We start from the raw sequence: 57,671 nt of genomic DNA, 5'->3' as shown, positions 1-57,671 counted from the left end.
ATATTTGTATTTAAAAATAAAATATACTCAATATATAAAATTTTTAATAGATATAAATATTGCTTTGAAGTTGGAGTATTTTTCGTACTTTCTTTTGACTATATACTTTCTTTATCATTAATCATACATGGAAATGATAGTGTTGTTTTTAAGAATTTAATAATAATTAGTTGTGTTATATTCTTAATATCGTTATTTATGTATATTATAAGTGTAAACAAAAAAATTAATGAAATAGAAAAGTTAAATATAGCATTAAGTAATAAAAATAATGAACTTAAAAAAATAAAACATGACTATGGTTCACAAATTTCTTACATAAATGGGCTATACATAATGGAACAATATGAAAGGCTTGGTGAACTTCTAAAGCATATAATAAATGGAAATAATGAAGTATCAGGTAATATAAAAATTATATCAAATGAAAATTCTATAATTACATGTATAGTTAATTCTTTTGATTTTAAGGATATAAATATAATAGTAGAAGAAGAAAGTGACATTCAAAACCTAAATATATCAGAGTATGACCTACAAAAAATTTTATCAAATATAATAAGTAATTCTATAACAGCATTAGGTGATAATGGTTTAATCATTATAAAGACATATAAAATATTTAATAATATATACATAAGTATTAAAAATAATGGACCTAAAATAGAAGAAAAAATAATTGATAAAATTTTTGATGAAGGTTTTACAACGAAAAAAAATATGAATAAAAAAGAAAATGGATTTGGATTAGCAATAGTAAAAGAATTAGTGGAAAAGAACAAAGGAAAGATTTATGTAGATAGCAATGTTGATTATACAGAATTTAAAATATTATTTTCAGTATAGAATATAGTTGCCATAAATTTTTATAGACGGTATTTTATCACCAGGGGTACTATAGCAAAACAAAAAGGGAATATTTTAAATATATAAATATTTAAGATAATATAAAAAGCTATGAAGTGTATAGATTAAACTATATATTTCATAGCTTTTTTAATAATTTTTATTTTAAAAAATATTTTTATATAGATTATAAGTATTTATACTTTGTAAATTATGTATATAAAGAATTTTATCAATATTATTTTCTCTTAGATATTTATCTATATCTACCTTATAATATCTAGGATCTATAACATGAATCTTAGCATAATTATAAGCTAAAAAAGGAATAAAGTTGTGAGCATAAGAATCTTTAAATATTAAAATTTCTCCAGATCCACTACCATCTATAAGACATATACCAGGATCTCCATGAAGAAAGTATTGATACTTATTTTTCCCACTTAGCTTATCCTTATCATACAAAGTATTGTATCTTTTATTAAAATCAATAGTTATATTAAAATTGTTATATTTATCATAAGAGTATATATCATCACCTTTTATCATAGGTAGCATTGCCTTAGAGTAATAGGTACCATAAAAATCACTAGAGATTTTATTATAATTTTTTAAAATATTATCTATATTAAGTGTATTATTCATATCATCATAAGCTATTTTTGCCCCAAGCTGAGTCCAATGATGGTCTGTATTAAAGTATATTGGTAATTGTTTGTATTTATTTAAAACATTGTAAGGAGTATAAAAATTAATAAAACTATTACCATTAGATAATTTTATGTCTTTTGAGATAGAGCTTATATTATTATTTATATAATTTAAAGCATCATACTGATTATCAGTTATAGCCCAAGAAGGAAGTTCATCTTTATAAAAGGCTATAGAATTAGGTACTATCATTAAAGTAGAAGGTATATTATATTTATCGTGAACATATTTTGACATATTTATGACCTGGGAAATATTTTTATCTATTATATCCTTATTAAATACAAACTTTTCCATAAGTCTATGTTTTTTTCCTAGGTATATTTCTCTAAATTCTCTTTGGCCTACTAAATAACTAAAAGAATTTTTTAGTTCTAAAAAATTAGCTCTAAGTGGAAATTGGTCAGAAGTATATTTATCGAAATTATTAAAAAATCTTTTGCTATAAATATCTTCTAGAGAAATTTCTGGGAATTGGGTAAGTATCTTATTTTCTATTTCACTAATTTTTTTATCTTCAGTAAATAATGTAAATAAAGGTACTATAAATATAAAAGTAAAGAAAAAAATTAAAGTCATAAGTTTAAAAATATTATATTTCTTTTTCAAAGTCTACCTCCTAAAACCTAAAATATAGAAATGGATTAAAAGAGGAGTCCACTAAAAATGAAGCAGCCACTATAAATCCAACAACTAAAGTTATAAATCTTAAAATTTCATATTTATCTAGAATTATTTTTATAATAGGAGTAGATGCTATTATAGAAAAAACTATTAAAATTATATTAGGTATAAAATAATAATAAAAAGTACTATCTACAAAATTGTTATTAAAATTAAACATAGAGTTTAAATAGATTAAAATACTATTAATATCTGTTATCTCAAATATAACAAATCCTATAATAACTAAAAACATAACATATATATGACTTAAAAACTTAGGGAGTTTTTTTAGAAAACTTAATAAGAATAACTTTTCAACAATTAGAATAACTCCAAAGTAAAGCCCCCATAATATAAAATTAAAGCTAGCACCATGCCAAAGTCCAGTTAAAAACCAAACTATAAAAATATTAAAAAACCATCTACCCTTACTACATCTATTACCGCCAAGAGGAATATACAAATAATCTCTAAACCATATACCAAGACTTATATGCCATCTCCTCCAAAATTCAGTTATAGATTTAGAAATATAAGGAAAATTAAAATTCTCTAAAAAGTCAAAACCAAATATTTTACCAAGACCTATTGCCATATCAGAATAACCTGAAAAATCAAAGTAAATTTGAAGAGTAAAGCAGATTATTCCAAGCCAAGCCGTTAAATTAGATAAATCATTAAAAGGTGTAGCCTTAATGCTAAACCATATAGCACCTAGATTATTTGCAAGTATTACCTTTTTTAATATACCTATTATAAATCTATAAACACCTTCATAAATCTTATCAAAATTAATGCATCTATTAATAAGTTGATGTGATATATCATGATATCTAACTATAGGTCCTGCAACTAACTGTGGAAATAGAGTTATAAAAGTACCTAAGTTTATTATATTTTTTTGAACAGGAGAATCATTTCTATAAACATCTATACTATAAGACATAGTCTGAAATGTATAAAAACTGATACCAATAGGAAGACTAAGGTTTAATAAAGGTATATTTAGACTAATTAAATTATTTAATATAGATATAAAAAAATCACTATACTTAAAAAAAGCAAGTAAGCTTAAATTAATAATAATAGAAGATATTAAAGCTAACTTAGATTTAAAAGTACCTCTGTATTTATCAATTATTAGAGCATGTATATAGTCAACTATACAAGAAAACAACATTATAAAAATATATACAGGTTCTCCCCAGGCATAAAATATCAAACTAAAAATCAAAAGTACTAAATTTTTTACCTTATTAGGAGATATAAAATAAAAAAATAAAACTAATGGTAAAAAATAAAACAAAAATGCTATACTGCTAAAAACCAAATTAATAAACCTCCTAAATTTTATCTAAATAAAGTTTATACAAAAAATTCGCTTCACTCATGTCGCTCAAGTACTTCGCCAACACGTTGCTCAAACGACTTCGTCCGTTGCTTAAAGTGTATTTTTACGCTCGGCAAACCGATTGGAATTATTTAACTATAATAGTTATCGACATTTTTGAAGTATCATAATTTCATTAAGCGTAAAAAGAGCTGTCACAATTTATTTCGAGACAGCTTTTATATTTATATTATTCTATTAATTTTAATATCTTAGATTCTACATCCTTTGCATTAGTAGTAGCTATAAAGTAAACATAATTCCCTTTACTTTTTAAAATTGAATTAGCTGCAGCAGTTATATTATCTTCCCCACCATAACCATCAGCAAACATTTTAAATGAATCACTATTTTTATATTCATCAATAGCATTTTTAATCTTTTCAACATTGTCAGTCTTAACCACAAAAACATCTAAAAGATTGACATTTATCATAGACTGTAATACAAATCCCTCTTGTATATTATCTTTTACATTTTCAAATATATAGAAGTCTTTTGCATCTACATCAGCTACTGGTTGAACAGGTAAAGTGGATTCATTATTTATAGCATCTTTTATATCATTTACAGGAACATCTTTAACTTCAGTTTTAGATGAACATCCAACTAAGCCTAAAGAAAAAATAAGTGTAAATAGTGCTAAAAATTTTTTCATGCAAACCTCCCAAATATATCCATGTTAATTATTAAATATAGTCTACTATATGTAATAATTAAAATCAATTACTTTAATATTAAAATTATTGTAAAAAATTACCATTTAAAATTAAAAAGATATATAATGAAATTTAACGCATAAGGAGTAATTTTTATAAAAATTGTAAATAATTCCAATAGAGAGGTGAAGCATATGAGAATACCAAAACATGTTGGAATAATACCAGATGGTAATAGAAGATGGGCACAAAATAAAGGAATGGGAAAAGATAAAGGGTATGAAAATGGATTAGATCCTGGTATTGAAAGTTATAGACAGCTAAGAGATTTAGGTGTTGAAGAAGTAACTTTTTATGGATTTACTACAGATAATACAAGAAGACCTAGTTATCAGACAGAATCATTTACTAAAGCGTGTGTTGAGGCAGCAAATAGACTTTTAGATGAAGGGGCATCTTTATTAGTAATAGGAAATGCTGACTCTAAAATGTTTCCAAAAGAACTTTTACCATATACCAAAAGAACTAAAGAAAAACCAGGTCAGATAAAAGCTAATTTATTAGTTAATTATGGTTGGTATTGGGACTTAAATACACTAGCTAATGCAAAAGGAGTAAATAAAAATAATATACATAACAATATACAATCTAATGATGTATCTAGATTAGATTTAATTATTAGATGGGGTGGGAGAAGACGTCTAAGCGGATTTTTACCAGTACAATCTATATATGCAGATTTTTATGTAGTAGAGGATTATTGGCCTGACTTTAATAAAAAACATATAAATGAAGCACTTACATGGTATGATAAACAAGATATAACCCTTGGAGGATAAAATCATCAATTAAATAAGGACATTAAGTTGCAATTTAACCTTCTTAAATGTTAAAATACATTAGAGAAATTCAAAATGATTTCAGGAAGGGATAGCAATGTCAAAAAAAAGGAATATAAGAAAGCAAAGTGTGAGAAAAACTAAAACAAAAAGAATCAATAAGAAAAAGCTAATCTTTGTAATTTGTATATTCATAGCACTAATATTTGGGATAAGTAAAGTGGCTGCATCTACTTCTAAACTTATAGGGAATATAAAAGAAGCTAAAGCACAGGAAATACAAAAACAAAAAGAAATAGAGGATAGTAAACAATTTGATTTAGAGTCAGAATCTAGTACACCTCTAGAAGTAAAACACACTGTGGTAATAGATCCAGGACATGGTGGAGATGACACCGGAAATGTTGGAATTAAGGCACCAGGGGAAAATGAAGCAGTATATGAAAAAGATTTAGCTCTAGATATATCAAAGAAGATAGCAGCTGTTTTATCAAATCAAAATGACATACAAGTAATACTAACAAGAACTGATGATAAAACTTTAAATACTTCAGATAGAGCAATACTTGCAAATTCTCAAAATGCAGATGCATTTATATCTATACAAATGAATGCAGAAACAGGCGGTAACACTGCAAATGGAGTAGAAACTTATTATAGACAAGATGCAGATCCAAGTGATAAATCTAAGCTATTAGCAGAAACTATACAAAACACTATGAAAGCATACGTAACTATGAAAGACAGGGGCGTAAAGCAACAGCATATACAAGTGTTACAACAAACATATATGCCATCAGTAGTAGTGGAATGTGGATTTATAAGTAATAAAGAAGAAAGAGATAAACTTTTAGATAATACTTACCAAAATAGACTATCAGAAGGAATTGCTCAAGGAATACTATCATTTTTAGATAAAAATGGAAAAAAGTAGCTAATTATTAATTAGCTACTTTTTTTATTATAAGATACTATACTTGATTGTAGATTATAGTCAATCTATAAATTTAAAGATAGGAATTAAAATATTAACTTTTTAATATATTAATATTGATAATTAAACTTTATCGTTATTTATATAGGTATATGTCGATTTAGGTTGATTTGAATTTAAAATTAATTTACAATATTATAGTGATGAATTAAAAAAATAGGGGAACGTAGATGAAAACAAAAGGGAATTATAAAAAATATATTTATAGTAAGATTACACTGTTTATATTGATTGTTTTACTAATTGGATTGTCTTGGATATTGTACTCAGAAAAAGGTATAAAAAACAGTATTCAAAAAGAATTGGCAATAAAAAAATTAGACGAAGCCGTTAGAGATAATAAGCATATATTTTCTTTAAAAATAAATGATGTAGATGGAAATTATATAAAATACAGCTATTTAGATAAAAATAGCATTATAAAAATAGGAGCAATAAGAATAGTTATTTTTTTAATAATAATTTGCATAATTATAATTATAAATAAGAGAATAAAAATATTTTTAAATAAAAAATCTTACAAGCAAATGTATGAGTTCGTAAGATACAATGAAATTTTAATAGAAGGTAAAAAATATTTATCAGAAAATGAAAATGAAAATCTAATAGCTATAAGTTTTGACATAGATAAATTTAAAATAATAAATGATGTATATGGATATAAAGCAGGTGATGAAGTATTAAAATCTATTGTTATTAACATAGATAAATACTTCAAAGATAGAGGAATTTATGGTCGAATTACAGGAGATATATTTATAATAATCACTAAGATAAAATCAAAAGAAGATATAAAGGATATATTAGATCTAATAAAAACTAAAATTATAAATGTAAACATTAAAGATTTTAATATAAGTGTAAATGTTTCTATTGGGTTATGTGAAGTAGAACAAGGTGAAGATGATATAGAAAAGATTATAAGCAATGCAGATATGGCTAGAATTAAATCTAAGGAGATAAATAATATAAGTCATGTAATCTTTGATGAAAAGTTAAAACAAGAAAAGAAAAAGTTGATAGAGTTAGAGAGGGATTTATTTAAATCTATAGATAATAATCAACTTAGATTATATTATCAGCCAAAGTTTAATATACACACAAAAGATGTAGTAGGAGCAGAAGCTTTAATAAGATGGGAACACCCAACAAGAGGAATGATAAATCCTATGGTATTTATACCTTTAGCAGAAAAAACTAGATTTATAAATAAAATAGGTCGTTGGGTATTAGAAGAAGTTTGTAAAATTATAAAGAAACAAGAAAATGAAGGATTAGATGTAGTTCCAATAGCTATAAATTTATCTAGGGTAGAATTATACCAAAAAGATTTAGTAGATTTTATTGAAGAAATGTTAAAAAAATATAAGATAAATCCAGATTTAATAGAGATAGAAGTAACAGAAACTACAGCTTTAAAGGATTTAAAGTTTATAAATAAGAAATTAAGTGATATAAAGTCTTTAGGGATAAAGATAGCTATGGATGACTTTGGTACTGGAAATTCAAACCTAAGTGGGCTTAAAGATATATGTATAGATGTTTTAAAATTAGATAAATCACTTTTAAATGATATAGAAAAAGATGTAAAAACCCAAGTTATGGTAAAATCCATATTAAATTTATCAAAGGATTTAGAACTAATTACTATATGCGAAGGCGTAGAAAATACTAGCCAAATAGAAATATTAAAAAATATAAATGCAGAGGTCGTGCAAGGTTATGTATATTCAAAGCCATTAGAAGAAGAAAATTTCAATAGGTTGATTAAAGATAAATCATTATAACAAAATAAATAGGATGGTACCATCCTATTTATTTTTGCATAATTTACATTAAAGTAAATTTTAATGGGGGAAAATATGAACAAATCTACTTTTAATATGCTTACATTTGATGGTGGTGGTCTTAGAGGTACTTTAAGTATAAGGATATTTGATAAAATACAAAAAGAGTATCCAAATATATTAAAAGAAACTAATTTATTAGGAGGAACTTCAACAGGCAGCCTAATAGCTTTAGGTCTTTCTTATGGATTAAGTTGTGAAAGTATAAAAAAGCTATATTCATTAGAATATGCTAAATATATATTTAAAAATCCTCAACAAGAAATATTAAGGCCAAAATATAATAATGATAATTTAAAAGAAGTACTTCTTAGTATATTCCCAGAAGATTTAAGATTAAAAGATTTAAAAAAACTAGTTGTAATTCCTACTTTTTATATAGGAGATGACAATAATTCCTGGAAGGCTATATATTACAATAATCTACCAAATTCAGAAACAGAAAATGAAAGAGTTGTAGATGTGGCTATGTCAAGTTGTGCAGCTTTGATTTTTTTTTCAACTTATAAAAATCATATAGATGGTGGGATAATGGCAAATAATCCAAGTTTAGCTTGCTTGATATATGCAATGTCAAAAGAGATTGGTAAAAATATAAATGATATGAGGATACTATCAATAGGTACAGGATATAAATTTGATAAAATTACAGAAGATACTAGTGAATGGGGAGCACTAGATTGGATATTAAGTAAAGAACCTGATTTTCCAATAATATCTGTAGTACTAGAAAGTAATTTAAGTACTAGTAATGAGTTTTGTAAAAAGCTATTAGAAGATAATTACTATAGGGTAAATCCTAAAACAGATATAGATATAGGCATGGATAATTATAATGCTCTAGATTACTTAAATAAAGTTTCTAAGGATTACGATGTAAAAGATATTGTTAACTGGCTAAATACAAAATGGAAGTAAAAAAATTATATGTACTAAAATAAAAAAGGGATACTAAAATTTGGAGGGGAAAATGAAAAAATACACTAAGGGGGATAATTTTGTAGTATCTAAAAACTATGAAAATAGCTTAGATACATTAAAGAAACAAGAAAAGGGAATTTACTATACGCCAAGAGAAATAGTGGATTATATTCTTGAAAATACATTAAAAAAACACAATATAATAGATAACCCGTATCCAAAGGTATTAGATATATCTTGTGGATGCGGTAATTTTTTGTTAAAAGCTTATGACACACTATATGGATTAATAGAAAACAACATAGAAAAGTTAAATGAAATATATGGAGATAATTTTATATTAGAAAATATTCATAATCATATACTAAGCAATTGTATATATGGATATGATATAGATAAAGATGCAATAGATATACTAATAAACTCTCTAAATAAAAAGGATGAAAGTGTATTAATTAAAAAGCTAAATATATACTGTACTGATAGTTTAAAGCATAATTTCAATGAAAAATTTGATTACATAATAGGAAATCCTCCATATATAGGTCATAAAAAGTTAGATAAAGAATATAAGAAATTTTTACTTAAAGAATATAAAAATACATATAGAGATAAGTCTGATTTATATTTTTGTTTTTATGAAAGGTGCATAAATTTACTAAAAAAAGATGGAGTATGTAGCTTGATAACTCCTAGGTACTTTATAGAAAGTCCATCAGGAAAATACCTAAGAAAATATATATCCCAAAATACATATATAAAAGAAATTATAGATTTTTTAGGAGTTTCTGTATTTAAAAATATTGGAGTTTGTAGTTGTATACTAACTTTAGTTAAAGATTTAAATAAAAATGATAAAATAGAGATATTAAAACCAATAAATGAAAATATACAAATAGAAGATTTAAAATATCTATTAGAAAATAACAAATTTGAAAAATTTTATATAAATCAAGAAAATCTAGATGAAAATTGGATTATATTAAATGAAAATGATAAAAAATTATATAATAAAATACAACATAAATGTAATTATACTTTAGAAGATATAGTTACAAGCTTTCAAGGAATAATCACAGGATGTGATAAAGCTTTTGTACTAGATATAAAAGATGAAAAAATAAACAAGGTAGATAAAAAATTATTAAGAAACTGGATAAAAAATAAAAATATAAATAAATACACAATTTCAAATAGTAACTATAAACTACTATATTCAGATGATATAAAAGATGAAGAAGATTATAAGTTAGAAATAGAAGAAATAATAGGAAAATATAAAGATAAACTATGTAAAAGAAGAGAATGTGTAAACAACACAAGAAAGTGGTATAAACTTCAATGGGGAAGAGATAAAAATTTATTTGAACAAATAAAAATAATGTATCCTTATAAATCTTCTCAAAATAAATTTGCAATAGATTACAACAACAGCTTTTGTAGCGCAGATGTATACTCATTTTTTATAAAAGAAGAATATAAAAAGGAATTTTCAGAAGAATATATAGTTGGAATACTAAATTCAAATATATATGATAAGTATTATAAAATAAATGCTAAAAAGATAAGTAAAAATATCTATGATTATTATCCTAATAAAGTAATGAAAATAAAAATATTTAAAGATGATAATTATCATAAGATAGAAAATTTATCAAAATTAATAATACATAATATAAACAATAATAAGGAAATAGACAGCTTACAACTAGAAATAGATAATCTTATAAAAGACTCCTTAGACATAAAATCACTAATATAGATTGAAATTCATATAGTGTATAAAACTAAATTTTAAGGGGGAGGGTACTATATGATAAAAGCTAATATAGATGAAACAAGGCAAATTGTTCATATAGAAGTTAGTGGATATATAAGTAGTCGTGAAGCTAAAGAGTTTTTAAATAATTATAAACAAATGACAAGAGGATTAAGAGGAAGTAAATATAACTTAGTTGTTGAGCCTTATATATTTGAATGTGAAAATGAAGATGACATAAAAAAAATATGTATGTCGTTTTTTAAGAGCGGCTACAAGAGAATATATTTAATAGATTCAAATAATTATATAATGGATAAAGTAAGTTTATCTAAAGTGGAAGAGCGAATGTTTAATAAGCATGTAAAGACAATAGGTTCAATAAGTGAAGTAAGATAAAATATTCGAAAGATATATACTTTTCTATTATTTTTATGATAAAATGTAATTACTAAAAGTATATATCTTTTTTTATAAAATAGGTGATATAATGAAGGGTTTAATTTTAGAAGGTGGAGGTACCAAAGGTGCCTACCAAATAGGAGCTTACAAAGCTTTAAGAGACTTAGGCATTGAGTTTAATGGTGTAGCAGGTACATCAATAGGAGCTTTAAATGGAGCCTATATACTTCAAAATGACATAGAAGTAATGGAGGAAATTTGGTTGAAATACGACTATACTCATTTTATGAATATAGACGAAGAAAGCTATGAAAAATATAAAAATGTAGATTTTACAACCAAAAGTTTCAATACTGTAATTGAGCTTATGAATAAAGCCAGAAAAAATGAAGGTATTGATATAAGTCCACTGAAAAAACTACTCCAAGATACCCTAGACGAAGATAAAATTAGAAATTCTAAACGTGATTTTGGTTTAGTTACAGTTACTTGGGATAAAAAAATAAATCCTCATCCTATGTATTTAGAACAAATACCAAAAGGTAAATTAGTAGACTATTTAATAGCTAGTGCAAGTTTGCCTATATTTAAATTAGATAAAATAGATGATAAGCTTTATTTAGATGGTATGTTTTTTGATAATATGCCAATAAGTCTTTTAGCAGATAAAGGATATGAAGATTTAGTTGTAATAAGATTATTAGATGACTTTTTGGGTAAGAAAAACTTAAACAAGCATCAAGATATAAATATAAAAACAATAATACCATCAGAGTATTTAGGAGGTTCTTTAAACAAAGACAAAGATAGTGTAAAGAGAAATATAGATTTAGGATATTTAGACACTATGAAAGCCTACAATAGATATGAAGGTATTAAATACTATTTTAATGCAGATTATAAGTATGATGAAGAATATTGTTTTTATAAATTAAAAAATATAGATAAGGAAACTATAGAAAACCTTTGTACAGTATTAGGTATAAAAAGAGAAGCAAGTACTAGATGCTTATTAGAAAGTGTTATACCTAAAGTTGGGGAGCTACTTAATTTAGAAAAAGAATTCTCATATGAAGATTTATTTTATGCTATATATGAAAAAAAACTTGAAGAAAATAATATAAGCAGAGTAAAATTATATGATTTCAATAAATTAGTAGAAACTGTTAATAAAAACATAACAGATAATAACATCCATAAATTAAATGCAGAAACATTAGCTATAATTTCTTTACAAAAAAATAAATTGGCAAAAATAATTACCAATTATTTCTTGAAAGATTTTAAAACACAAGGTTAGTTAAATATTCTCGGGGTGGGACATAAAAAGTACCATTGGACAAAATTGTTCCATTGTTGTAAAATAAAAAAGTACCATTAAAGAGAATTTTTAATAAATATACTATTAATTAAAAAACTAAAAAGTCTTTATTAAAAATTTTAGTAGGTAGGCTTTTAGGGCATATAAAATAATTATATGCAGTACAAATAATTATTAAAGGTTATAGCAAATATTAGCTATAAACAATATTTAAAGAAGAAATTTATTGGAGGTTTCACAATGGAAAAATTAGTAACTATAACAAATGCAAGTGGATTACACGCTAGACCAGCAGGAATGTTTGTAAAGAAAGCTGCTGAGTTCAAATCTACAGTAGAAGTTAACGCTAAAGGAAAGACAGTTAACGCTAAGTCAATAATGGGTATAATGAGTTTAGGATTAGCTCAAGGAGACGAGTTAACAATCGTTGCTAATGGTGAAGATCAAGAAGCTGCAGTAAATGCATTAGCTGAATTAATAGAAAGTGGATTTGGGGAATAATTAAATAAACCTCGGGAATTTGCCGAGGTTTTCTTTGGTATATAAAATAAATAATATATAAATTTCAAAATGCATCGTTAGGAGGATTACCTATGTATAAAGGAACAGGAGCATCTCCTGGAATCGCTCTAGGAAAAGCACTAATAGTAGAACATAGTGAATTAGTTATAGAAAAAAAGTCGATAGATAATGTAGAAGAGGAAGTACTAAAATTACAAAAGGCCGTAGAAATTTCAAAAGAGGAATTAACTAAGGTCAAGGAAAAGGCTTTTGAGGAATTAGGGGAGCATGAAGCTCAAATATTTGAATCTCATTTACTAGTTTTAGAAGACCCAGAATTAGTAGATTCTGCGGCTAATAAAATAAGAGATGAAAAAGTAAATGCTGATTTTGCATTAAATGAAATAAAAGAAATGTTTGTAGCTATGTTTGAATCTATGGACAACGAGTACATGAGAGAAAGAGCAGCAGACATAAAAGACGTTACAAATAGAGTACTTAGACATATATTAGGCGTAAAAGTAGTTGATTTAGCAGGTCTTGAAGAAGAAGTTATATTAATAGCTCACGATTTAACACCTTCAGATACTGCCACTATGAATAAAAAAATGGTATTAGGTTTTTTAACAGATATTGGAGGAAGAACTTCTCACACTGCTATAATGGCTAGAACATTGGAAATAGCAGCAGTTGTAGGACTTAATGATGCAACACAAACTATAAAAGATGGAGATTTTGTAGTATTTAATGGAGATACTGGTGAAGTTATAGTTAACCCAGATGAAGAAACTATAGAAAAATACACTAAACTTAAAAAAGAATTTGAAGATTATAAAAGAGAATTACAACAATTAAAAGGAAAAGCATCTATAACTTTAGATGAAAGACACGTAGAGCTTGCTGGAAATATAGGAAGCCCTAAGGATGTTGAAGGTCTTATAAATAATGATGCTGAAGGTGTTGGACTATATAGAACAGAGTTCTTATATATGGACAAGGAAGATGCCTTCCCAACTGAAGAAGAGCAATACGAAGCTTATAAAGCAGTTTTAGAAGGAATGGATAATAAGCCTATAGTTATAAGAACATTAGACATAGGTGGAGATAAAGAACTTCCATACTTCAAGATGGATGAAGAAATGAATCCATTCTTAGGATATAGAGCTATAAGAATATGCTTAGATAAAACTGAAATATTCAAGACTCAATTAAGAGCATTATATAGAGCAAGTGTACACGGAAGATTAAGAATAATGTTCCCTATGATATCTTCATTAGGAGAATTATTATCAGCTAAAGAAATTATAAAAGAAGTACTAGCTGAATTAGATAAAGAAGGTATAGCTTATTCTAAAGATGTAGAAGTAGGTATGATGATAGAAATACCATCAGCTGCTGTTATATCTGATATACTAGCAAAGCATGTAGACTTCTTCTCAATAGGAACTAATGACCTTATACAATATACTTGTGCAGTAGATAGAATGAACCAAAAGATAAGTCACTTATACAACCAATTCAACCCAGCTGTACTTAGACTTATAAAAATGGTTATAGATAATGCACATAAAGAAGGAAAATGGGTTGGAATGTGTGGAGAATCTGCGGGAGATAAGAGAATGATACCAATACTTTTAGGTATGGGACTTGATGAATTCTCAATGAGTCCAATATCAATACTTCCTGCTAGAAAATTCATAACTTCAGTTAAATATGAAGATATGAAAAAATTTGCTGATGAAGTATTATCATTATCAACAGCAGAAGAAATAAAAAATCATGTAGACAAGACTTTTAATTTCTAATTCAGATATAAGACAATAAAATCGATGTAATAAATAAAGGATATCTCAATTTAAGAGATATCCTTTTAAATTATAAATAAAGTGGAAAATATATAATGGATATAAAAATGATAGGAGTTCCTATAGTTTTAATTTACTTTATAAAAATTTTTAGTATTTTGGTGTTAGTATTATATACGCTTATTTTATTGATAAAAGCATTAAAAATATATATAAAGAAAAATTCTTAAGCAACTCACATATATGTTGTTTTTATTTACTTTAAAATTAATTACTAGAAAGAGGAATAAGTAATAAAATAATGTAAAAACTAAACTAAGAAAAAAGACAGCTTAGGAGGCAAATAATATGATGGAAATATTAATGGGTACTGGATTACTTTTAGTAGTCCTTGCACTATTTACTCTATTTAGCTACAAAGCACCATATGGTATGAAGGCCATGGGAGCATTAGCTAGTGCTGCTTGTGCAAGTTTCTTAGTTGAAGCATTCCACTTCTCATTTTTTGGAGAGGTATTAGGATTTAAGTTTTTAGAAAGTGTAGGAGCTGCAAATGGTTCTATGGGAGGAGTAGCAGCTGCAATACTTGTTCCTCTAGCATTAGGAGTATCACCAGTGTACTCAGTACTTGTAGGTTTATCTGTATCAGGATTTGGTATACTTCCAGGATTTATAGCAGGTTACTTAACATCTTTTGTGGTTAAATTCTTTGAGAAAAAAGTACCAGCGGGACTTGATTTAATAGTAATAATAGTTATAGGTGCACCACTTTGTAGAGCAATAGCTATGGGAATGGACCCTGTAGTAAATAATACTTTACTTCAAATAGGTCAAGTTTTAATAAAGGCAGCAGATACATCACCAATAGTTATGGGTATTATACTTGGAGGGCTTATAACAGTTGTTGCAACAGCGCCACTTAGTTCTATGGCGCTTACATCTATAATAGGTCTTACAGGACTTCCAATGGCCATAGGTGCATTAGCAGTATTTGGTTCTTCATTTATGAACTTTATTTTCTTCTCTAAGATGAAATTTGGTTCTAAAAAAGATACAATATCAGTAGCAATAGAGCCGCTTACACAGTCAGATATAATATCTGCAAATCCAATACCAGTATACACAACAAACTTTATAGGAGGGGCAATGTCTGGTGTTATAGTAGCTTTAATGCAACTAGTAAACAATACTCCAGGTACAGCAACACCAATAGCTGGATTTGCTATAATGTTTGCTTATAACCCACCAATACAAGTTTTAATAGCAGCAGCAGGGTGTATAATAGTGAGTATTTTAGGTGGATATATAGGATATGCTTTATTTAAAAACTATAAGATAGTAAGAGCTGACAAAATAAGAGGAAATGTCATAAATGATAATGATTAAATTAAGTTAATAATAAATTTATTAAATAAATCATGAAACTTTTTACAATATCATCATAGTATATAATAAGAAATAGTTTAAATTTTTGTGTTTATTAGTATAAAAATTAGTACAAAAATATTAATTAAAAAAATTATTAATTTATATTTTATATTAGTTTTCTAATTAAATATAAGTTAAAACAAGTAATTACTATAAAAATAAAGCTATTATTAATATAATACTTAAAAATAAAAGGTAACAAGAATATATAAATACAAAAAAAGATTTGACAGAAAATTTATAATAATATATCATTAACAATAACATAACAAAGACTATGAAAGGAAGAGTAAATATAGTACGTAGTCAAAGCGAGTTGGTGGCGGTGAGAGTCCAACACGAAGGCTATATTGAAGAACATCCTGGAGTTGCTAACCGAAATAAAAGTAGGCTTAGACGGAACCAACCCGTTATCGAATTGGAATGTACTAAGATTATTCTTGCTACATTATTAAAGTGAGCTTATTATTAAGCTAATCAGGGTGGTACCGCGGAAGATATGCCTTTCGTCCCTATATTTTATATATAGTGGATGAAGGGCTTTTTATATGCTTAAAAATTATAGTTTATCTATTTTCTATTAGATATAATTTAAATTTAAAATTTGAGCAACAGATGTGACTAAGTGGATACTAGCATTATATCAATTCATAGATTTGTATGTAGCCAAGGCCAGGCTATAGATAAAAATAACTGAACTTAAGTATAGTTTATTAAGTTTTAAACTAAGTATGACGTCATACTCCTTAAATAAAAAAATAAAAGGAGATAATAAAAATGAGTTTAATAATACCAACACAATATAAAACAAGATTAAGTATAATACAAACGCAAGAAGCTATAAAAGATTTAAAGGACTTTTTTGAGCAGAGATTAGGTGAAGAGCTAAGACTAACGAGAGTGTCATCTCCATTATTTGTACTACCAGAAACTGGTACAAATGATAACTTAAATGGAATAGAAAAGGCTGTAAGCTTTGAGGTTCCTGATATAGGTAAAAAAGCAGAAATAGTTCAATCGTTAGCTAAGTGGAAAAGAATGGCTCTTAAAAAGTATGGATTACCTACAGGAAGAGGAATCTATACAGATATGAACGCTATTAGAAAAGACGAGGAACTAGATAACATACATTCTATATACGTAGACCAATGGGATTGGGAGCTTATAATAGATAAAAAACAAAGAAGTAGAGAAACATTAGAAGAAGTAGTTAAAAAGATTTACAAAGTATTTAAAGAAACTGAAGAACATGTACAAAGTATATATCCAGAAATACAAAAAATACTTCCTGAGGAGATAACATTTATAACATCTCAAGAATTATTAGATTTATATCCAGAGTTAACTCCAAAAGAAAGAGAAGATAAAATAGTAAAAGATAAAGGTGCAGTATTTTTAATGCAAATAGGAAAAGTACTTTCAAATGGCGAAAAACATGATGGAAGAAGTCCTGATTATGATGATTGGGAATTAAACGGAGATATATTATTCTACAATCCTGTATTAGATAGAGCATTAGAATTATCATCTATGGGAATAAGAGTAGATGAGGAAAGTTTAGATAGACAATTAAGAGAAAGTGGATGTGATGATAGAAGAAATTTAGATTATCATCAAGCCTTACTAAAAGGAGAACTGCCATATACTATAGGTGGAGGAATTGGTCAATCTAGAATATGCATGTACTTCTTAAACAAAGCTCATATAGGAGAAGTACAAGTAGGAGTTTGGCCAAAAGAAATGATAGAAGAATGTGATGAAGCTGGAATAAGTTTACTATAGTATAAAATGAATTTAATATATTTATATAAAATATCATATAAGTTATAATAATACTAATATATAGATAATAAGCATTTTTTATAACTTAGGAGTGATAATATTATGAATATTATAGATAAAATATTAAACTTTACAAAGGTAACATTAGTAAGATTTAGAAAAGCTAAATTTGGTTTTATGTTTTTTATAAATATATTTAAACTACCAGATTTATTAAAAGACAGTAGAGTTAGTATAATGAGTAAAGCAAAGGTAATATTTGCATTAATAGTAGGACTACTTTACGCAATATTAGGTCTAGATTTTATACCAGAGATTATACTAGGGTTATTTGGTTTTATCGATGATTTATTTATTCTAATATGGAGCTTGGGAATGATAAATGAAGAAATAGAAAAATATAAAGTTATTATCAAAAAAGATAAGAATTCAAATATTATAGAAGATGTCAATTTTAGTATAAAAGATTAAGAAACGGCTATTATGCCGTTTCTTTTAATTTATATAAAACTTGCAAATGTAGTATGATATATATTTTTCTTGATACAATTTTCGACAAAAAAATATAAATGCAAATGATATAATAAGGTATCATAAGTCGAAAAAGTATAAATTAACAAAATATCAAAATATGCAATTAATATATAAACAAATTAAAATTTTTGATAAAAGTAGGTGATAATCATGAGGAAGTGTAAATATCTAAGTTTCATTTTTATTACTATTTTAATACTGGGAATATCTACAAAAGATATATACTCAGAAGGAAAAAGAAATATTTTATTTATTAGTTCAGGAAATCCTAATTTTTTAAACTTTGATGAATATATGAGTGGAATAGCAGGTGGGTTAGGCCATGATATAAATTTACAAACGGAGTATATGAATTCAAAATATAACTATAACCCAAAGCATGAATTAGAATTTTATGAGTTACTAAGCCATAGAATAAGAAACTATAAAAATTTTGATGGGATTATTGTAGAAAATGATGATGCATTAGAATTTGCTATAAAATATAGGGAAGATTTATTTAAAGATATTCCTATTGTATTCTTCGCAATAGAAAATGAAAAACTTATAAAAAAGGCTTTATCTTATAATATGGTTTCAGGAGTAAGGGAAGTAGCATCAATAGATAAAAATATAGAGTTAATATCTAAATTCCACAAAGGTGTAAAAAATATTTATTTTATGTCTGGGTATAAAAGTGAATTAACAAAAGAAGAGATATCTTATTATGAAAATAAATATAAAAAAAATAACATTAATTTACATGAGGTAGTTACTCGTAATATAGATATCAATGATTTTAAGAAAAAGTTAAAAAAACTAAAAAGTAGTGATGCAATTATAACTTTTTATCCAGGGTATTTTGAAAATATTAATTTAGGACACGAAGATACAATTGAACTTATAAAATCATTAACTAAAGATGTTCCTATATATAGTTCATTTGAACATAGCATAGGAAAAGGTACTATAGGTGGTAAGGTAGTAAGTCCATATAATCAGGCAAAGAAAGCTGGGGAAATATTAAATTCGATTTTATCTGGAAAAAGTGATAAAAAAAATTATATAGATGATGATAATGCAAATAAGTATATATTTGATTATGATGTAATGAAAGAGTTTGGTATAAGAAAGCATGATTTACCAAAAGAATCTGTAATAGTAAATGATCCAATAGAAGTTTACGAAAAACATGCAAATTATATATTAGGAGTAATTTCTATTATGTTAGTTCTAGTAGCTATAGTAATAGCCTTAATATCTTATACCAACTATAAAATGAAATATGAAAAAGAACTTTTAAAATTAATTGATGAAAGCAAGGAATTAAGTAGATTAAAAGCTCACTTTACATCTAATATTAGTCATGAACTAAGAACACCAATTACTGTTATTTCATCAGTAATGCAGCTTTCAAAATCAAAATCTAAAAACAATGAATTTATAATAAGTAATAATAATTATGAAATAATAGAAAGTAATTGCAATAGATTGCTAAGGCTAATAAATAATTTAATTGATATTCAAAAGTTTAAATGTGTAGATACAAAAACATATTTACAAAATGTAAATATAGTAGAATTAATAGAAAATATAACTTTATCTGTAATACCATATACAAAGTCTAAAAATTTAGATATTATATTTGATACCACTGACGAGGAAATTATAACTGCTGTTGATATTGATAAAATGGAAAGGACAATACTTAATTTATTGTCAAATGCAATAAAATTTTCATACAATGGTGGAACTTTAAATGTCAATGTATCAACGTTAGAAGATAATATTGAGATTGAAATAAAAGATGAAGGAATAGGTATGAATGAAGAAGATTTAGAAAGTATATTTGATATATTTTATCAAATAGATAATACTATGACTAGAAAGAACGAAGGAAGTGGTGTAGGATTATCTATTGTTAAGTTATTTGTAGAAGCACATGGAGGCAAAATTGATATAAAATCAAAATTAAATGAAGGAACTACCTTTAAAATAAAAATACCTATAATTAAAATAAGTGAAGATAGATGTGATAAATATATAAAAGAAGATGAATTAAAAGAAAAAGTTAAATTAGAGTTATCAGATATATATATGTAGATATCAAATAAAAATTGTTTAAAATTAAAAAGAATAAGTAAAAAAAGATAGTTTCTATTTTATGAAATTATCTTTTTTATTATAAAAAAAATTAAAAATGAATTTTAAAAAAGAATGATTTTGCAAAAAAAAGAATAATATTGACAATAATGCTCGGTAGTAAGAAAATTAAGAAAATTTTAATTATAAAGAAAAGTAATTTAATAAAAAAAGTATAAAAACTTAGAAAGAAAATAAAATAAAGAAAAAATCAAAAATACAAAAAAATATCTAGGAAAACGTTGACTAAAATAGGAAAATGTTTTATTATAAGTTTGCAAGACGAAAAAAGGACAGGGGGAGAAAGTCGTATGAAGAAAATAGGATTAGTTCCTAAACTTATTATGGGTATCATAGCCGGTATATTAATCGGACAATTCGCACCAGAAATGATAGTGAAAACTCTGGTAACTGCAAGTAGTTTATTCTCTGCATTCTTAAAATTCGTTATACCATTTATAATAATAGGATTTGTTACAGCAGGTATAGCAGATTTAGCAACAGGTGCAGGAAAATTATTAGGGATAACAACAGGAATAGCATATGGGTCTACAATAGTAGCTGGAACATTAGCATTTGTTGTAGCATCGTTAATATTCCCATCTTTTATAGATGCAAGTGTTGCTTCACAAATAGGGGATCCTGAAGCAGGTATGTTATCACCATTCTTTACTATACCTCTATCACCAATGGTAGATGTAACTGCTGCAATAGTATTTGCATTTACAATGGGTCTAGGTATATCTGCTCTTAGAAACAATGGTAAAGGGCAAACTTTACATAATATATTCCAAGAGTTCCAAGAAATAGTAACAAAAGTATTATCAACAATAATAATACCTTTATTACCAATATATATAGCAGGAACATTTGCTAATATAACTTTTGCTGGACAAGTTTGGTCTATATTAGGAGTATTCTGGAGAGTTTACTTAATAGTAATACCTCTACATTTAATATACTTAACAATACAATTTACAGCAGCAGGAATAGTTACAGGAAAGAATCCTTTCAAAATGTTAAAAAATCAAATACCTGGTTACTTAACAGCAGTAGGAACTCAATCTTCAGCAGCTACTATACCAGTAAACGTAGAATGTGCTAAGAACAACGGAGTAAGTAAGGAAATAAGAGAATTCTGTGTACCTTTATGTGCAACAATTCACTTATCAGGAAGTATAATATCAGTTACATCATTTGCTGTTGCAGTACTTATGATGAACAATATGGATCATAGCTTTGCTACTTTATTCCCATTCATATTAATGTTAGGAATAGCAATGGTTGCAGCACCAGGAGCGCCAGGTGGAGCTATAATGAGTGCATTACCTTTCTTACCAATGATAGGTATACCATCAGATGGAGGACTTGCAAGTTTAATGATAGCTCTATACTTAACTCAAGATAGTTTCGGAACAGCTGCAAACGTATCTGGAGATAATGCTATAGCAGCAGTTGTTGATCATATAAACACTAAAATGTCTAAAAAAGCAAATAAAATTGCTTAAGCCATAAAAAAAGAGCTACCTCAGTATTAGGTAGCTCTTTTTTTATTAAAAAATATCATTTAAAGAATTTATTAAAAGTCTATTATCTTCAGGTTTTAAAATACAAACTCTAAAGAAATACTCGCTAAGTCCATCAAAAGAAGCACAATCTCTTATGATTATTTTCTTTGGAATAAGCTTATCTCTTAATTCACTTGCAGTTAATTTTTTTGATTTTATTTCACATAATATAAAATTACCTTGGCTATCATAAACATTTAAATCATCTATATTTCTTAAATTATCAAATAAATAATCTCTTTCTTTAGTCATAATATTAATAGTATTTTCTATAAAATGTGTATCTTTAAACATAACCTCACCCATTAATGTAGCGAATATATTTATATTCCATAAATCAAGATGAGATGATATGCTATCTTTTACAGTAGTATTAGATATAAGCCCATATCCTAGTCTAATGCCAGGAGTTGAGAAGAACTTAGAAGTACCTCTTATAACAAATATATTATTATAATCATCAACTAAAGATGTTGAAGAAAAAGCTTTAGTATCTGTAAATTCTATGTAAGTTTCATCAATCATAAAGAAAGTATTAGTATTTTCAAGTAAAGTTTTTATCTCAGATTTTGAGAAAGTAAAACCAGTTGGATTATTAGGATTACAGATAATAATTAAATTATATTTATTACTATTTATGTGATCTATTAGTTTATTGACATCAATTTTAAAATCATTTTCATGTTTTGAGTAATACTTGTCTATATTACAGTTTATCTTTTTTAATTCTTTTTCATACTCAGAATAAGCAGGTGATAAAAGTAGAGCTTTAGTAGGATTTATAGTTTTTATAAATGAAGAAATAAGCTCTGTTGCCCCACTTCCTAAAATTATGTTTTCTTTATTACAATGACAATAAGAAGAAATAGAACTTTTTAAATTTATATAATCAGGGTCTGGATATATAGAAACCTGATCTATATTTTTAATCACAACGTCTTTAGCAGCTTTAGATGCACCTAAAGGATTTATATTAGAGCTAAAATCTAGAAATTCTTCTTTTGAAAAACCATATTTTTTTGATAAGTCATATAAATTAGCACCATGGTTTAAACTCAAGTAAAACACCTCCGTAGTTAATAGTTACAATTTAATTATAATATAAAAATCGATTATTAGTAGCTTTTATAAAAATATTAAATAATAATACCTAATAATAAAATTATATTTAGAAAAATATGTATAGCAAGAGGTTTTAAGAAAATAATAAAAATATACTTAAAAATTTAAATTATAAAAAAATATTGAACAATTACTAAAAAAAATATAAAAATGTTCTAATATCTGTACTTATATGGTATAATATTTTTATTATAATATACGTAAACAATAGGAGGACTGAAATGTTCAAAATTACAGAAGTATTATTAACAGAAGAACAAATAGCTAAAAAAGTAGAAGAGATAGCAAAACAAATAGAAAAAGACTTCAAAGGTGAAGAATTATTAGTAGTAGGAATACTAAAAGGTGCTAGTGTATTTGTTTCTGACTTAATAAGAAAAATAGACTTAGATGTTAATATAGATTTTATGAGCGTATCAAGTTATGGAAAATCAACTGAAAGTTCAGGTGTTGTAAAAATACTAAAGGACTTAGATGTTAATATAGAAGGAAAAAATGTATTAGTAGTAGAAGATATAATAGATTCAGGATTAACATTAAGTAAATTAGTTGACGTGCTACAAACTAGAAATCCAAAAACATTAAAATTATGTACACTATTAGATAAGCCTGAAAGAAGAAAAGCTAACATACCAGTAGACTATGTAGGGTTTACTATAGAAGACAATTTTATAGTAGGATATGGAATAGACTGGGCAGAAAAATACAGAAACTTACCTTATATAGGAATAGTTGGAGAAGAATAGTATAGAAGACTTAGCAATATTGCTAAGTCTATTTTTGTGTAAAGGGTATAAATAAATAAGAAAGTTAGGTATAATTACATAAAAGATAAGTACTTAGGAGGGGGAAATAAAATGGATATTCAATTAAGTATACTACAGTTTTTTCAGTCTTTAAGATCTGGCGTATTAGATACTTTATTTTTAATACTTACTATAAGTACAGAAATACCTGTAATAGTTTTATTAACAACGATAATGTATTGGTGTATAAATAAAAAGTATGGTCAAAAAATATTATTTTCATTAGTAGGAAACGTGGCAATAAATTCAGGAATAAAAGATATAATAAAGGCTAAAAGGCCAATAGGAATAGAGGGAATAGTGTCTCAAAGAGTATCAACAGCAACAGGCTATTCATTTCCAAGTGGACATACTCAAACTGCAACTTCATTTTGGACAAGTATAATAATTATATTCAAAAATACATGGATTAGTATAATAGGAGCTATTATAATTTTAGGAGTAGGCATATCTAGACTATACCTAGGAGTTCATTGGCCTATAGATGTAATATTTGGATGGGGATTTGGGATAATATTTACTGTAATATTTAGTAAATTTTTTGATTATGTAGATAATGAAAAAAAATATCTAAGTCTTGTTTTAATGTTAATACCATTTACATTAGTTGCATTTTTAGTAAATAGTTCGTCTTATATAAAATCATTTGGATTATTAACTGGATTTGTATTAGGATATATAGTTGAAGATAGATATATACAGTTTGAAACGATATCAAAAAATAAAAATAAAATAAACTTTAGCAACAAAAAAGGTAATAAAATAGCTAAAAATATATTTAGATTTTTACTTGGAATAATAACTTTAGGATTAGTTTATTTAGGCTTAAAATATACTATGCCAAGTAACAACTTATTTGATTATATAAGATATACAATAGTAGTATTTTATGGAGTTTGTGGAGTACCATTTCTGTTTAAGATATTTAAGCTATAGTAAATTTTATTATTTATTGAATAAGATTAGTTAAGATGTAAAGTAAGTTACTTAAAGCCATTAAAAAGTTAAGCTTACTTAAAATAGAAGAGGTGGAAATTTGAAAAAAGTAGTAGTAATAGGAGCAGGGGCAGCTGGTATGATGGCAGCGGCAACTGCGGCAGACAGAGGATTAGATGTAACATTAGTAGAAAAAAATCATAGAGTAGGTAGAAAAATATTAATAACAGGAAAAGGCAGATGTAATATAACTAATAATTGCGATATAGAAGAATTAATAGAAAATGTACCTACAAATGGTAAATTTTTATACAGTGCATTTTATACATTTACAAATGAAGATGTTATAAGTATGTTTGAAAATTTAGGTGTAAAAACTAAGACAGAAAGAGGAAATAGAGTATTTCCAGAAAGTGATAAGGCACATGATATAGCTAATGCACTTCATAAGCAAGTAATAGATAAAAAAGTAAAATTGTTATTAAATACTAAAGTTGAAGAAATAATAGCAAAAGATAATAAGATAGAAAAAGTAATATTAGATAACAAAAAAGAAATACTATGCGATGCTATAATAGTTGCTACAGGAGGAGTTAGTTATCCTTTAACGGGTTCTACTGGAGATGGATATAAATTTGCTAAAAAACATGGACATACTATAATAGCTCCTAAACCTTCTTTAATAGGGCTTGAAGTATGTGAAAGTTTTGTAAGTAAATTAGACAAATTGTCTCTCAGAAACATAAAAATAGAGTTATATAACGGTAAAAATAAAAAAATATATGATGACTTTGGAGAATTAGAATTTACAAAGTATGGTATAGATGGGCCGGTTGTAAAATCAGCTAGCTGTATGATGAAAGATTTATCAAAAAATACTTATAAGATAGTTCTAGATTTAAAACCAGCACTAGATGAAGAAAAATTAGATAAAAGAATACAAAGAGATTTCCAAAAGTATACTAACAAAGCTTTTAAAAACTCTTTAGATGATTTATTGCCAAAAAAATTAATACCAGTAATAATAAAATTAAGTGATATAGATGAAAACACTGTAGTTCATCAAATATCTAGAGAACAAAGAAAAGCATTAGTACATTTATTAAAAAATATTAATTTAACAGTAAAAAGGTACAGACCAATAGAAGAAGCTATAATAACTTCAGGTGGAGTTAAAGTTGGGGAGATAAATGCAAGTACAATGGAATCAAAGCTAATAGATGGATTATTTTTTGCAGGAGAAGTAATTGATGTTGATGCTTATACTGGAGGATTTAATCTTCAAATAGCATTTTCAACAGGATATTTAGCAGGATATTATTGTTAGCAAAAATTTAGATATTGTTACAGATATTACCTAGAATTAAAAAACTATAAATTCATATAATACTACCAAGAAACAAAATTAAAAGAAAGAAGGTAGTCAACAATGTCAAACAACAACAATAACAACAAAACAGTAGTTCCAGGAGCTAAACAAGCATTAAATCAAATGAAATTAGAAATAGCTAATGAGCTTGGAATGACAAATTATCAACAAATGGACAAAGGAAACCTTACTGCAAGAGAAAATGGTTATGTAGGTGGATACATGACTAAGAAGTTAGTTGAAATGGCAGAAAAACAAATGTCAGGACAACAACAACAACAATAATAATAATATAATAAGATAATATATTAAAGGAGTATCTTTTAGATGCTCCTTTAATTTTTAAATAAAATAAAAAATATATAACTTATATTGTATATTGGATAAAAAGTTTTTGAATGGATAAAATAACAACAAATATATTACATAAGGAGAAATATAAATGTCGACTGTTAATTTTGAAGAAGTAAAAACTAAATTTATAAATGCAGATTTAGATGAAAAAATACGTATTTATACAACAACAGAAGGTCTTACAGTAGAGCAGTTTAGAGAACTTCTTAGATATTATCCAATACAACATTTATCTAAGCTAGAAAAAGCGTTAGGATAAATAATAAAAAGTCTTCACATAAATATTTAGGTGAAGACTTTTTATTATTTAAAAAATATCAAAACAGTTTATATATGATATTATATTAATTTACTTTCTCTGGTTTATGTACATAATTATAAATTCTTTCATCTCCTAAATCTATAATACCAGTGCTTATGAATTTTATTAAATTATCAACATCGCAAGCATTTAGGTATTCTATAGGAATTGACAATGTATATTCACTAGAACTTAGTAAATTTTTTAATTTTAGTTTTTGAGAAATACTTGGTTTTTCAGGTATAGATTTATCTTTGCGTTTTTTGCCTTTTGATAAATTAGCATTTTGCATACTTATTAATTTATCTATATAATCTATATAAGATAATTTGAAGGTTTCATCTGATAAAAGATTTTCATCTAAAATGTCATTAATAGATTCATTAGATAGTATATTTTCAGCAAACTTATCAGCTGTAAGTTTACCAGTTATAATACCTTTTTGATACTTTCTGAGGACTTTTTTTGTGTGGCTATAGATTTTACTACGCGTTTCTAAATCAAGATTAGCCATTTGCATTAAAACCACTCCTTTTAAAGTGTATATTAGTCTATATATTTTATTATTGACAAGTATAAAAAATATTATAATTGTAAAAATTACAAATATATGGATGCCATGCAGTTTATATAAAAATAAGTAAATTGATAAGGAGAATTTATATGATAAATGGAATAATAAAGCTATTTTACTCTGAAATAGTAAAAACTAAGATGAAATCTATGCCTTCATCAGACTACACTTACAGAGAAGAATGTAGAGAAATAAGAAATATGACGTTAAAGTTAGATAGTGTATTTCTAAAGATTATGAAACTATTATTAGCACTAATAATTTTATATATATCTTTTAATATAGAGATGATATTTGGAATGGGGATGTTGTTAGTAGAATTAACATATCTAATATACAAGATAAAGTTAGAAGTTCAAGTGAGGGAAAGTATTGAAAATATAAAAAAGAACATAGAAATACCTAAAATACCAACTATAGATGAGAGAGGAAAATCAGGATTAAATGCATTAGTCACTTTGCTTATAATTGGATTATTAACTGGCTTTAATGCAATTATAATAGCAACTTTTATAATAGTTTTTATATTTACTATAAATAACATATATAGTAATATAAAGTAGACTATATAAAGTTAGGGGGTAAGTAGTGATATGCAAAATTTTAGTACTGATAGCCATAGAATGAAAAACTTAGTAGACATATCAGCTATGGTAACTAGCTCAACAGATTTTTATAGTATAAAAGATAAGATAGTAGAAAAGATGTTAGAGGTTGTTCATCCAACTAAGGCATGTGTAAACCTATTTCATCAAAATAACTATAAATATGCGTACTTAGTGTGTTCTGAGACCTTAGAGTATATACCACAGATATTCCCTATGAATCACGTACCATCAGTAAACCCTATGAACAATCCTATAGGAGTTAAAATAGATTTTAATGAATATCCTAAATATGTTCACGAGGCTGTAAAAGAAAAGAAAATAATATATGTTGAGGATGTCTTTGAAGAAGAAAGAGCAAAAGAGGAAAGAGATTTAGCTATAAATGAAGGCTACGTAGGGAGGATAGTATTTCCTTTTATAATAAACGATGCAGTAGTTGGATTTATGACTTGCTTCTTAGGTAAAAATGACAATATATGTGAACAAGATATAGACTTTATATCTTCTGTAGCATCACTACTTAGTTTGTCAATAGAAATAACTACCAAAAACAATAATACACAATTTTTAGTACATAAATTAAGAGGTGCTATAAATGCTATAAATGATGCAACTAAAAAGCTTTACTCAAGTAATGATATGACTGTATTCTTAGAACAACTAAGTAAACAAGCTTGTAATATGACAAACAGTAAAGAAGCCTTGATATTAGTAGATGATAATGACTATAAAAATAGAGCATTTAACTATTACAACGTTGAAGATAAAAATAAAATAAACTTATATCCAATGTTAGAAAGTATCCAAGCGAGAAAATCCATTGGAGAATATCACAATAATGTAAATATAAAATTTGAATCAGAAGATACTATAAAAAGCTATATATACTATAAGTTAAGATATAGAAATAAAGTTATAGGATGTATAGTATGTGCTAATAGTCAAAACTATACAAGGGATGATTTAAACACATTAAGTATATTAGCAAAGCAAGTATCAGTAGGTATGCAACTTTATAAATATAATTTAGAAGAAGTAAAACATAAGGTACTTGATAATGAGTTAAATCTTTTAAGCAAACAGCAAAAGTTAATTATGGATGATGCTAAATTAGAATTAAGTAACAATAAAGAGCTAGATTACTATCATAGACCAGCAAGAGTAGTTGGAGGAGATTTCTACTATGCTATGAAGGTTGATGATAATAATACAGTGTTTATAGTAGCTGATGTTATGGGACATGGTATGATTTCAAACTATGTAGTTGCTATGATAAAAGGTGCTTTTAAAGTATTGGCTAACAACTATAAAACACCTGGAGAAATACTTACAAAGTTAAATAATATGTTATATGATGAATTTGATAAAATGGATGTATTTACTACATGTTTAGTAGGTGTGATAAATTCAAAAGAAAATAAAATAACAATATCCAACGCAGGACATTATAGTCCTATAATAATAAAAAATAATGGAGAAATAGAAGGAAATTTAAACTGTAAAAAAGGTATACCAATAGGAATAATGGATGAAGCTGAATATGCAAACAACTCTTTTGATATATCAAACTATTCACTATTATGTATGTATACAGATGGAATTTTAGAAATAAAAAATGAGTCAAAAGAAGAATATGGGGTATCTAGATTAGAGAAATTCCTTCAAGATAATTACCAAATAGGTCATGAAGTTTTACAAGAAAAGTTAGAAGAAGAGTTAATAGATTTTGCAGGTAAAGATAACTTTGATGATGATATATTAGTAGTTATGTTAAAGGAGAAATAGTATTTACTATAACTAAAAGATAAAGGGGGATAATTAATGTTTAAAGAAATATTAATAATAAATGGAAGCCCAAGAAAAAATAAAAATTGTTTTTCTATATCTAAGGAAATAAGCTCTAAACTAGAAGAAAATAATATAACTTACGAAATATTTAATATATATGATATGAATATTGAGTACTGTACTGCTTGTGGATTTTGCGAAAAAACAGGTTATTGCAAATTCAATGATGATATGACTCCTATGTATAAAATGTTTGATAAAGCCAAAGGAGTTATAGTAATAAGTCCTGTACATTTTGATTGCGTATCTGCTAAATTAAAAACAGTAGTAGATAGAACTCAAGCTATATATGCAAGTAAGTATATTCTTAATAAACCATCAATAGATAGAGATAAGACTCGTATAGGAATGTATATAGCTGTTGGAGGTTCAACACCATATAAAACTCAATTTATGGGTGGTCAAATAGTTATGGACTTTTTCTTTAAAAGTGTAAACAATAAATTAAAATATAATATTTACTTAAATAGTACAGATAAATTAGGGTATAGTGAAAATCAACACTTTAAAAATGAACTAGATAAAGCCGTAAAAAATTATATATGTGATGTAAAGAAGCTTGATTAATCAAGCTTCTTTTGATTGTAGATATATTTAGAAAATCAAATAATAAAAATATAAAATTAGAAATCTAATTGTATATATACCCAAAAAAATTAGAATAAAACATAATATAAAAAATATTTAAATTAGAGTATTTTACTTAAATAATATTATACAATATATATAATAAATGAAGTTTAATAAGGAGAATGATATGCTAAGGTATTTAACAAGTGGAGAATCTCATGGACAAAGCTTAATATCTATACTAGATGGGGTACCAGCTAATATAGAACTTGATTTTGAAGAAATAAACAAGGAGCTTAAAAAAAGACAAGGTGGCTACGGTCGTGGCGGAAGAATGCAAATCGAAAGAGATAAAATAAATATATTAGGTGGAATTAGAGGTAAAAAAACCCTAGGTGGACCTATATCTATAGAAATAAAAAATAAAGATTATGAAAATTGGACAAAGTACATGAATCCAATGGAGGAAGTGGATTTAGAGACTAGAAAAGTAAGTAATGTAAGACCAGGACATGCAGACTTGGTAGGTTGCTTAAAATATGACTTTGACGATGCTAGAAATGTACTTGAAAGATCTAGTGCTAGAGAAACTGCAAGTAGAGTAGCTGTAGGTGCTATATGCAAACAAATACTTAAAAATTTTAATGTAGAATTTACATCTCATGTAGTAAATATTGGTGGCATAGAAGATAAAAATTTATATGAATTTGATTATATAAAGCAAAATGTAGATACTAGTCAAATAAGATGTGTAAATAAAAACCTAGAAGAAAAAATAATAGAAAAAATAGATAAAGCAAAACTTGATGGTGATACTTTAGGTGGAATTGTAGAAATAAGAGTAAAAAATATTATTCCTGGACTAGGTTCATATACTCAATTTGATAAGAAAATAGATGGACAACTTGCTATGCATTTAATGGCTACTCAAGCTATAAAAGGAGTAGAAATAGGAATTGGATTTGATGTTAGTTCTTTAGCAGGATCTTGTGTAATGGATGAAATAAACTATGACAAAAATGAAGGCATAAAAAGAGCTACAAATAGACTAGGTGGAATAGAAGGCGGAATGACTACAGGAGAAGAGATTATAATAAGATGTGCAATGAAGCCAATACCTACATTATATAAGCCATTAAATTCTATAAATATAAATACACTAGAAAGCTATAGTGCAAGTATTGAACGTTCAGATAATTGTGCTGTACCTGCTTGTAGTGTAGTTTGTGAAAATGTAGTAGCTTTTGTTATATGTAATCACTTTCTAGAAAAAATAGGTGGAGATAATTTAAATGATTTAAAATCAAATTATAATTCATACATAAAAAGGTTAGGTGAAAGAGGATGGAAAAGATAGAAACTGCTATTTGTAGTGTGGTAATAGATAACGATTATAAATCCTTTAATGAATCTGTAAAACTAGTAAATTCAAATGATACAGATAAAGATTTAATAAAAGATGATATAGACTTAAATGATATATACGACAAAGTACTTATAATAAGTGATGATAATGTATATAAACATATAATGAAAGAATTTACAAGTTCTATAAAAGCTAAATACATATATGAATATATAGTGTCGCCAGGTGAACAATCTAAATCTTTAGAGGTTTATGAGGAAATAATGAACTACTGTATAAGAATAAATTTATCTAGAAAATCTCTAATAATAGCCTTAGGAGGTGGAGTAGTAGGAGACCTTGCAGGATTTATAGCATCTACTTATATGAGAGGTATAGATGTTATACAAGTACCTACAAGCTTGCTTTCTCAAGTTGACTCTTCTATAGGTGGAAAAACAGGTATAAATCTAGGAAATTTTAAAAATATAATGGGAAGTTTTTATCAGCCAAAACTTACTTACATAAATGTAAATTCTTTAAAAAGTTTAAGTGAAGAAGAATTTATAAGTGGTATGGCAGAGGTTATAAAGTATAGTGCAATATATGATTATGAATTTTTAGATTATCTAATAGAAAATAGTGAAGCTATATTAAATAAAGAAGAAAAATATTTATACCATATAGTAAAAAAATGTGCAGGTATAAAGGTAGAAGTAGTATCTAATGATGAAAAAGAAGGTGGACTTAGAAAAATACTAAACTTTGGACATACCTTTGGACATGGAGTAGAAAAATTATTAAAAATTAGCCATGGTAAGGCTGTGAGTATAGGTATGGCTATGGCATTTAAACTTTCATTAGATGAAAAGTTAATATCTAAAGAGTACTATGATAAATTTATAAGAGCTATAAATTTATACAAACTACCTTTAAAATATGATTTAAACGAAAATATGGATAAAGATCATATTGCAAAAGAGATACTATACATAATGAAGAGTGATAAGAAAAATAGCTTTGGTAAAATAAACTTAATACTTCCAACAGAACTAGGAAAAGTAAGTTTAATGGATAATATAGATGAAGAAAAAATACTAAATATAATAAGGGAGAATCAAAATGCTTAGAGGAAGTTTTGAGCTTATAGGGGATAAGTCTATATCTCATAGAGCCATAATGTTTTCATCAATATCAAAAGGACATAATAAAATAAGCAACTTTTTAATGGGACAAGATTGCTTAAGTACAATATCTTGCTTTAGAAAAATGGGAGTAGACATAGACATAAAAGGAAATGAAGTTTTTGTAAAAGGAAACGGTCTATATGGCTTAAAGCCACCTAAAGATTTACTAGATGTAGGAAACTCTGGAACTACAATAAGGCTATTAAGTGGGATATTAGCAGGAAATAACTTTGATGCAACACTTATTGGAGATGAATCAATAGGAAAAAGACCTATGAAAAGAGTTACAGATCCTTTAAGAATGATGGGATGCAAAATAGAGGGAAAAGACGATGCAAACTATACTCCTATAAAAATATACGGAGGGAACTTAAAAGGAATAGATTATAATATGCCAGTAGCATCAGCACAAGTTAAATCAGCTTTGATACTTGCAAGCTTATATGCAGATTCACAAAGTATAATAAGAGAAAAGGTTAAAAGTAGAAATCATACAGAAATAATGCTTAAATCTTTTGGAGCTGATATAAATGTAAATAATTTAGACATAACTATAAATCCAGTTAAAGAGCTATTCAATCAAGATATATATGTACCTGGAGATATATCTTCAGCAGCATTTATAATAGTAGGAGCTTTAATAACTAAAGGTTCAGAGGTTTTAATTAAAAATGTCGGATTAAACCAAACTAGAACTGGAATAATAGATGTTGTTAAAAATATGAATGGAAAAATAGAAATAATAAATCAAAGATTAGTAGGAGGAGAGCTAGTTGGAGATTTATTAGTAAAATACAGTAAAGACTTAAATGCTACAACAATAGATAAAACTATAATACCAAGGCTTATAGATGAAATACCAGTTATAGCAGTACTTGCAACACAAGCGGAAGGAACAACTATAATAAAAGACGCAAAAGAATTAAAAGTAAAAGAGAGCAACAGAATAAAATCTGTAGTAGACAACTTAAAGTTAATGGGTGCAGATATAGAAGAATTAGAAGATGGAATGGTTATAAAAGGGAAGACTAAGCTAAGTGGAGCTAGAATAACTACTTTTAAAGACCATAGAATAGCTATGGCATTTTCAATAGCTAATTTAATATGTGATACAGAGTTAGTATTAGATGATACAGAATGTATAGATATATCTTTCCCTGGATACTTTGACTTATTAAGAAAGCTATCAATATAAAAATTTTATATAAACTAATATTTAAAATTAATATTAATAGGTCTAAAATAAACAAAAAATTATAAAAAAATTATAAAAATTATAATAAGATAATTAAAAGTTGAAATACTAATTATGAATGAAAATAAAAGGATTTTCTAATACTTCAGTAGAAATAATATTAAGAAAATTATCAAATTTTGAGAAAAGAATTTGATTTAATTAAAAAATTTATGTATAATTGGATGTTGTATACAAAATTTATGTAGGAGGGTTTTTTATGAAATTACCAATAGCTTTATCAAACAGACACGTTCATTTAAGTCAAGCTGACATAGAAACATTATTCGGAGCAGGACATGAGTTAACTCATTTCAAGCCATTATCTCAACCAGGACAATATGCATGTGAAGAAAAAGTTGATTTAGTAGGACCAAAAGGAACTATAAAAGGAGTTAGAGTTTTAGGACCAGCTAGACCTAGCACTCAAGTTGAAATATCTTTAGCAGATGGATTTGCTTTAGGTGTAAAAGCTCCAATAAAAGAATCTGGAGATATAGCAGGAACTCCTGGTGTTAAATTAGTAGGACCAGCTGGAGAAGTTGAATTACAAGAAGGTGTTATAGTAGCATCTAGACATATACATATGAGCTTAGAAGATGCTAAAAACTTCGGTGTAGAAGACAAGCAAATAGTAAAAGTTAGAACTTTCGGACCAAGAGCTGTTGTATTTGAAAATGTATTAGTAAGAGCTAATGCAAACTTCGCTTTAGAAATGCACGTAGACGTTGAAGAAGGAAACGCTGCAGCAGTTAGAAACGGAGATATGGTAGAATTAATAGCTGAATAATTTTAGTTTATATTATAAATAAAAGGTAATCTCAATTTTGAGATTACCTTTTTAGTTATATAGTTTATTATTTATGTATTTATTAAAAATCTACTTAGTAGCAGATATTTTCATAGCTTTTGAATATTCCACTCCATATTCGTACATCTGCTCAAGAAGGGGAAGTAATTTTTCTCCAAGATCTGTCAAACTATACTCGACTTTAGGAGGTATAACAGGATACACCTCTCTATGAACTAGTCCATCATCTTCTAAACTTCTAAGTTGATTTGTAAGCATTTTTTGAGTAACATCAGGAAGCTTTCTTTTTATCTCACTAAATCTAAGGGGACCACTACTTAGATACCAAAGTATTAAAATTTTCCATTTACCGGAAACTAATTTATGAAATAAAGTCATAGGGCAAGTTTCAAATTTTGCACATCTATGACTCATGTGACATTGAGTATGAATCATATATACACCTCTTTCTATATAAATAGCATAGAAAAACTTCTATAAATTATATTACAATTTATAGTAATAAAAAATATTAATATGAATATAGTCATATAGACTTACCATAAAGCATTTCTATAAAATATTTAACTTAAAACTTTTTATATCAAATAAGAAATTACATTTATTTTAAATGGGGGAGATAGAATTTCTATATATGAGATAAAAAAAGTAATCCTTCAAAATTTTCAAAATGAAGACTTATTTATTATATCATAAATAGATTATTGTAAAAACCTTACAGTATATTTTTTGATACCATATATATTTTTAGGTACTGTATATATTTTTTGAAACTATATATAAATAAAGTGCCTACTTGTTAAACAAAAACTATATAGATATGATTATATATGTAAGCTGGATACAAAATGCAGATTGAAATTAAAGAGTTATGAATTTTAAATTTTTCTAAGGAAAAAATAAGTTTATATGATGCTCATAATATGCTAACATAATATGGAATAATATAAATATTAATGTAGAAAAAAGGAGAATTTAAAATGAGTAAAGTAGCAAATATGATAGACCATACAGTATTAAAAGCTGTAACTACAAAAGAAGAAGTAATAAAGCTTTGTAATGAAGCAAAGGAATATGGATTCTTTTCAGTTTGTATAAATCCAACTAACATAGAGCTTGCTAAAAAAGAATTAGAAGGAAGCGATGTAAAAGTTTGTACAGTAATAGGTTTTCCTCTAGGAGCTAACACTAAAGAAGTTAAAGCATTTGAAACAAAAGATGCTATAGCTAAAGGTGCAGACGAAGTAGATATGGTTATAAATATAGGGGCATTAAAAGATAAAAACTACGACTTAGTATATGAAGATATAAAAGCAGTAGTAGATGCAGCTAATAAAGAAGCTTTAGTTAAAGTAATAATAGAAACTTGTTACTTAACAGATGAAGAAAAAGTTAAAGCTTGCGAACTTGCAGTTAAGGCAGGAACTGACTATGTAAAAACTTCAACAGGATTTGGAACAGGTGGATCAACTCCAGCTGACATAAAACTTATGAGAGAAACTGTTGGAGAAAATATAGGAGTTAAAGCATCAGGTGGTGTTAGAACTGCTGAAGATGCAAAAGCTGTAATAGAAGCTGGAGCATCAAGAATAGGTGCAAGTGCATCAATAGCCATAGTTACTGGGGAAAATTCTATAAAAAGCGATTATTAGAAAAAATACAAATTTCTTGTTTAATCTACAAAATCGTGGGTATAAATGAAAGAGTAAAAGAAACTTATAATTAAACATATGGATATTATTTTAATAAACATATAGATTTTTCCTTTAAGCAAAATAAAGGAATTTTACAAAACATAAAGAATATTTTGTTTATTATGTAATATTTAGAATTATGTAATAATATAGTATTGGGGGGAAGCAATGTGCAATGTTGTATAACCTTGTACATTGTTTCTACAATACAAAATACTTATAAAAGGTAAGTACATAAGAGTAATATACGAGGAGGATACAATTATGGCTAAATTTATGAAAACAGTTGACGGAAATACAGCTGCTGCTCATGTTGCTTATGCATTCACTGATGTTGCTGCTATATATCCAATAACTCCGTCTTCAAACATGGCTGAAGTAGTTGACGAATGGTCGGCACAAGGCAGAAAGAATATGTTCGGACAAAAAGTAAGTGTTGTAGAAATGCAATCAGAAGCAGGAGCTGCTGGAGCATTCCATGGTTCATTACAAGCTGGTGCATTAACAACAACTTTCACTGCATCTCAAGGTTTATTATTAATGATACCTAATATGTATAAAGTTGCTGGGGAATTACTTCCAGGGGTATTCCACGTAAGTGCTCGTGCATTAGCAGCTCAAGCATTATCTATATTTGGGGATCATCAAGACGTTATGTCAGCTAGACAAACTGGATGTGTAATGTTAGCATCAGGTTCTGTTCAAGAAGTTGCTGATATAGCACCAGTTGCACACTTAGCTGCAATAGAAGGAAGATTACCTTTCATACATTTCTTCGATGGATTCAGAACATCTCACGAAATACAAAAAGTTGAGTTATTAGACACTGAAGATTATGAAAAATTAATAAACAAAGAGGCAGTAGAAGAGTTCAGAAACAGAGCTTTATCTCCAAATCATCCTGTTACTCGTGGTACTGCTCAAAACCCTGATATATACTTCCAAACAAGAGAAGCTTCAAATAAATATTACAACAACATAGTTGGAATAGTTGAAAAATACATGAAACAAATGAGCGAATTAACTGGAAGAGAACATGGACTATTTGATTACTATGGAGCACAAGATGCTAAGTATGTATTAGTAGCTATGGGATCTGCTACAGAAGCTATAGAAGAAACAATAGATTACTTAAATGCTCAAGGTGGAAAATACGGTTTAGTTAAGGTTCACTTATTCAGACCATTCTCTACTAAGCATTTATTAGAAAAAATACCAGCAACTGCTGAAAGAATATGTGTAATGGATAGAACTAAAGAGCCAGGTGCTATAGGAGAACCATTATACTTAGATGTACGTAGTGCATTCTACGGAGCTGAAAATGCTCCAATGATAATAGGTGGAAGATATGGATTAGGATCAAAAGATGTTACTCCATCAGATATAAAAACTATATTTGATAACTTAACTTCTGAAAATCCTAAGAATAACTTCACTGTAGGTATAGTAGATGACGTTACTAATACTTCATTAGAGCCATCTGAACCTATCAAAATAGCTACACCAGGAACTATAAGATGTAAGTTCTGGGGATTAGGATCTGACGGTACAGTTGGGGCTAACAAACAAGCTATAAAAATAATAGGAGACAACACTGAAAAGTATGCTCAAGCTTACTTTGCTTATGACTCTAAGAAGTCTGGTGGTATAACAATGTCTCACTTAAGATTTGGAGATGCTCCAATAAGATCTACTTACTTAATAGATGAAGCTGACTACATAGCTTGTCACAACCAATCATATGTTAATCAATATGATTTATTAAAAGGACTTAAAAAAGGTGGAACATTTGTATTAAATACAATATGGTCACCAGAAGAGTTAGAAACTCATTTACCAGCAAAAATGAAGAGATTCATAGCTGAAAATGAAATAAACTTCTACACTGTAAATGCTACTAAGATAGCTCAAGAAATAGGTCTTGGAAATAGAATAAACATGATAATGCAATCAGCATTCTTCAAGTTAGCTGAGATAATACCTCAAGAAGAAGCTAGCCAATACCTAAAAGATTCTATAAAGAAAGCTTACGGTAAAAAAGGTGAAAAAGTTGTTAACATGAACTTTGAAGCTGTTGAAGCTGGTATGAATGCATTAGTTAAAATAGAAGTTCCAGCTGCTTGGAATGAAGCTGTTGAAACTGCAGAAACAACAAACTGCGACGAACCAGAATTCATAAAAAATATAGTAAGACCAATGAATGCTCAAGAAGGTGATAGTTTACCAATAAGTGCATTTGATGGAATAGAAGATGGTACATTCCCATGTGGTACTGCAGCTTACGAAAAACGTGGAGTAGCAGTAAATGTTCCTGAGTGGGATGTAAACAACTGTATACAATGTAACCAATGTGCTTATGTATGTCCTCATGCATGTATAAGACCAGTATTAGTAACTGAAGAAGAAATGGCTAATGCTCCAGAAAACTTCAATACTAAAAAAGCAATGGGTAAAGGACTTGAAGGATTACAATACAGAATGCAAGTAAGTCCACTTGACTGTACAGGATGTGGAAACTGTGCTGACATATGTCCAGCTAAAGGTAAAGCATTATTCATGAAACCTCTTGATACTCAAGAAGTTGAAATAGAAAACTGGGCATTCGCTGTAGATACTACAAAGGTTGCTCCTAAAGATGATGTAATGGCTCCAAATACTGTTAAAGGAAGCCAATTCAGACAACCATTAATGGAATTCTCAGGTGCTTGTGCTGGATGTGGAGAAACTCCATACATCAAGTTAGTTACTCAATTATTCGGAGATAGAATGATGATAGCAAATGCTACTGGATGTTCATCAATCTGGGGAGGATCAGCTCCATCAACTCCATACACTGTTAACCATGAAGGTAAAGGTCCATCTTGGGCAAACTCATTATTCGAAGACAATGCTGAATTCGGATACGGAATGATGTTAGCAGTTAAACAAATGAGAAACAAAATAGCTGAAAATATGGAAACATTATTAACAATGGATATATGTGATGCAGCTAGAGAAGCATTTACTGCTTGGTTAGATGCTAAAGAAGATGGAGAAGCTTCAAAAGTAGCAAGCCAAAAAGTATTAGATGTATTAGCTAATGCTCACAATATAGAAAATGCTGAAATAAAAGCTTTAGTTAATGAAATAGAAGAAAGAAAAGATTACCTAGTTAAGAGATCTCAATGGATACTTGGAGGAGACGGATGGGCTTATGACATCGGTTACGGTGGACTTGACCACGTACTTGCTTCAGGTGAAAATGTAAACGTACTAGTATTTGATACAGAAATATATTCAAATACAGGAGGTCAAGCTTCTAAATCTACTCCAATATCTGCAATGGCTAAGTTCGCTGCAGCTGGTAAGAGATCTAAGAAGAAAGACTTAGGTATGATGGCAATGAGTTACGGAAATGTATATGTTGCACAAGTTGGTATGGGTGCAGATAAGAACCAATTAATGAAGGCTGTAATAGAAGCAGAAGCTTATGATGGACCATCATTAATAATAGCTTACTCTCCATGTATATCTCATGGTATAAAAGAAGGTATGGGTAGAGCTCAAGCTAACATAGAAAAAGCTGTTAAAGCTGGTTACTGGCACTTATACAGATTCAACCCAACATTAAAAGCTCAAGGTAAGAATCCATTCACATTAGATTCTAAAGAGCCAACTGAAAGCTTCAGAGAGTTCTTAATGGGTCAAGTAAGATACGCTGCAATAGCTAAGCAATTCCCAGACGTAGCTGATGAATTATTCACTATGGCTGAAGAAAATGCTAATGAAAGATACAACAACTATAAGAGATTAGCTGAACAATGCTAATAAATATAGTTTAATATAAAGGATGTACTCTTAGAGTACATCCTTTTTTACGCTTAAGGAAATTATGATACTTTAAAGACTATGGATAACTATTGAAGTTAAGTAATACCAATAAGTTTGCAGATTGTAAAAAAGACATTTTGAAGTGCTTCGCCGACACGTCGTTCAAGCAACGGACGAAGTCGTTGGCGACATGAAGTGTAGCGCCCACGCAGTGGCTTAAGTGTAGCGAAATTTTTAAATACAAGGAGATTATATTAAGCATAAAGCTATTTATAAATCATGAAAATAAGAATTTAGTATTATATGAATAGATTTTTATATTAAGCTTTACAAATTAAATAGGTATATTAAAATAAAAGTTATATGTAAATAAAATATAAATTTGAGAAAGTAGGGATTTAATGAAAAAGAAAATAATCATATGCACAATATTAATAATAATTATAATAATCTCTATAATTACAGTAAGTAAAAAAAATGAAAGAGATGAGGTTTATTTTACAGATAAAACTTATAATAAAAAGATTAATCCAATATCAAAGGAAACTGCTGTAAATATAATAAAAGCAGAATATGGAGATCTTGTAACTGTAAATAAAGATGATATAAAAAAGGTTGGAGACAAGTACGAGGTTGAACTTTTTATAACTATGAATGATGAAGAACATAGCCATAAAAAAAGTATAGGAATTCATGAAATAGATATTTATACAGGGGATATGAAAGTGATTAATTAAGTATTTGACTTATTATGTGATAATAATAAACTTAAATAGTGTATACTAATTATAAATGTGATACAATAAATATATAATTATTTAAGTTTGGAGGATTAGAAGTTGAAATCATTAGAAAATGAGTTAAAATATTTAAAACTACTATCAAAACAATATCCAAGCATATCAAAAGCAAGTACTGAAATAATAAACCTAGAAGCAATACTTAACTTGCCTAAAGGGACGGAACACTTTATAACGGATATACATGGAGAATATGAGCCTTTTGTTCATGTTTTAAAAAATGGTTCTGGGGTCATAAAAAGAAAGATAGAAGAGCTATTTTCAAATACTATGAGAGAAAATGAGAAAAAAGCATTAGCTACTTTAGTATACTATCCAGAACAAAAACTAGATTTGATAATAAAGAAAGAAGAAAATCTAGAAGATTTTTATAGAATAAATATATATAGATTAGTTGAACTTTGCAAATATGCATCTAGTAAATATACTAGATCAAAAGTAAGAAAATTATTACCAGAGGATTTCAAATATATAATAGAAGAATTACTTCATGAATCTATAGATATAAAGCATAAACAATGTTATTACCAAAGTATTGTAGATACAATAATAGAAACTGATAGAGCAAAAGAATTTATAATAGCTATATCTAAAGTTATACAAAAGCTAGTAGTAGATAGACTTCATATATTAGGAGATATATATGATAGAGGACCAAGACCAGATGTGGTAATAGACACTTTAATGGATTATCATTCAGTGGATATACAATGGGGAAATCATGATATACTTTGGATGGGTGCTGCAAGTGGAGAAAAAACTTGTATAGCAAATGCTCTTAGGATATCGGCTAGATACGCAAATCTAGATATAATAGAAGATATATACGGAATAAATTTACTTCCTCTTGCCACTTTTGCTATGGAAACTTATAAGGATGACCCTTGTCATTGTTTCATGCCAAAAATTAGTGATCAAAATGTATCTACAAAAGAAAAATCATTAATAGCTAAAATGCATAAGGCAATAAGTATTATACAGTTTAAGTTAGAGGGAGAAGTTATAAATAGAAGACCTGAGTTTGAAATGCAGCATAGACTTTTACTTAATAATATAAACTATGAAGAAAATACTATTAAATTAAAGGGTAAAGTATATAAGTTAAAGGATTCTAATTTCCCAACTATAAATAAAAATAACCCATATGAGCTAAGTAAAGAAGAAAATGAAGTTATAGAAAAGTTAGTATCATCTTTTAAAAATAGTGAAAAACTTCAAAAACATATTTCTTTCTTATTCTCAAAAGGAAGTATATACTTAACAGCAAACTCTAACTTACTTATACACGGATGTGTACCTTTAAATGAAGACAAGAGCTTTATGTCTATGAAAATACAAGGTAAAGAATATAAGGGTAAAGCTTTAATGGATAAGATGGAAGCTATATCTAGAGAAGGATATTTCTTTAAAGAAAATACAACTCAAAAGCAATATGGAATGGACATGATGTGGTATCTTTGGACAGGAAAGTGTTCATCATTATTTGGTAAAGATGACATGACTACTTTTGAAAGATATTTTATAGCGGAGAAAGAAAGTCACAAGGAAAATAAAAATCCATATTTCAAATTAAGAGAAGATGAAAAAATGTGTGAAAAGATATTTGAAGAATTTAACTTAGACCTAACAGATGGACATATTATAAATGGTCATGTTCCTGTAGAAAGTAAAAATGGTGAAAGTCCTATAAAGGCAAATGGAAAAATACTAGTTATAGATGGTGGTTTTTCAAGAGCATATCAAAATAAAACAGGACTTGCAGGTTATACTTTAATATATAATTCTCATAGTTTACAATTAGTTTCACACCAACCTTTTACATCAGCAGAAGATGCTATAAAAAAAGAAAGTGATATACTGTCAACTACAGAAGTAGTAGAACATAAAGCAAAACGAAAAACAGTAAGAGATACTGATGCAGGTAAAATATTAGAACAAGAAGTAAAAGATTTAAAGTTACTTTTATTAGCTTATAGAAAAGGGTTGATTAAAGAGAAATAAATGTTTTCCTAAAGTTCTTGACAGAATTAAATACCTATTATAAAATTATAATATAAATAAAACTTGAATAAAAATATACAAATATTTACTTATCAATATTTTGGATTGTTACTGATAAAGCAGGCAATACCTAAGTTGAGACTTTATTTTAGTGTCTTAATTTAGGTATTTTGTATTTATACATATATTTTGTTAAAAAATAATTAAGGTAAAAATATATACAAAAAACAACTAAAATTTAAACTAAGTTTATTTAATAATGATTGATCTAAAGAATAGAGGTGAGTATATATGCTAATTCAAAAAATATACAATAACAATGTAGTATTGGTTGTAGATGATGAAACTAATAAAGAACTAGTACTCACTGGATGTGGAATTGGATTTAAAAAAAAGGTTGGAGAAAAAGTAGACCAAGATAAAATTGAAAAGAAATTTGTTATGGAAGATGAAAACTTGGCTAAAAAGATAACTAGGATAGCTACTGAAGTGGATGAAGATATATTTAATGTAACTTCTAAGATAATAGAATATGCAAAACAAAATTTAAATGCAGAACTTGACGATTATATATATGTAGCACTAGCAGATCATATATCATTTGCAATTAAAAGGTATAATCAAAATATAGAAATTAAAAATGATTTACTTTATGAAATAAAAAGAATTCATAAAAAAGAATTCCAAATAGGAATGTGGGCAATAGATTATATAAACAAAGAATTTAATGTAAATTTCACAAAAGATGAAGCAGCATTTATAGCTATGCATATTATAAATGCAAATTATAAAGAAAGTACTAAAGAATCATTTTTAATGACTAAGATAGTAAAAGAAATACTAAATATTATAAGATATTATTATTCAGTAGAATTTAAAGAAGATGATTTTAACTATGATAGATTAGTAACTCATTTAAAATTCTTTGCAAAACGACTTATAAAAAAAGAACAAGTAGAAAATAATGACAATGAACTTTTAGAAATTATAAAAATCCAATATGAAAAACCATATAATTGTTCTTGTAAGATTAAAAAATATATAGAAAATAATCATGAGTATATAGTTACAGAAGATGAGCTTTTATATCTTACACTACATATAAATAGAGTAATATCAGCTATAAAGTAAAATATTATAAGGTTAAACCTTTAATAATATATATTAAATAGAAAGTATAAACAATAAGATTGTTACTGGTTGAGCAGGCAAGACTTAAGTTTATAAAAGTAATAATAAGTTAAATTTATGTAATAATTACAATCAATATATACATAATAATATTGATTGTAGTTGTAATAATTTATCTTTAAGTTATTTTTATAGATTTAAGTCTTTTTTATTTAATCAATGAAATTTAAAACTTTCTAAAATTAAAAATATAAAGGAGAGGTATTATGAAAAAGATATTTGGTGTCTTACAAAAAGTAGGGAAAGCTTTAATGCTACCAGTTGCATTACTTCCAGCAGCAGGTATATTACTAGGTGTAAGTAATGCATTAGCAAACCCTGCATTAGTTGAAAAAATGCCGTTTTTATCAACGGGAGCTTTTCCACTTATAATAAATATAATGGAAAGATCTGGAGGAATAATATTTGATAATCTACCTTTACTATTTGCCGTTGGGGTAGCAGTTGGTTTAACTGAAGGTGAAGGTGTCGCAGGATTAGCTGCAATAGTTGGTTTCTTAATAATGAATACATCTATGGGTATAATGACTGGTGTAACACCAGATATGATGGGTAACCCAATGTATACAACGACTGTTGGTATACCAACTCTTCAAACAGGAGTCTTTGGTGGTATTATAATTGGTATAATTGCAGCAGGACTTTATAAGAAATTCTACAAAATTGAATTACCTCAATACTTAGGGTTCTTTGCAGGTAAGAGATTTGTTCCAATAGTTACAGCAGCATCAGCTATATTAATAGGTATAGCCTTATCATTTATATGGCCACCTATACAAAATGCATTATTAAACTTCTCAAGAACAGTAATAGAAGCTAACATAACATTAGCAGCATTTGTATTTGGTATAATAGAAAGAGCATTAATACCTTTTGGATTACATCATGTGTTCTATAATCCTTTCTGGTATCAATTTGGTGAATACATAGATAAAGCTGGAAACTTAGTAATGGGTGACCAAAGTATATTCTTTGCTCAACTTAAAGATGGTGTAGCATTTACAGCAGGTACATTTATGACAGGTAAGTTCCCATTTATGATGTTTGGACTTCCAGCAGCTGCACTTGCTATGATACATACAGCTAAGCCAGAAAAGAGAAAGTATGTTGCAGGTATAATGGCATCAGCAGCACTAACATCTTTCTTAACAGGTATAACTGAACCATTAGAATTTGCATTTTTATTTGTTGCACCAGGATTATTTGCAGTACACTGCTTATTTGCTGGTTTATCATTTGCAGTAATGCAAATACTAAATATTAAAATAGGTATGACATTCTCAGGTGGATTATTTGACTTCTTACTATTTGGAGTACTACCAAATAGAACACCATGGTATTTAGTATTAGTAGTTGGAGCAGGATTTGCAGTAGTTTACTACTTCGGATTTAGATTCTTAATAACTAAATTTAACTTAAAGACTCCAGGTAGAGAAGATGAAAGTGAAGATAGCACAAATGCAACATTAAACAAAAGTGAATTAGCAGCAGGAATACTAGAAGCACTAGGAAACAAAGAAAACTTAAAAAGCTTAGATGCTTGTATAACAAGACTTAGAGTGGCTGTTGAAGATATAAACAAAGTAGACCAAGCAAGACTTAAAGAACTTGGAGCAGCAGGTGTTATGGTAGTTGGAAATAATGTACAAGCTATATTTGGACCAAAATCAGATACATTAAAATCAGAAATAAATGAAATAATATCAGGAAAAGTAAAAGTTAATGCACCTAAAAAAGGTGAAATCAAAAAGGCTGAAGTAAAAGAAGCTGAGCCTAAGGCTAAAGATGAAGTAGAACTAACTTCTACAGGTGAAGAAATAATATCTTTAGTAAATGGTGAACTAATGGATATATCACAAGTTCCAGATGAAGTATTCTCAACTAAATTAATGGGAGATGGATTTGCTATAAAATCTAATGATGGAGAAATATATTCTCCAGTAAATGGTACAGTAGGAGTTGTATTCCCAACTAAACATGCAGTGATAATAGAATCAGAAAATGGAAGAGAAGTACTTATACATTTAGGAATAGAAACCGTTAAATTAGAAGGTAAAGGCTTTGAAGTATTTGTTGAAGTTGGACAAAAAGTTAAAGCTGGAGATAAACTAGTAAAAATGGATTTAGATTATATTGAAAAAAATGCAACATCAACAATAAGTCCAGTAGTATTTACTAATTTAGGACCAGATGAAAAGATATCTATAAAAGAAGGTCCTATAAAAGCTAAGGAAAAAAATAGAGTAAATATAGTTAAATAGTTAATAAAAAAGCTAGTTATAAAATTTTATAACTGGCTTTTTATATTAAGATGATATCCTTAAATATTTAAATTAAATTTGAGAATATTAAGTTAAAAAATAAGCAAAATAACATTTAAAATAGGACTTAATATAGTATTTATTGTAAATAAGTTGAAGTAACTAGAATTTTGACATAATAATGTAAATCAAGTATAATTAATAAGATGAATTTAACTATTAATGAAATTCTTAAACGAGGTGGAAAGTGTGGATAATATAATAATACAACCAGTATTGGTTGGTGGCGATATAAATTGCTACTCAGTAGCAAGAGCATACCACGAAGCCTATGGAGTTAAGTCTATAGCTTTTGGTAGATATGCATTAGGAGCGACAAAAGATAGTAATATAATAGATTTTAGAATAGACGAAAGAATAACAGAAGAAAAAGAATTTATAGATGTTTTACTTAAAACTGCAGATGAACTAGCTGCACCTAATAAAAAGCTAATAATAATGGGATGTACTGATGAATATGCAGAATTAATAATAGATCATAGAGATATACTTAAAGAAAAGTACATAGTTCCATATATAGGTAAGGAATTAAAAGATAAGTTAATAGAAAAAGAATTATTCTATAAAATGTGTGAAGAAAAAGGATTAGATTATCCCAAGACTTTCATATATTCAAAAGGTGATGAAATAAAAGATTTTGGATTTAAGTATCCAGTGATAATAAAACCTTCTGATAGTGTATTATATTGGCAATTCCCATTTGAAGGAATGAAAAAAGCTTATATAGCACAAAATGAAACAGAGTTCAAGGAAATAACTAACTCAATATATGCTGGTAAGTACGATAAAAACTTAATAATACAAGACTTTATACCAGGTGATGATTCACATATGAGAGTTTTAACTTGCTATTCTGATCAACATGGTAAAGTTAAAATGATGTGTTTAGGACACGTATTATTAGAAGAACATACTCCAAAAGGTATAGGAAACCATGCTGCTATAATAACAGAATATGATAAAGACTTAATGGAAAAGTTTAAGGCGTTCCTAGAAGATATAAATTATACAGGATTCTCTAATTTTGATATAAAATTTGATAGCAGAGATAACACTTATAAAGTATTTGAAATAAACTTAAGACAAGGTAGAAGTAACTACTATGTAACTAGTTCAGGAAACAACATAGCTAGATATGTTGTAGAAGATAGAGTATATAACAAAGAATTAGACTTAAAAATACAAAAAGACCCATTCTTCTGGCATGTTATACCAAAGAATGTAGTTTATAAGTATGTTAAAGATCAAGCTTTAGTAAATAAAGCTAAATCATTAGTAGCACAAGGAAAAAGTGCAACTTCATTTGGATATGACAAAGATTTAAAAGGAAACTTTAAAAGAAGTCTATATATATTATTATATAACATAAACCAAATGAGAAAGTTCAAAAAATATTGTAAATAGATTGGTGAGATTATTATGAACAAAACAGTTGGAGTTATTGGTGGATTAGGACCTATGGCCACGGTATATTTCTTTGACATGGTAGTTAGATTAACAGATGCAAAGTCTGATCAAGACCATGTTGATATGATAATAACTAACCGAGCTACTACTCCTGATAGAACCGCGTATATAATAGGAGAAAGTGAAAATTCTCCAGTAGATGTTCTTATAAAAGACAGTAAAAGGTTAGAGGCATGTGGCTCAGATTTTATAGTAATAACTTGTAATACAGCACATTATTTCTATAAAGAAATTTCAGAAAGTGTAAATATACCTGTTGTAAATATAATAGAAGAGACTGTAAAACATGCTAAAGAAAATGGACATAAAAAATTAGGTATACTAGCTACAACTGGAAATATAAAAACTAGGTTATATCAAAACATGTGTGAAAAATATGAAATAGATTATTTAACACTAGATGAAGATAGACAAAGTGATGTAATGAATATAATCTACAATGATATAAAAAGTGGAAAGCCTGCAGATATGAATAAATTCAATGCTATTATTGATTATCTAAAATCAAATGATTGTGACGGAGTTATACTAGGATGTACAGAGCTTTCAATACTTAAAAATGACAACAAATTAGATGGTGATTTTTATATAGATTCACTAGAAGTTTTAGCTAGAAAGTCTATAGAAAATAGTGGAAAAAAAGTTAAGGAAGCTTAAAATAAGCTTTATATATAATTTAAAGACTAAAAACAAAGAAAGCAGAGTGGTATATACTACTCTGCTTTTATAAAGATTATAAAAATTAATATCTTAAATTATTAAAGTCTTATAAAAGGTATAAAATTATACAAAAAGTTATATATACAACAATAATTTTTTTATCAAAAAACTCAATATTGTGCTATACTTACATAGATAAGAAGACTTATTAGGAGGGCTAAAGATGAAATTATTAGAAGTTATGAATGGGGTAGAATTTACCTCTCAAAAGCCTTGGAATGAAATAGAAAATACAGAAATAAAAGATATAGCATACAACTCTTCTAAATGTGAAGATGGATATATATTTGTAGCCATAAAGGGTGAAACTGTAGATGGTCATAAATATGCTAAAGATGCATATAAAAGAGGGGCTAGAGTATTTATACTACAAGATGATGTAGATTTAGAAGATGATGCTATAAAGTTATTTGTAAAAGATAGTAGAATAGCACTATCAAAGATATCATCAAATTACTTTGGTAATCCATCAAGAGAATTAAAAGTAATAGGTGTAACAGGAACTAAAGGAAAGACAACTATAACAAACTATATAAGTGAAGTATTAAATCAAGCTGGAATAAACACAGGTGTAATAGGAACTAATGGAACTTTTTACAATGGTAAGAGTGAAAAAACAGTTAATACTACTCCAGAAAGCTATGAGCTACACAGAATATTTAGAACTATGCTAGATGAAGGTGTTAAATGTGTATCTATGGAGGTATCTTCTGGTGGGATAATGATGAATAGAGTTGAAGATGTAAGTTTTGATATAGGAATATTCTCAAACTTATCTCCAGATCACATAGGGCCAAAAGAACATCCAACATTTGAACATTACTTAGAGTGTAAGGCTAAATTATTTACATTATGTGACCATGGAATAATAAATATAGATGATAAATATGCTAAAGACATAATAAAACATGCAACTTGTCATATAGAAACTTTTGGTATAGAAAAAGATGCAGATTTAAAAGCTAAAAATATAAAGTATTCTAGAGAGTTAGATTCATTAGGGACAAGCTTTGATGTAGAAACTAAAGATGATATATTTAATGCATATATATGTTCACCAGGTACTTTTAGTATATACAATGCACTAGCAGTTATATCAGTTTGTAGATATTTAAATATAGATCAAAGATTAATGCTAGATGCCCTTAAAAATGCTAAAGTAAAAGGTAGAGTTGAAGTACTACCAGTACTTGACTATGCAACAGTAATAATAGATTATGCTCACAATGGAGTTAGTTTAGAAAATATACTTCAAACTCTTAAAAAATATGATCACAATAGATTAATATGTTTATTTGGATCAGTTGGAGGAAGAACTAAGTTAAGAAGAAAAGAACTTGGAGATGTTGCAGCTAGAGAGTGTGACTTATGTATATTAACAGGAGATAACCCAGATTTTGAAGATCCAATGGATGTAATAAATGATATAGCTAAGTCATTTGAAGGTTCAAAATGTGAGTATATAAAAGTGCCAGATAGAGAAGAAGCCATAATAAAAGCTATAGAGATAGCTAAAGAAGGAGATATGATAGTCTTTGCAGGTAAAGGACATGAAGAATATCAACTTATAAAAGGTGAAAGAGTACCTTTTAGTGAAACGGAAATAGCTAAAAAAGCAGCATCAAAGGTAATGGAAAGTAGAAAAATTATGGCAGAATCCTTATAATTAAATATACTAAGAAGGGAAGTTTAATACTTCTCTTTTTAGTGTCTATACTAATATTAAAAAAATTTGGAGAAATTTCATGAATGAAGGGAAAATATTTTTATCATTACTAGAAAAATCAAGCTTAATAATAGTTTTATTTATAATGATAACTAAGATAAAGGGATTTAAGTACATATTTCAAAAAGAAAAATATAAAGCTAAAGATTTAATGATAATATCTATTATATTTAGTTTATTAGCAATACTTGGCACTTATAATGGAATAAGTGTGCAAGGTTCTCTTGCCAATACTCGAATAATAGCTATAGTATCTGGAGGTGTATTATTTGGACCTTTAGTTGGTATAGTATCGGGTGTAATATCAGGAATTCACAGATATATAATAGATATACATGGCATAACCTCTTTTCCATGTTTTATATCTAGTATATTTGCAGGAATTATATCGGGATATTTTTATAAAAGAATAGATGATAAATTTAGATGGATATATGGTATTTTATGTGGTGTAATATCAGAAAGTTTTACTATGTTATTAATATATTTGATTTCAAAGCCACATGATGTAGCAGTAAATATTATACATAAAATATATATACCAATGATAGTAGGTCAAATTGGTATAGGTTTTTTAGTATCTATTGTACAAGCTATAAAAAAAGAAAAGGATGAAGTAGCGGCATTTCAATCAAAGTTAGCACTAGATATAGCAAATAAGACACTACCTTACTTTAGGTCTATAAATAAAGATTCTTTAAGAATCATATGTCAAATAATAAAAGATGAAATTAATTCAGATTCAGTTGCTATAACAGATAGAGAAAAAGTATTAGCTTATGTAGGAATAGGAGAAGAAATATTTAATAGATCTACAAATCTTAGTGATATAACCAAAGAATCTATGGAAAAAAATAAAATATTAAATATAAAAGTAGAAAATGAAGGATATTCTGTAAGTGAGAAAATAGATTTAAAAACAGTCATGATAATACCTTTAACTGAATCTAATAAAGTTATAGGCAGTCTAAAGATATACTATACAGAGCAATATGACATGAGTCATTCTAAAAAAGCATTAGCTATAGGGCTATCTCAAATGATATCTACACTAATGGAAGTATCAAAGATTGAAAAAATGAAAGAAGCTAAAAATAAGGCAGAAATAAAAGCTTTACAAACTCAAATAAATCCTCACTTTTTATTTAATGCGCTAAATACCATAACGTCATTTATAAGAATTAATCCAGATAAAGCAAGAAAGCTTATTATAAATCTTTCTACTTATATGAGATATAATCTAGAAGTTACAGATAATCTTATAGATATAAACAAAGAATTAGAGCAAGTAAAAGCTTACGTAGAAATAGAAAAAGCACGATTTGGAGATAAATTAAAAGTTATTTATGATATAGATGATAATATAAAAGTGAAGATACCAAGCCTTATAATACAACCTCTAGTAGAAAATGCAATTATACATGGAATAAGAAAAAATGGAGGGCACGGTGTAGTTGTAATAGGAGTTAAGAAGAAAAAAGAAAAAGTTAACATATGGGTAGAAAATGACGGATTAACTATAGATCAAGAGATAATTAATAGAGTTTATAATAATAATATGCCAGAAAATAAGATAGGCCTTTATAATGTTCATCTAAGACTTAAATTAATATATGGACATGGTTTAGATATAAAGAGGTTAAACCCAGGAACTAAGATAGAATTTAAAGTATAGAAAGGGGATGCTAGATGAAAGCTATAATAGTTGAAGATGAGTTTCCAGCAAGAGAAGAACTAAAATATTTTATAAATAATTTTAGTAATATAGAAGTCATAAATGAGTTTGATAATGGAGTAGATGTACTGAAATTTATACAAGAAAATAGTGTAGATGTAATATTTTTAGATATAAATATACCTATGCTAGATGGTATGCTACTTGCAAAAACAGTAAGACAATTTAAAAAAAGTCCCAAAATAGTTTTTATAACAGCTTACAAGGAACATGCAGTAGATGCTTTTGAATTAGAGGCTTTTGATTATATATTAAAGCCATACTCAGATGATAGAATTGTATCTATGTTAAAAAAGCTTGAAAAGAGTGATATAGCAGATGAAAGTATTGATGTGTCTAAAAAAATAAAAAATGAAAACAAGAAAAATCTATCTAGTGTTAGCTTATGGAAAAATGATAAGTTAATAGTCGTTAATATAGAAGATATATATTATTGTGAGGCAAGAGAAAGAGAAACTATAGTATTTACAAAAGATAATGAATACATAGTAAAGGGATGTATAAAAGAGTTTGAAAAAAATCTAGGAAAAGAATTATTCTTTAAGACGCATAGATCTTTTATTGTAAGTGTATCTAAGATAAAAGAAATAATACCATGGTTTAATAGTACATATAAGTTAAAACTAAAAGATATAGATACAGAGATACCTGTGAGCAGAAGTAATATAAAAGAATTTAGAAAAATTATGCATATATAATTGTATTTTATGCTATTATTTATGCATTTCATGTAAAAATATATCTTTAAAAGTTAAAAAAACGTTATTATATCCTTGGAATAATTAATACAAGAACTTAAAAAATAAAGTTTTAAAAAGGAGAAAAGGTATGATAACATTTTTAGTATGCTTAGCAATACTTATCGTTGGATACTTCACTTACGGAACTTATGTAGACAAAATGGTTAAGTTAAGTGATAATAATCAAACTCCAGCAGTAAGATTACAAGATGGAATAGACTATATTCCAATGCCTTGGTACAAGGTATTTTTAATACAATTTTTAAATATAGCAGGAACAGGTCCTATATTTGGTGCTATAATGGGGGCATTATTTGGTCCAGTAGCATTTTTATGGATAACGTTTGGTACTATATTTGCAGGAGGAGTTCACGATTTCTTCTCAGGGGTTATATCAATGAAGCATGATGGTATGTCAGTTTCTGAAATAGTTGGTATATACTTAGGTGGAAAGATGAAAACGGTAATGAGAGTATTCTCAGTAATACTTCTTATATTAGTTGGTACAGTTTTCGTTACATCACCAGCAGGTCTTTTAAAATCTATGACAGGTATAGATCAAATAGTATGGATAGTATTAATAATAATATACTATATAGCTGCAACTGTTTTACCAGTTGATAAGGTTATAGGTAAGGTATATCCATTATTTGGAGCAGCTTTATTATTCATGGCTATAGGATTAGCAGGAGCTATGATAGTAGGTAATATAAATGGAACTATGGTAATGCCAGAGTTAACTTTACAAAATATGCATCCAGAGGGATTATCTTTATTCCCATTCTTATTTGTAACAATAGCTTGTGGTGCAATATCAGGATTCCATGCAACTCAGTCACCTATGATGGCTAGATGTATAAACAACGAAAGAGAAAGTAAAAAAGTATTCTATGGAGCAATGGTTGTTGAAGGTATAGTTGCATTAGTATGGTGTGCAGTTTCAATAGCATTCTTTGGAGATAGTTTATCATTACAAGCAGCATTAGCTGAATTTGGTGGACAATCAGGAGTTGTTGGGTTAATATCTAAGTCATTATTAGGTCACGTAGGTGCAATACTTGCAGTACTTGGGGTTGTTGCTTGTCCTATAACAAGTGGAGATACAGCATTTAGAAGTGCAAGACTTACAATAGCTGACTCATTTAATATAAAGCAAGATACATTCATGAGTAGATTTAAGATAGCTATACCATTATTCATAGTATGTATATTCTTAACTACAATAGACTTTAACATAATATGGAGATATTTTGCTTGGTCTAACCAAACATTAGCTACAATATTCTTATGGACAGCTACAGTGTATCTAATAAAGAATAAATCTAATTATTGGATAACTTTAGTGCCAGCAACATTTATGACATCAGTATGTACATCATATATACTACAAGCTCCAGAAGGATTTAGATTAAATGCTACATTATCAAATGGAGTAGGAGTAGTTGTTGCATTAGTATTATTTGGATTATTCTTAGTAAATAGACAAAAATTTGCTAATATGGATATAAAGAAAAATGCTTAGTTAAATATAAAAAAGAGTTACCTTAATTGGTAACTCTATTTTTATATTTTAATTTATGGATTATACTAACTTACTAAGTAAATATATTTCATTAGTAAGTAAAAAAGTATCTATAAATATAAAAATTTATAGATACTTAAAATTGTTTATTATACGTTAAATCTAAATAATATAACATCTCCATCTTTAACTACGTAATCTTTACCTTCAAGTCTAACTAATCCTTTTTCTTTAGCAGCAGTCATAGTACCAACTTGAGCTAAATCTTCAAATGCTATAGTTTCTGCACGTATAAATCCTCTTTCTATATCAGAGTGTATCTTTCCACCAGCTTGAGGTGCCTTAGTACCAACTTTTATAGTCCAAGCTCTAACTTCTTGAGGACCAGCTGTTAAGTAAGAAACAAGTCCAAGTAAAGCATAAGAAGATTTTATTAATTTATCTAGACCAGATTGTTCTAAACCTAAAGTTTCTAAGAATTCTTTCTTTTCTTCATCAGTATCAAGTTCAGATATTTCTGCTTCTATTTGAGCACAAACAACAACAACCTCAGCATTTTCAGTAGCAGCAAACTCTCTAACCTTATTTACGTATGGATTATTTGCAGCTTCATCAGCTAAATCATCTTCACTTACGTTTGTAGCGTATATTACTGGCTTTGAAGTAAGTAAGTTTAATGAGTTAACAAAAGTTTGCTCATCTTCAGTAAAGTCCATAGTTCTAACACACTTACCATCTTCTAAAGTAGCTTTTATAGCATTTAAAAATTCTAATTCAGATGCTAAAGACTTATCTGCTTTAGCAGCTTTTTGAGTTTTTTGTATTCTTCTATCTAATATCTCTATATCAGAGAATATTAATTCTAAGTTTATAGTTTCTATATCTCTAAGTGGATCAACGCTTCCATCAACGTGAACAACGTTAGGATCCTCAAAACATCTAACAACGTGAACTATAGCGTCAACTTCTCTTATATGAGATAAAAATTTATTTCCAAGTCCTTCACCTTTAGAAGCTCCTCTAACAAGACCTGCTATATCGCAAAATTCTATTGCAGTAGGAACTATCTTTTTAGAATCATATAACTCCTTTAATTTATCTAATCTTTCATCTGGAACAGCCACAACGCCAACATTTGGCTCTATTGTACAGAAAGGGTAGTTTGCAGATTCTGCACCTGCTTGAGTTATTGCGTTAAATAGTGTACTTTTACCAACGTTTGGTAAACCAACTATACCTAATTTCATATTCATCGTCCTCTCTTTTATGATAATTTAAACAACCTACATGTTGTAAATATCAGCTTATTGAATTTATTATACTATTTTAACAAAGTCATATTATGGGTTATTAAGTTAGACTTTGTTATTTTAGACATACATATTAATTATACATCATATATATAACAGATGTAAACTAGGCATGTACATCAAAAACCACTTTTGGAGTTGATAGTATGTTAATTTTGATTACTTTATTTATAACCATAGGATTAAGTTTAATACTAAAAGGCTATATGGAAAATATATTTATAATTATAAGTGCCATAATATTTTATAGACAGATAATAATATATAAAGAATATAAAAATCTACCTTATGCTTTTCTAATTTCCTTTATAGTATTAAACTCATTTATATTTTTTATTAAAGAAAGTGTAAACATAAAAGAAGTACAACCTATAGGTGAAAAAGAAGAAACTTTAGTGTTATTAGTATCTGAGGGTGAAGATAGAAATTATAATATAAGAGAAAGAATTACTCAAATATATTATGAAAATGGATATAAATCATTTATAACGGGTATAAGTGATTTATATAAATATAAATCTTATTACACAAACTTAGGAGATAGTGATTTTAAAAGGAAAACAAAAGAAATAGAAGAAAAGTTAAAACTTTATTTAGGAGAAGGGTATGAGGTAGTAAACACGTATATGTACTCAAAACCATATTTTGAAAAAAGTATAGAAGATATAGTAGAAAGTAGATATAAAAAAATAATAATATGTCCTTTGTTTATGACAGAGGGAAAAGACTATGAAATATTTAAAGAAAGATATGAAAAATTAACACTAGTTCATCATGATTTATTTAATGTAGAAATACTAGAGCCACTTTATAAATCGAATAATTTAGCTATGGTTTATAAAAATGAAGTAATAAGAAAAATAAATGAAATAGATGATGATGCAGGAGTCTTACTAATAGGATTTGAGGATAAAAATGACTTAGAACAAGACATATTATTTAGAGAAAAAATAAAAACATACATAGAATATGAAGATAAAGATGATAGAATTCAAATAAAAATGCCTCTTTTAGAAAATAATAAAGACGATATAATAAAAGATGGGGAAGAATTGTTAGAATATGGAATAAACACATTGTATGTTGTTTTTCCTACATGCACAATAGATAGTATATATACAAGGTATTTAGTAGATAGTATACTTAAAAATCTCGATATGGGAAATACTAAATTTTACTATATAGACCCTGAAAAAAAGATAGATTCTATAGTTGATGAACTTTTTACAAGAATATCATTAATGAATACGTAGGAGGATAAGATGGAAAAAGACGTAAAAAAAATAAGTTTAGGTCAAAATATTAATTTAACACTAATACCTGCAAGTAAGTTTAAGTCTAATTTAGTTAGTATATACATACAAAGACTATTAGACAGAGAAGAAGTAACAAAAAATGCATTATTACCTACTATAATAATTAGTGGATGCGAAAAATATCAAAGTTCAAGAGAAATATCACATAAGTTAGATGAT

The 57,671-nt window shown here is 27.3% G+C and carries 48 protein-coding genes and 1 other annotated feature (2 of these 49 cut by a window edge); of the genes, 41 read left to right on the top strand and 7 right to left on the bottom strand.

Annotated elements, in window-relative coordinates; genetic code table 11:
* Positions 1 to 846, top strand: partial view of a sensor histidine kinase gene (locus tag I4U89_RS08410; protein ID WP_195939925.1) — the 3' portion only. It extends 414 nt beyond the left edge of the window; 846 of the gene's 1,260 nt are visible here — the last part of the coding sequence; its start codon lies off the left edge, out of view; it ends in the stop codon at positions 844 to 846.
* Between the two features lie 165 nt (positions 847 to 1,011).
* Here I4U89_RS08410 and I4U89_RS08405 read toward each other — a convergent pair whose 3' ends face one another.
* The 3 genes from I4U89_RS08405 to I4U89_RS08395 all read right to left on the bottom strand — a co-directional run bounded on the left by I4U89_RS08405 (position 1,012) and on the right by I4U89_RS08395 (position 4,271).
* The gene (locus I4U89_RS08405; RefSeq protein WP_195939924.1) at positions 1,012 to 2,166 is read right to left on the bottom strand and encodes a DHHW family protein; all 1,155 of its coding nucleotides are present in this window, start codon (positions 2,164 to 2,166) and stop codon (positions 1,012 to 1,014) included.
* A 10-nt stretch (positions 2,167 to 2,176) separates the two neighbouring features.
* Complete coding sequence (locus I4U89_RS08400) at positions 2,177 to 3,553, bottom strand: MBOAT family O-acyltransferase (protein WP_195939923.1); 1,377 nt, start codon at positions 3,551 to 3,553, stop codon at positions 2,177 to 2,179.
* Positions 3,554 to 3,803: 250 nt separating this feature from the next.
* Positions 3,804 to 4,271: a DUF4358 domain-containing protein gene (locus I4U89_RS08395; RefSeq protein WP_195939922.1), complete on the bottom strand. Its 468-nt coding sequence runs from the start codon at positions 4,269 to 4,271 to the stop codon at positions 3,804 to 3,806.
* Positions 4,272 to 4,466: 195 nt separating this feature from the next.
* Here I4U89_RS08395 and I4U89_RS08390 point away from each other — a divergent pair, with 195 nt between their 5' ends.
* The 14 genes from I4U89_RS08390 (at position 4,467) to I4U89_RS08325 (ending at position 22,034) form a co-directional block, all read left to right on the top strand.
* Complete coding sequence (locus tag I4U89_RS08390; protein ID WP_195939921.1) at positions 4,467 to 5,111, top strand: undecaprenyl diphosphate synthase family protein; 645 nt, start codon at positions 4,467 to 4,469, stop codon at positions 5,109 to 5,111.
* Between the two features lie 97 nt (positions 5,112 to 5,208).
* Positions 5,209 to 6,045 (top strand): N-acetylmuramoyl-L-alanine amidase family protein, encoded by an 837-nt coding sequence (locus tag I4U89_RS08385; protein WP_195939920.1) that lies wholly within the window; start codon positions 5,209 to 5,211, stop codon positions 6,043 to 6,045.
* Positions 6,046 to 6,275: 230 nt separating this feature from the next.
* Positions 6,276 to 7,892: a putative bifunctional diguanylate cyclase/phosphodiesterase gene (locus tag I4U89_RS08380; RefSeq protein ID WP_195939919.1), complete on the top strand. Its 1,617-nt coding sequence runs from the start codon at positions 6,276 to 6,278 to the stop codon at positions 7,890 to 7,892.
* 75 nt (positions 7,893 to 7,967) lie between these two features.
* The gene (locus I4U89_RS08375; RefSeq protein WP_195939918.1) at positions 7,968 to 8,870 is read left to right on the top strand and encodes a patatin-like phospholipase family protein; all 903 of its coding nucleotides are present in this window, start codon (positions 7,968 to 7,970) and stop codon (positions 8,868 to 8,870) included.
* Positions 8,871 to 8,922: 52 nt separating this feature from the next.
* Complete coding sequence (locus I4U89_RS08370; protein WP_195939917.1) at positions 8,923 to 10,635, top strand: Eco57I restriction-modification methylase domain-containing protein; 1,713 nt, start codon at positions 8,923 to 8,925, stop codon at positions 10,633 to 10,635.
* A 51-nt stretch (positions 10,636 to 10,686) separates the two neighbouring features.
* Entirely contained in the window at positions 10,687 to 11,031 is a 345-nt protein-coding gene (locus I4U89_RS08365) for a hypothetical protein (RefSeq protein WP_195939916.1), read from the top strand.
* Between the two features lie 91 nt (positions 11,032 to 11,122).
* The gene (locus tag I4U89_RS08360; protein WP_195939915.1) at positions 11,123 to 12,334 is read left to right on the top strand and encodes a patatin-like phospholipase family protein; all 1,212 of its coding nucleotides are present in this window, start codon (positions 11,123 to 11,125) and stop codon (positions 12,332 to 12,334) included.
* A gap of 261 nt (positions 12,335 to 12,595) precedes the next feature.
* Positions 12,596 to 12,856 carry an HPr family phosphocarrier protein gene (locus tag I4U89_RS08355; RefSeq protein ID WP_092924026.1) on the top strand — a complete coding sequence of 87 codons (261 nt, stop codon included), beginning with the start codon at positions 12,596 to 12,598 and terminating at the stop codon, positions 12,854 to 12,856.
* A 92-nt stretch (positions 12,857 to 12,948) separates the two neighbouring features.
* Positions 12,949 to 14,661 carry a phosphoenolpyruvate--protein phosphotransferase gene (gene ptsP / locus I4U89_RS08350; protein ID WP_092924029.1) on the top strand — a complete coding sequence of 571 codons (1,713 nt, stop codon included), beginning with the start codon at positions 12,949 to 12,951 and terminating at the stop codon, positions 14,659 to 14,661.
* A gap of 348 nt (positions 14,662 to 15,009) precedes the next feature.
* Positions 15,010 to 16,047 carry a PTS sugar transporter subunit IIC gene (locus I4U89_RS08345; RefSeq protein WP_330615542.1) on the top strand — a complete coding sequence of 346 codons (1,038 nt, stop codon included), beginning with the start codon at positions 15,010 to 15,012 and terminating at the stop codon, positions 16,045 to 16,047.
* Positions 16,048 to 16,357: 310 nt separating this feature from the next.
* Positions 16,358 to 16,606: a binding site (T-box leader), on the top strand.
* Positions 16,607 to 16,866: 260 nt separating this feature from the next.
* Complete coding sequence (gene asnA, locus I4U89_RS08340) at positions 16,867 to 17,871, top strand: aspartate--ammonia ligase (protein WP_195939914.1); 1,005 nt, start codon at positions 16,867 to 16,869, stop codon at positions 17,869 to 17,871.
* Between the two features lie 102 nt (positions 17,872 to 17,973).
* Positions 17,974 to 18,342, top strand: a complete 369-nt coding sequence (locus I4U89_RS08335; RefSeq protein ID WP_195939913.1) for a YkvA family protein — start codon at positions 17,974 to 17,976, stop codon at positions 18,340 to 18,342.
* Positions 18,343 to 18,555: 213 nt separating this feature from the next.
* Entirely contained in the window at positions 18,556 to 20,487 is a 1,932-nt protein-coding gene (locus I4U89_RS08330) for a sensor histidine kinase (RefSeq protein ID WP_195939912.1), read from the top strand.
* Positions 20,488 to 20,837: 350 nt separating this feature from the next.
* A complete protein-coding gene (locus I4U89_RS08325; RefSeq protein ID WP_195939911.1) occupies positions 20,838 to 22,034 on the top strand; it encodes a dicarboxylate/amino acid:cation symporter in 1,197 nt (398 codons plus the stop codon).
* Between the two features lie 45 nt (positions 22,035 to 22,079).
* Here I4U89_RS08325 and I4U89_RS08320 read toward each other — a convergent pair whose 3' ends face one another.
* Positions 22,080 to 23,153, bottom strand: coding sequence for a pyridoxal phosphate-dependent aminotransferase (locus tag I4U89_RS08320; RefSeq protein WP_195939910.1), 1,074 nt, complete (start codon positions 23,151 to 23,153; stop codon positions 22,080 to 22,082).
* 284 nt (positions 23,154 to 23,437) lie between these two features.
* On the opposite strand from I4U89_RS08320, the gene hpt reads away from it, so the two are divergent.
* The 5 genes from hpt (at position 23,438) to I4U89_RS08295 (ending at position 26,940) form a co-directional block, all read left to right on the top strand.
* Positions 23,438 to 23,962, top strand: a complete 525-nt coding sequence (gene hpt, locus I4U89_RS08315) for a hypoxanthine phosphoribosyltransferase (RefSeq protein WP_166505921.1) — start codon at positions 23,438 to 23,440, stop codon at positions 23,960 to 23,962.
* Positions 23,963 to 24,073: 111 nt separating this feature from the next.
* Positions 24,074 to 24,958 (top strand): phosphatase PAP2 family protein, encoded by an 885-nt coding sequence (locus tag I4U89_RS08310; RefSeq protein ID WP_195939909.1) that lies wholly within the window; start codon positions 24,074 to 24,076, stop codon positions 24,956 to 24,958.
* A gap of 100 nt (positions 24,959 to 25,058) precedes the next feature.
* Positions 25,059 to 26,285 carry an NAD(P)/FAD-dependent oxidoreductase gene (locus I4U89_RS08305; protein ID WP_195939908.1) on the top strand — a complete coding sequence of 409 codons (1,227 nt, stop codon included), beginning with the start codon at positions 25,059 to 25,061 and terminating at the stop codon, positions 26,283 to 26,285.
* 102 nt (positions 26,286 to 26,387) lie between these two features.
* A complete protein-coding gene (locus tag I4U89_RS08300; RefSeq protein ID WP_195939907.1) occupies positions 26,388 to 26,612 on the top strand; it encodes an alpha/beta-type small acid-soluble spore protein in 225 nt (74 codons plus the stop codon).
* Positions 26,613 to 26,769: 157 nt separating this feature from the next.
* Positions 26,770 to 26,940: a hypothetical protein gene (locus I4U89_RS08295; protein WP_195939906.1), complete on the top strand. Its 171-nt coding sequence runs from the start codon at positions 26,770 to 26,772 to the stop codon at positions 26,938 to 26,940.
* Positions 26,941 to 27,025: 85 nt separating this feature from the next.
* On the opposite strand, the gene I4U89_RS08290 is transcribed toward I4U89_RS08295, so the two are convergent.
* Positions 27,026 to 27,502, bottom strand: a complete 477-nt coding sequence (locus I4U89_RS08290; protein WP_195939905.1) for a hypothetical protein — start codon at positions 27,500 to 27,502, stop codon at positions 27,026 to 27,028.
* A gap of 143 nt (positions 27,503 to 27,645) precedes the next feature.
* Here I4U89_RS08290 and I4U89_RS08285 point away from each other — a divergent pair, with 143 nt between their 5' ends.
* The 7 genes from I4U89_RS08285 to pduL all read left to right on the top strand — a co-directional run bounded on the left by I4U89_RS08285 (position 27,646) and on the right by pduL (position 35,138).
* Positions 27,646 to 28,119 (top strand): hypothetical protein, encoded by a 474-nt coding sequence (locus tag I4U89_RS08285; RefSeq protein WP_195939904.1) that lies wholly within the window; start codon positions 27,646 to 27,648, stop codon positions 28,117 to 28,119.
* A 30-nt stretch (positions 28,120 to 28,149) separates the two neighbouring features.
* Positions 28,150 to 29,949 (top strand): GAF domain-containing SpoIIE family protein phosphatase, encoded by a 1,800-nt coding sequence (locus I4U89_RS08280; RefSeq protein WP_195939903.1) that lies wholly within the window; start codon positions 28,150 to 28,152, stop codon positions 29,947 to 29,949.
* Between the two features lie 36 nt (positions 29,950 to 29,985).
* On the top strand, positions 29,986 to 30,579 hold the full coding sequence (locus I4U89_RS08275) for a flavodoxin family protein (protein WP_195939902.1): 594 nt from the start codon (positions 29,986 to 29,988) through the stop codon (positions 30,577 to 30,579).
* A 190-nt stretch (positions 30,580 to 30,769) separates the two neighbouring features.
* Positions 30,770 to 31,939, top strand: a complete 1,170-nt coding sequence (gene aroC, locus I4U89_RS08270) for a chorismate synthase (protein ID WP_195939901.1) — start codon at positions 30,770 to 30,772, stop codon at positions 31,937 to 31,939.
* Positions 31,927 to 33,057 carry a 3-dehydroquinate synthase gene (aroB, locus tag I4U89_RS08265; protein ID WP_195939900.1) on the top strand — a complete coding sequence of 377 codons (1,131 nt, stop codon included), beginning with the start codon at positions 31,927 to 31,929 and terminating at the stop codon, positions 33,055 to 33,057. The genes aroC and aroB overlap by 13 nt, the downstream gene beginning before the upstream one ends.
* The gene (gene aroA / locus I4U89_RS08260; RefSeq protein ID WP_195939899.1) at positions 33,050 to 34,309 is read left to right on the top strand and encodes a 3-phosphoshikimate 1-carboxyvinyltransferase; all 1,260 of its coding nucleotides are present in this window, start codon (positions 33,050 to 33,052) and stop codon (positions 34,307 to 34,309) included. The genes aroB and aroA overlap by 8 nt, the downstream gene beginning before the upstream one ends.
* 259 nt (positions 34,310 to 34,568) lie before the next feature.
* Positions 34,569 to 35,138, top strand: a complete 570-nt coding sequence (pduL, locus tag I4U89_RS08255; protein ID WP_092924088.1) for a phosphate propanoyltransferase — start codon at positions 34,569 to 34,571, stop codon at positions 35,136 to 35,138.
* Positions 35,139 to 35,228: 90 nt separating this feature from the next.
* Here pduL and I4U89_RS08250 read toward each other — a convergent pair whose 3' ends face one another.
* A complete protein-coding gene (locus tag I4U89_RS08250; protein ID WP_330405527.1) occupies positions 35,229 to 35,594 on the bottom strand; it encodes a winged helix-turn-helix transcriptional regulator in 366 nt (121 codons plus the stop codon).
* Positions 35,595 to 36,139: 545 nt separating this feature from the next.
* Here I4U89_RS08250 and deoC point away from each other — a divergent pair.
* From deoC to I4U89_RS08190, 12 genes are all read left to right on the top strand, one after another.
* Positions 36,140 to 36,811: a deoxyribose-phosphate aldolase gene (gene deoC, locus I4U89_RS08245; RefSeq protein ID WP_195939898.1), complete on the top strand. Its 672-nt coding sequence runs from the start codon at positions 36,140 to 36,142 to the stop codon at positions 36,809 to 36,811.
* Positions 36,812 to 37,117: 306 nt separating this feature from the next.
* On the top strand, positions 37,118 to 40,660 hold the full coding sequence (nifJ, locus tag I4U89_RS08240; RefSeq protein ID WP_195939897.1) for a pyruvate:ferredoxin (flavodoxin) oxidoreductase: 3,543 nt from the start codon (positions 37,118 to 37,120) through the stop codon (positions 40,658 to 40,660).
* A gap of 404 nt (positions 40,661 to 41,064) precedes the next feature.
* Positions 41,065 to 41,400 carry a hypothetical protein gene (locus I4U89_RS08235; RefSeq protein ID WP_195939896.1) on the top strand — a complete coding sequence of 112 codons (336 nt, stop codon included), beginning with the start codon at positions 41,065 to 41,067 and terminating at the stop codon, positions 41,398 to 41,400.
* Positions 41,401 to 41,502: 102 nt separating this feature from the next.
* Positions 41,503 to 43,464 carry a fructose-1,6-bisphosphatase gene (locus I4U89_RS08230; RefSeq protein ID WP_195939895.1) on the top strand — a complete coding sequence of 654 codons (1,962 nt, stop codon included), beginning with the start codon at positions 41,503 to 41,505 and terminating at the stop codon, positions 43,462 to 43,464.
* 291 nt (positions 43,465 to 43,755) lie between these two features.
* Positions 43,756 to 44,595 carry a BglG family transcription antiterminator LicT gene (gene licT / locus I4U89_RS08225; RefSeq protein ID WP_195939894.1) on the top strand — a complete coding sequence of 280 codons (840 nt, stop codon included), beginning with the start codon at positions 43,756 to 43,758 and terminating at the stop codon, positions 44,593 to 44,595.
* A 266-nt stretch (positions 44,596 to 44,861) separates the two neighbouring features.
* Positions 44,862 to 46,916 carry a glucose-specific PTS transporter subunit IIBC gene (gene ptsG / locus I4U89_RS08220; protein WP_207744148.1) on the top strand — a complete coding sequence of 685 codons (2,055 nt, stop codon included), beginning with the start codon at positions 44,862 to 44,864 and terminating at the stop codon, positions 46,914 to 46,916.
* Positions 46,917 to 47,165: 249 nt separating this feature from the next.
* A complete protein-coding gene (locus I4U89_RS08215) occupies positions 47,166 to 48,380 on the top strand; it encodes a carboxylate--amine ligase (RefSeq protein WP_092924108.1) in 1,215 nt (404 codons plus the stop codon).
* A gap of 15 nt (positions 48,381 to 48,395) precedes the next feature.
* Positions 48,396 to 49,100 (top strand): aspartate/glutamate racemase family protein, encoded by a 705-nt coding sequence (locus tag I4U89_RS08210; protein WP_195939893.1) that lies wholly within the window; start codon positions 48,396 to 48,398, stop codon positions 49,098 to 49,100.
* Positions 49,101 to 49,326: 226 nt separating this feature from the next.
* A complete protein-coding gene (locus tag I4U89_RS08205; protein ID WP_195939892.1) occupies positions 49,327 to 50,829 on the top strand; it encodes a UDP-N-acetylmuramoyl-L-alanyl-D-glutamate--2,6-diaminopimelate ligase in 1,503 nt (500 codons plus the stop codon).
* 79 nt (positions 50,830 to 50,908) lie between these two features.
* Complete coding sequence (locus I4U89_RS08200; protein WP_195939891.1) at positions 50,909 to 52,564, top strand: LytS/YhcK type 5TM receptor domain-containing protein; 1,656 nt, start codon at positions 50,909 to 50,911, stop codon at positions 52,562 to 52,564.
* A gap of 14 nt (positions 52,565 to 52,578) precedes the next feature.
* Positions 52,579 to 53,322, top strand: a complete 744-nt coding sequence (locus tag I4U89_RS08195) for a LytR/AlgR family response regulator transcription factor (protein ID WP_195939890.1) — start codon at positions 52,579 to 52,581, stop codon at positions 53,320 to 53,322.
* 130 nt (positions 53,323 to 53,452) lie between these two features.
* Entirely contained in the window at positions 53,453 to 54,886 is a 1,434-nt protein-coding gene (locus I4U89_RS08190) for a carbon starvation CstA family protein (RefSeq protein ID WP_195939889.1), read from the top strand.
* A gap of 149 nt (positions 54,887 to 55,035) precedes the next feature.
* Here the strand turns inward: I4U89_RS08190 and ychF are convergent, their stop codons facing one another.
* Positions 55,036 to 56,133, bottom strand: a complete 1,098-nt coding sequence (gene ychF, locus I4U89_RS08185) for a redox-regulated ATPase YchF (protein WP_195939888.1) — start codon at positions 56,131 to 56,133, stop codon at positions 55,036 to 55,038.
* A gap of 209 nt (positions 56,134 to 56,342) precedes the next feature.
* On the opposite strand from ychF, the gene I4U89_RS08180 reads away from it, so the two are divergent.
* A complete protein-coding gene (locus I4U89_RS08180) occupies positions 56,343 to 57,449 on the top strand; it encodes a hypothetical protein (protein WP_195939887.1) in 1,107 nt (368 codons plus the stop codon).
* Between the two features lie 9 nt (positions 57,450 to 57,458).
* Positions 57,459 to 57,671: the start of an EF-P 5-aminopentanol modification-associated protein YfmF gene (gene yfmF / locus I4U89_RS08175; protein WP_195939886.1), read on the top strand. It continues 1,053 nt past the right edge of the window; 213 of the gene's 1,266 nt are visible here — the first part of the coding sequence; the start codon lies at positions 57,459 to 57,461; the stop codon falls past the right edge of the window.

It is taken from the genome of Romboutsia sp. 1001713B170131_170501_G6 (genome assembly GCF_015668195.1).
Lineage (GTDB): Bacteria > Bacillota > Clostridia > Peptostreptococcales > Peptostreptococcaceae > Romboutsia_C.
This window is presented reverse-complemented; position numbering and strand designations above follow the sequence as displayed.

Coding starts and splice junctions, on each gene's coding strand:
- aroA (WP_195939899.1), top strand. CDS start 33,050: ATGCTTAGAGGAAGTTTTGAGCTTATAGGGGATAAGTCTATATCTCAT.
- ptsG (WP_207744148.1), top strand. CDS start 44,862: ATGAAAAAGATATTTGGTGTCTTACAAAAAGTAGGGAAAGCTTTAATG.
- I4U89_RS08395 (WP_195939922.1), bottom strand. CDS start 4,271: ATGAAAAAATTTTTAGCACTATTTACACTTATTTTTTCTTTAGGCTTA.
- I4U89_RS08325 (WP_195939911.1), top strand. CDS start 20,838: ATGAAGAAAATAGGATTAGTTCCTAAACTTATTATGGGTATCATAGCC.
- I4U89_RS08390 (WP_195939921.1), top strand. CDS start 4,467: ATGAGAATACCAAAACATGTTGGAATAATACCAGATGGTAATAGAAGA.
- nifJ (WP_195939897.1), top strand. CDS start 37,118: ATGGCTAAATTTATGAAAACAGTTGACGGAAATACAGCTGCTGCTCAT.
- I4U89_RS08290 (WP_195939905.1), bottom strand. CDS start 27,502: ATGCAAATGGCTAATCTTGATTTAGAAACGCGTAGTAAAATCTATAGC.
- pduL (WP_092924088.1), top strand. CDS start 34,569: ATGAAATTACCAATAGCTTTATCAAACAGACACGTTCATTTAAGTCAA.
- I4U89_RS08360 (WP_195939915.1), top strand. CDS start 11,123: ATGAAGGGTTTAATTTTAGAAGGTGGAGGTACCAAAGGTGCCTACCAA.
- I4U89_RS08285 (WP_195939904.1), top strand. CDS start 27,646: ATGATAAATGGAATAATAAAGCTATTTTACTCTGAAATAGTAAAAACT.
- I4U89_RS08375 (WP_195939918.1), top strand. CDS start 7,968: ATGAACAAATCTACTTTTAATATGCTTACATTTGATGGTGGTGGTCTT.
- I4U89_RS08275 (WP_195939902.1), top strand. CDS start 29,986: ATGTTTAAAGAAATATTAATAATAAATGGAAGCCCAAGAAAAAATAAA.
- I4U89_RS08280 (WP_195939903.1), top strand. CDS start 28,150: ATGCAAAATTTTAGTACTGATAGCCATAGAATGAAAAACTTAGTAGAC.
- ptsP (WP_092924029.1), top strand. CDS start 12,949: ATGTATAAAGGAACAGGAGCATCTCCTGGAATCGCTCTAGGAAAAGCA.
- asnA (WP_195939914.1), top strand. CDS start 16,867: ATGAGTTTAATAATACCAACACAATATAAAACAAGATTAAGTATAATA.
- I4U89_RS08355 (WP_092924026.1), top strand. CDS start 12,596: ATGGAAAAATTAGTAACTATAACAAATGCAAGTGGATTACACGCTAGA.
- ychF (WP_195939888.1), bottom strand. CDS start 56,133: ATGAAATTAGGTATAGTTGGTTTACCAAACGTTGGTAAAAGTACACTA.
- aroC (WP_195939901.1), top strand. CDS start 30,770: ATGCTAAGGTATTTAACAAGTGGAGAATCTCATGGACAAAGCTTAATA.
- I4U89_RS08335 (WP_195939913.1), top strand. CDS start 17,974: ATGAATATTATAGATAAAATATTAAACTTTACAAAGGTAACATTAGTA.
- aroB (WP_195939900.1), top strand. CDS start 31,927: ATGGAAAAGATAGAAACTGCTATTTGTAGTGTGGTAATAGATAACGAT.
- I4U89_RS08190 (WP_195939889.1), top strand. CDS start 53,453: ATGATAACATTTTTAGTATGCTTAGCAATACTTATCGTTGGATACTTC.
- I4U89_RS08345 (WP_330615542.1), top strand. CDS start 15,010: ATGATGGAAATATTAATGGGTACTGGATTACTTTTAGTAGTCCTTGCA.
- I4U89_RS08300 (WP_195939907.1), top strand. CDS start 26,388: ATGTCAAACAACAACAATAACAACAAAACAGTAGTTCCAGGAGCTAAA.
- I4U89_RS08205 (WP_195939892.1), top strand. CDS start 49,327: ATGAAATTATTAGAAGTTATGAATGGGGTAGAATTTACCTCTCAAAAG.
- I4U89_RS08330 (WP_195939912.1), top strand. CDS start 18,556: ATGAGGAAGTGTAAATATCTAAGTTTCATTTTTATTACTATTTTAATA.
- I4U89_RS08180 (WP_195939887.1), top strand. CDS start 56,343: ATGTTAATTTTGATTACTTTATTTATAACCATAGGATTAAGTTTAATA.
- I4U89_RS08295 (WP_195939906.1), top strand. CDS start 26,770: ATGTCGACTGTTAATTTTGAAGAAGTAAAAACTAAATTTATAAATGCA.
- I4U89_RS08195 (WP_195939890.1), top strand. CDS start 52,579: ATGAAAGCTATAATAGTTGAAGATGAGTTTCCAGCAAGAGAAGAACTA.
- I4U89_RS08370 (WP_195939917.1), top strand. CDS start 8,923: ATGAAAAAATACACTAAGGGGGATAATTTTGTAGTATCTAAAAACTAT.
- I4U89_RS08380 (WP_195939919.1), top strand. CDS start 6,276: ATGAAAACAAAAGGGAATTATAAAAAATATATTTATAGTAAGATTACA.
- I4U89_RS08250 (WP_330405527.1), bottom strand. CDS start 35,594: ATGATTCATACTCAATGTCACATGAGTCATAGATGTGCAAAATTTGAA.
- I4U89_RS08310 (WP_195939909.1), top strand. CDS start 24,074: ATGGATATTCAATTAAGTATACTACAGTTTTTTCAGTCTTTAAGATCT.
- deoC (WP_195939898.1), top strand. CDS start 36,140: ATGAGTAAAGTAGCAAATATGATAGACCATACAGTATTAAAAGCTGTA.
- I4U89_RS08385 (WP_195939920.1), top strand. CDS start 5,209: ATGTCAAAAAAAAGGAATATAAGAAAGCAAAGTGTGAGAAAAACTAAA.
- licT (WP_195939894.1), top strand. CDS start 43,756: ATGCTAATTCAAAAAATATACAATAACAATGTAGTATTGGTTGTAGAT.
- I4U89_RS08210 (WP_195939893.1), top strand. CDS start 48,396: ATGAACAAAACAGTTGGAGTTATTGGTGGATTAGGACCTATGGCCACG.
- I4U89_RS08235 (WP_195939896.1), top strand. CDS start 41,065: ATGAAAAAGAAAATAATCATATGCACAATATTAATAATAATTATAATA.
- I4U89_RS08365 (WP_195939916.1), top strand. CDS start 10,687: ATGATAAAAGCTAATATAGATGAAACAAGGCAAATTGTTCATATAGAA.
- hpt (WP_166505921.1), top strand. CDS start 23,438: ATGTTCAAAATTACAGAAGTATTATTAACAGAAGAACAAATAGCTAAA.
- I4U89_RS08200 (WP_195939891.1), top strand. CDS start 50,909: ATGAATGAAGGGAAAATATTTTTATCATTACTAGAAAAATCAAGCTTA.